This window comes from Streptomyces sp. NPDC028910 (assembly GCF_055564955.1).
Genome location: NZ_JBVHVF010000040.1, coordinates 1 through 45,209, shown reverse-complemented (window position 1 = coordinate 45,209; position 45,209 = coordinate 1). Strand labels below are relative to the sequence as shown.

The following is a 45,209-nucleotide window of genomic DNA, read 5'->3' as shown; positions in this document are numbered from 1 at the left end:
CCGCGGTCACCTCATAGACGGATGCCTCGCCGAGACCGGCCTGACCATCAGACCCACCTGAGCAACCATGCGACATCACGAGTTCAATCTCAGTAAGTGACCCGGATTCGTACGCCAAAGTCCCTGAATGCCAGCGACGCAATGCTCATCCACTTCCACGCCCTGATCGCGCTCGGGCACCAACGGCGGCGGCCGTGCCGCGCGCGACCCGCGCCAGCGGGCCGCCTTGAAGCCGTACAGAAAGATTGGACCACACGGCCCTGGCGATAGGCCAGGGCTGCCGGATGTGCTAGTGGATGCGGTTGCTCTCCTGGATCAGCCCGCCTGGGTGAGGTCCACGTCCCGTCACCCAGGGGACTGCAGCATCCATCGGTGTTCCGTCAGTACTGCCGTCAAACCATCAAACGGCGGTCCCTCACGGCGTCTCCATGGTGTTTGCCGAAATCAAGAGGTAACACCGCGCATAGCTCTTAGTGCACTAACAGATTGCCGAAATGCGGCCACCAACCTAGCAGCCTGCTGCTGGACCTCGTCACGACCTCCAGGGCGCGCACCACGCGAAGACAGCATCGCTTCGAGTGGCTTCCACGCCTCGAAGACGAGACGTGTCTGTTCAAGAGCTGCCCCTGAAAGACGCATAGCCTTCTCCGCATCGCTCTGCTTGACCTCGTGGAGCCACGCCGAAAGGAGTGACTGCTCCACGACGAAGCGGCCTGTCCATTGTGAAATCTTAGCTCCGACAAGTTCGGGCGAAAGGATCTTGATAGCCAAGTTGTTCTCGACGGAGTTGGATGGGGTCTGTAGTTCCCCAGGAGGGTCCCATTCGTCTGGAACCCCATCCAGCCATCCCCAGCTCTGCGGTAGTGACACTCCGCTCCTTTCATCATCCGTGATGTTCGCGGAGCCAGTCTGTCGCGCGCTTCGCGGTCTTTTTGAAGCCCTTCAATTCCGCCAGCCTCGACTACGTTCGTGCAGTAAGTCACACAACTCTGCCTACCGAGGCTGTAAGGCGGGTACGTCCCTTCGGTCGACCGGCTGATCTGCCTGTCGATGTAGGCCAAGGCCCCTTGAACTCGCGGCAGCTCGACTCGCACGTTAATAGTGAAGGGAGAAAGGGTCGCGGGATCAAATTCCCTAACTCCGTTGGTAGCCAGGTCAACCCCACCCCACTGCTCAGTGTGCAGGACTTCACCGTCATGGGACTGCACGGCGATCAAGGCCTACTCGGCGCCGGGTGGGGCGCAGTGGCGGGCGGCGTGCTCCAGGTCAGTTCCTCGTTGGCGCCCGCGAGGACCGCCCGTTCGCTGTACGAACTCGCCCTCCGCACCGGACTCCGCAAGGGCGAACTCCTCGGCCTCCAGTGGGAGGACCTCGACCTCCACAACGGCACTGTCGGCATCCGCCGCACCCTCCAGCACACCCAGACCGGCGGGCTGACCGCCCTGCCCACCAAGACCCGCGCATCCGAACGCCGCATAGCGCTCCCCAGCGAGTGCATCCACTCACTCAAGGAACACCGCGAGGTGCAGGAATGAGAACGAGAGGCGGCAGCGGGAAACTGGAGGGACAACAGCCTCGTCTTCAGCACGCCGGCAGGAGGGCCGATCGATCCAGCGAACCTCAATCGCAGCTTCCGCGCCCTCCTAGGGCAGGGCTCCGCCGCATCCGCTTCCACGACCTACGGCACTCCACCGCCACCCTCCTCCTGGAGCAAGGCCGTCTACCCACGTCCGACTCCGCCTCCAGCGCAACGCCATCGACCTCCTCGGTCGCACGCTCCACAGCCCCACCGAGACCTCCACCGGTACAAACGTCGGCACCGGCCTACCGCCTTGCGCTCCGGCCGTCCGCTGACGTTGCCGTCAACTACTGCCGTCAGACACCCCAGCGGCCCCGCCGGAAACAGATCCGGAGGGGCCGCTGCGGAATTCCCAAGCGTCAAATTGTACGGAACTTCGCCAGTGGCCTCTATACCGTACTGATGCGACCTGGTTACGAAATATTTCAGGCGAGCGGACTAAGCCTTTCCGGCGCAACTCCCGTAATGAGATGCTCCAAGGCTGCATCCCCCACGCCGTGCCTTAGCGCCCAAGCACCCAGGAGGTAGATGGCACCCTCTTCATCGATCGCCAGGAAGAATTCCCCCAGACCCACTTCTCCCAAGGGGAAGAATTTGCGACCGAACAATTCAGAAAGCTCTGCAAACTTTCCCCCCTCTCCGATGGCGAGCTCCGGATCGAACTCGAACGGCTCCCTCGCGCATGTGATTCCAGGGCCGCTGATGTCTACTCGGATTCCGCCAAACTCTTGAAGGAACTCCTCCGCTGCGGCATGCCAGATGAACTCTGACAGTGACGCCTTCCATTGATCGAGGTCAACCCTGCGATCCGGTACCCAGCCGGCACGCCGAAGGGCACCCTCTACTTCTCGCGAGAATCGAGGCATCTACGGCGCCACCCTGAAATCGATATTGAAGTGCTCGACTAGAACCTTGCAGCTGTCGCACGGCCCAATGAGCTTTTTGAAGTTCTTGTTCGTTCTGGTGCGTCCCAGGGTGGCCGCGGCGGTGGCTCCAGTCGGATCGAGTCCAGCGTCCAAGGCTTCCGTCAGACACTGAACCAAACCACAGCCTCCATGATTATTACCGCGCGCAGCGGTCGGGATGGAATCGAGGACTCCCTGGATGGCCGGATGGCCTCGTCGGATACCTGCCCCTACGTCGCTATGGGCCACGATGGGGGCATGTCCGGGAACCTGCAAAGCTTCCATCACTTGCGGACGCTGAGAGCCTCCAAGGTCCGCGACCGCCTCTGCTTCCGCATGGACTGCGTCAACAACACCACAATTGTGAACGAGCACAGGAGTGGCGCCAGCCAGCACATAGTACGTGTGCTGGCCGAGGTGCCGTCATCTGCGTTTTCGCAGGTCAGTGGAATTCGGCCAGTCCGTGGGTATGCGTGAAGTGCCGCTTTGTGTGCCCCTGTTGCCGTCGGCGTTGCCGTCAGACGGCTACGCGCGTGGCTTCCGTGCCCTCCTCGATCGGATCGGGCTCCGCCACATCCGATTCCACGATCTACGGCACTCCAGCGCCACCCTGCTCCTGGAGCAAGGCGTGGAACTCCTCGTGATCAAAGAACTCCTCGGCCACGCCCACATTGGCGTCACTGCCACCGTCTACGCCCACGTCCGGCTCCGCCTCCAGCGTGATGCCATCAACCTTCTGAGCCGTACTCTCCTGTGCTCCGACGAGAGCACCAGCCGGCCCGATGACCGCGGCGAACCCCCGCCCTGCGCGGCCCCCATCCGCTGACGTTGCCGTCAACTACTGCCGTCAAACAGCTCAGAGGCCCCGCTGGAAGAAATCCCGGCGAGGCCTCTCATTTTCTGCTGCCGTTCAGGATCAGGTAACGGATGCAACCGTCCGGTAATATTCGGCAGCTTGCTTCAGGGCGAGGGCCAATGCCGGCAAGCCGTCAGAGTGACGCCATTCCCGAGTTCCCTCCTCGCAGGCTCGCCACAATCGGACATATTCATCATCAAGCTCCGACGACTTGATCACGATGTCATCAAACTCGGAGTCCGAGTATTTACGCCTACTGGGATCAAGGAACCGCTCATTCAGCTCTTCTCGCGCAACGAGAAGTTCACCCACTCGGCGAAGGTGCAATCCACCAACTCTCGGGCTGGCGATAATCTCCGCCAAGACCTTGATGTACTCCGACGGGCCACCCACCTGACTCACCCTCTGTTCATCCTTCCTCGCAGCACGGCCATTCCGCGACGCCCTTCAGGCAGGTTGACGCCGCCAGCCCGCAGGATGTCAACACAATAGGTCACACAACTGTTGTCCATTCCGTCATACGCCCCGAGGTCCGCATCAATAGTCCTCCCCTGAGTCGCGTAGGCACCTTCTGCATTCGGCAGGTCGAAGGTGAGCGACCGGGTGTTAGGACCGAGATCCTCGGCATACGCGTGCGCACCTGTGGTCGGAAGACCGTTGAACTGCCCCGGCCTAGGGGGAATTCCGTTGATTATCTGCCCGGTAATCCGCGACCGACCGTCAGCCATGTCAATTTGAATTATAGCGTGTCCCGTAGGCCCCATATCGGGGTCATACGAAACGGTAGCGGTGCCACCACAATTGTGAACGAGGACCGGGGCGGCACCCGCCAGCACATAGTACGTGTGGAAGTCGTCGACGGTCAGGTTGTGGGTGGTGACGGCGTACGGGTAGTTGCGGTTGGCCTGGACCGTGAGGGTGGTGCCGTTGGGCTGGCGGAGCTGTTCGCCGGGGGTGAGGTCGCCGGCGTCGGTCCACTGGCGGCGGGTTTCGCTCCAGTAGGGGTGGTGGAATGTGGAGGTGATGGTGGTCGGCGGGCCGCGGGGGTTCGCGTCGTCGGTGAGGGTGAGGTCGGTGAAGTCCTTGTCGTCCGGGGTGGTGATGGTGGCGGTGACCTTCTTCGGGCGGGTTTCACCGGTCTGGGGGTCAGTTGCCATCACGGTGTCGCCGACACGAACGTCTTCGATGGCTTTGGTGGTGCCATCTGCCATCTGGACCTTGGTACCTCCGGGGAAGCTATTCGTCTTGACTTCGCAGGAGTCTGACTTCGTCCTGGCGTCGGAGCCGCCGCCTTGAGATTCGGCATCGGCTTCCCCCTTGCCGGCTTTAGACTCCGTGCCGGCGCTGTCGCTGGCCGAATCCTTTGAGGCTTTCGCGTCGCCTGACTTGGCTGCCTTGGCTGCTGCTGCGGCTGCTTCGTCCTCGGCCGTTTTTGCCTTGGTGAACGCCTCCCTGGCCTTGCCGGCTCTGCGCTCGGCGGCGTTGATGGCATCGTAGGCTTTGTTGAGTTCCTTGTAGATCCCCAAGGCCTTGATGCCGATCTTGACAGCCTTGAGGACCTTGCCCCAGGGGACGGCATTGAGTGCTGTGTTGATGCACGCCATGACGTCGCCCTTGGTGAAACAGTCACGGGCGTCGTTGTAGCCGATCAGGTCCATGACCAGGTCGACGACGGCGTGCTTCAGCGCGTCGCGCCGCTTCTTTGCCTTGCTGACTTCGCCGTTTGCCGCATTCAGCTCTTTTTCCTCAGGGCTCTCATCACGGATGGCGCGAGGCGTCTCGCCCTCCTGAGTCGTATTCCTTGTGTAGTAGTTGACGTCTTCCTGGTTGTCGTCTACATAACGGAGGCCACTGGGGTCTGAGTTGTTGATGGGATCATTGTTGGAGTAGGCGTACGCGTTCCATTGCTGTGGGTCGCCAGCGTCGATGATCGGATCGGGACTGATGAAGCGGCCCGTAGTGGGGTCGTATTCGCGGGCGCCCAGCAGCGTAAAGCCGGTCGCCTTCTCCTTCGTGCCGCCGACGAAGCCCTTGTCGCCGGCCCAGGTGCCGGGCGCCGGCTGGGTGCCGCGTTCGTTGCCGAAGGGGTCGGCGGGGCGGCGGACCTGAGCGAGGTCGGTGGCGTTGAACTGGACACCGTTGGTGCCGTGGTGGTCCGAAGCCTGGTAGCTGAGCGTGGATACGCCGGCGGTGGTGGTGCGGGTGATGGAAAGGCCGCCAGGGGCGCCGTAGGTACGGACGTTGGAGACCTTGCCGGTGGCGGTGTCCAGGGTGATCTGGTCGGTGCCGAGGTTGAGGGTGGTCTTGCCAGGGTCGCGGCGGATGAGCTGGTTGCCGCCGGTGCCGTACAGGTAGCTCGTACCGGCGCTCTCGCCGGTCCCGGTGATCTTGTCGAGCTTGCCCTGGTCGTTCCAGGTCAGGGTCTTGGTGCCCGGGGTGCTGGTGATGGAGGCGGTATTGCCGGTGGCGTCGTAGGTGTACGAGGTCACCTTGGTGCCGGCGGCACTGGTCTCGGTGGAGGCCATCAGGGCGTGCGGGCCGCCCGTGCCGCCACCGGTCTTCGGGTCGGTGGACGGGGTGTTCGGGCCGGAGCCGAAGGTCTGGGTGACCGTCGTGTCCTTGGCCGCGTTGCCGGTGACGTCCTTCTTCACCAGCTTGGTGCGGTTGCCGATCTTGTCGTACTCGTACTGCTGCCAGTACGGAGCCGGTCCGCCCACGCTGGGCTTGCCAGTGGCGTCGACCTTGGGACCGGTGCTGTTGGCGCAGCCGCCGATGCCGCGGACGCTGGGCTGGGGTGCCGTCGTGGTGGCGCCGGTGTCGGTCCAGGCCTGGGTGAGTCGGCCGAGGTAGTCGGTGGTGAAGCACTGCAGGTCGCGGGCGGCGCCGTCCTGCGTGTTGCTGATCGAGGTCAGCTGGCCGACCCGGTTGTAGGTGTAGTCGATGACGTCGACACTCGCGGTGGTCGAGGTCTGCTTGTCGAGGGTGGTCCTTACAGGCCGGCCGGTTGCCTGGTCATAGTCGACGGTGGAGACGATCTGGCGGCCATTGACGCCGACCGTGGTTCGAAGGGCGCGACCGTAAGGGTCGTAGCGCATGTCCACGACGTAGGGGGTGTACGTCTCAAGCGGTCCCATGGTGCTGTCGAACCCAGTGAAGTTGCCAGCGACGTCCCTGCCGTAGTGCAGGGTTTCTACGTCGAGTCCGGCCCCGGCGATGGCGGGCAGGGCGGTGGCCTTGAGCTGGCCGTACTTGTCGTAGGTGTTCTTGGTCTCATAGATGCCCGCGAGCTGGTTCTCGGCTGCGGGAATGGTGACCTTGGTGCCGAGGGGCCGATAGCCGCTGTCGTAGCCGGTGACCTCTGTGGTGTAGGCGCTGCCGGAGGCACCGCCTACGTAGCGGGTGCTGGTGGCCGGCTTGCCGAGGCCCTTGGTGTCGTAGGTGAACGCTCCGACCTGCTTGGCCGGATCGACGGTCGTGCCCTGATAGGTGGCGACGGTGCGGCCGAGGATGTCGCTGACTGTCGTGGCGCTCTTGCCGCGGGCGTCGGTGGCGGTGACGAGGTTCTTGCTGTCGTCGTAGACCGTGGTGGCCGTGCCCGAGTCAGGGTCGGTGGTCTTCACCGTGCGGCCGAGGAGGTCGTAGGCGAAGGTCCACTCGTTACCCGCGGAGTCTTTGCGCCGGAGCTCCTGGCCCTGTGTGTTCGTCTCGTACGTGGTCTCGTCGTAGGCGCCAGTGGGGGTGTTGCTCTTGTACTGGCGCAGCAGTGAGGTCGTGCCATTGGTGATACTGGCGGTGGCGTAGCCCCCGCTCGGCGGAATGGTGCGAATCTCGTCGGCGCCCGGGTATTCGGTCTTCGAGCGCCACTGTTCGATGCCGTAGGACTGGAAGACGGAGGCGGTGGAGCGGCCGAGGCCGTCGAAGACCGAGACGGTCTGGGCGGGGATCTGGCTGTCCGGGTTGACACCTCCGTTGGGGAGGAACAGCGCCCCGCCGGGTGCGGCCTGGTTGTTGTAGTAGGGGGCGCTGGTCTTGACCTGCCAGCCGTGCGAGTCGAAGAGCGCGTCGGTGACCATGCGGCCGTAGACCCCGGAAGGGGTGTGTGCCTGGGTCTGCCGGATGCGGCCGAGGCCGTCATAGATGGTGTAGCTGGAGATGTACGAGTTGTCGTTCATGAGCGTCTGGCTCAGAACGGTGGTGGGCGCGTTGGTGCCGTTCATCGCGTAAGAGAACTTGCGGACGGGCGGGTCGATCGTCTTGTCCTGCCCCGGCTGCCAGATGGACACGACCCGGCCCAAGGAGTCGTAACTACGTGAGGCACTATGCCCGTTCTCGTCCCTCGTCGTCAGCGGCAACCCGCGGCCGTGGTCAAGGCTGGTGTACGTCTTCCAGCCGAGCGGGTTGGTGTGGGTGACTTGGAGGGGCAAGGAGCCCGTGGCCGGCGTGTACTCGGTCTTGGTTACGGCACCGTCGGGGTGGGCGGCGTCCTTGCGGACTTTGTTGGTCGTGCTCGTGATGCGGCCGTAGGCGTCGTAGGCGGAGGTGATGTTGAGGCGGTAGACGGGCTTGCCCGTGGCGTCGTACTTCTCCAGGACCTCGGTGCCGGTCTGGTCGGCGGTCACCGCGGCCTGGCCGAGAGGCAGGCTATCGAAGTAGGCACGGGTGTCGCCGACCGTGTTGGCAGCGGTAGCGGTCTGGCCACAGGCGCCGGAGAGGACCAGGGTGCGGGAGGCGAGCTGGGTGAGCGCACCGCCCGGGCCGGTGGCGTACTCGAAGGAGGTGCACAGGCGTTGGTCGGGGCGGGACAGGTCGCTCTTGTCGTCGACCTGGAGCGGGCGGGAGAAGAGGGTGTCGTCGTAGGTGGAGGTGCGCTCGCTGGTGCGCCAGGTGCCGTTCGCGAGTTTGGCGCGGCTGGTGACCTTGCCGGTGTTCATCACGCGGGCGGTGATGGGCGGCATGCCGCCGGACTGGGCGCGGGTGGCGGTGGGCTGCAAGCGGAGCCAGGGGGTGGAGACCTCGTCGGCGACGACGGTGCCGCCATCGCGGTCGTAGGTCTCGGTCTGGCGGACGAAGCCGGAGAGGACTTCCTCGTCCTTGATGGTGCCGCCGTGGGCGTCCGCGACCGTCACGCTGCGCTTACTGCCGTTGGCGAGGACGTCGCCGTCCATGCCGCGCAGGAAGGTGGCGACGGACTTGGTGCGCGGGGCCTCGGCGCTGTTGCCGCTGCCCGTACGGGTGGTGACGGTGGCGTAGCCGCGGAACTGGTCCCACGTGCGGGTCTTGGGGTCGGTGAACTCGGAGTCGTCGCGGTGCCAGGCGATGCCGCCGCCGTACTCGTAGTCGGTGACGGTGGTGACCTGGCCGGCCACCTTGTCCTGCTGGGTGACGGACTGGACGACGACCTTGTGGAACCAGTCGTTGACCGGATCGGGGAATGACTGGCCGGGGAGGTACCACTTGACCGGCATGCAGGCCATGGTGTTGCTGTCCTCGGAGGACGGCATGGTGCCCTGGACGCGCGAGCACTCGGGCGCCTTGTAGACCACGTTGATCTGGCCACCGGTCTCGGTAGTGATCGTCTGGATGCGCGGCCGGTAGAAGCGCGAGGCGCCGGCGTCAGTGCCGTTGGGGCGCTTGACGACGCCGTCGACGCGGTTCGGGATCTGCAGCGGCGCGAAGGATACCGGGGGCACGACTTTGGCCGCCCGGGCATTCGTACCGGTTCGCTGGACGGAATCGAGCCACAGGGTCGGCGCGGTGCCGTCGACTGAGGGCTCGAAGTGCTGCTTGAGCGCGTAGGAGTCGACCGTGCGGTAGACAGTACCGTCGAGGACCTCGGTGTCGATCTTCGTCAGACGCTTGGTGGAGAAGAAGGTCGGTGAGAGGTTCAGACACTGACCTGTGGCGGCGCACTCCTGGTCGACCGGGGTGTCACCCCAGGCCGTGGCGTTGGACTTGCGCTGGGCCGGGTCGCATGCTGTGCCCGTCTCGAAGCAGCGGTCGGCGGTGCGCAGCCACACCTGCGCGGCGGGGTTCGCCGTGCCCTTGGCTGTGATCTGGTCGGGCAGGCGCTGGCCGTAGCCGATCCAGGTCGGGTAGGAGGCACGCTGGTAGAGGGTGGAGGTACCGGTGCCGTTGTTCTGGCCGCCGCCACGCCCGTAGTAGTTGTTCTCCTGCTCGTAGCGGTACGAGATCAGGTTCTGGTGGGGGTCCACGACGTAGTCGAGGTTCCACTGCCAGCCGAGCTGCTGCCAGGTGCCGTTGGCGGGCGTCTGGGCGCCGAGGCACTTGTCCTGGCCACTGTTGAAGTAGACCGGAACAGTGGAGACGGACTTGGCCTCGGGGTCGGTGCCGTCACCCCCGGGCAGACGATTGGAACCGAAGTAGTACTGGGTGCCGTCCGTCGTGGTGACCTTGAAGCCCTCGCCCTTCCATGCCGCGTTGCGCTGGCCGGTGAGGCGTTCGATCTTGGTGCCGTCGTCACCCTGGAGGCGGTACACGCATGTGGTGTCGTCGCGGACGATCTGGCCCGCATGGCCCGCCATGGACAGGGAGAGGATGTCGCCGGCCCAACACTGGTCGCCCGAGTCCGTTATGCCCGCGTCCTTGCAGGCCTTGTAGGAACGGGAGATGGAGCCGGGGCTCCAGTCCCAGCCTTCACCGATCAGGCCGGACTGAGCGTTCGTCGAAGCGGTGCGGCCGTCGATCGAGGAGGAGTCGTAGCCGAGTACGACACTGGGCGCCGCGCCGGCGATCGCCGAGGGAACCTCGGCCGTGTAGCCGTAGGTGAAGTTCGCCGCGTTGGCACCGGCTTGCCAGGAGGCGGAGGGCAGCAGCGGGGTCGCGGAGTAGTCACCGAGATTGCCGGAAGGGCCCGGCTCCACGGCCAGAGCGACGCCCTGCACGGCGAGTACTTGCGGGACGGAGTCCTGGGACGACTGCGACGCCTCGGGCTGGGCCTTCAGCAGCGAGGAGAATCCTGCGGCGGACTTCCGTACGTCGACCTCCACCACCAGCCGCCCTGAGGCGTCCGTGTGCGAGACCACCGGCGTACGGGTCGTACAGCCCGCAGCTCCCGGCGTGATCAGCGCACACGTGGGCAGTTGTACCAGTCGAGCACGGCTCCCCCAGTTCGCGCCGGCGTTCTTCGCCCATGCTGAGACATCAAGCCCGACCTCGACCTTGCCCGTCGCTGCAACCCCGGCAGGGTCGGTGAGAGCGATCAGCGCGCCGTTCACCCCGGCTGCGCGGGTCTTCGCCGCATCCTTTACCTCGACCTTGAGGCTGCCGACCCCAGTGGCCGAGGGCGAGGTGGCCAATTTGGACAGGGGAGCCGACGACTTTGCGCCATTCCCGGGCGCGACCCATACGGGAAGATCGCCCGCCTGAACGGACTCCGATCCCGCGACGGGCTGCGGAGCAGGGCGAGGCCCGACCGCAACCGTCGTGACACCGGCGGGAGTTCTCGATTTCGGCGCGGGCTTCCACACCTTGCCGGCGGGTGCCCCCTTTGCCGCGGGCTTAGCATCGGCGCCCTTGACCGCCTTCGCGTTCGGCAGTGCGGTCTTCGGTGGCACCCACACCTTTGGCGGCTTGTCAGCGGCCTGGACCACGGGAAGACCCAGGCCAGAGACGAGAACCGCGAGCGCGGCAACCACCGCGACCCGTGCTCTACCGCGCTTAGAGCGCACGGCGAACCCACCCCTACGAGACAACAGGATCCCCCCACAGGAAACCGAAACATGAAAATGACCGAGCAGCCAGGTCCGGATCTGGCGCACTCTATGGAGCGAATGTTCGACACGTAAGAGAGTTTTTAGAATTCGCTTACGTGGCTAATGTCACGCCCTGGACAAGCTGGCATTTCATGCCATGTAGCGGACATCAAGACCTGACGATCTGTTGACAAATTTGCGGACAGGAAGGAAGCCTGCGCCTGACTTCTGCTCATCTACCGCTCACAGCGAGGACCTCCGCCATGAGGCCAGCCATCCGTTCACGCCTTTCCAGCCCGGGGATCCTCCGCAGACGGTGGACCCCCCACGCGATCGCTCTTCCCGTTGCCGGAGCCGCCGTACTCGCCCTCGGTGCGGGTCTGCTCGTAGGCCCTCCGGCGTTCGCCGACGACGCACGCAACCACGGCCCGGCCGAGAGCGCATGGCCCGCGCCCACGCCCCGCGCTCCCTCAGCGGAGTCCGAAGCGGTCAATGCCGCGAGGGCTCAGGCCAAGGTCAGTGGCAAGCCGGTCGTCATCGAGCCTTTGACGACAGCGAGTTCTCAGACTTTCGCCACGCCGAGTGGCACCCTCACAACAGACACGGCGCCCGTACCCCAGCGGATCAAAACGGCCGCCGGGAGTTGGCAGGCCATCGACGCCACTCTGCGCGCCAACGCCGACGGAACGTTGGCGCCGACAGCTGTTCCCTCCCAGCTCAGCCTCTCCGGCGGCGGCACAGGGCCGATGGCGACCATGACCACCGCAGACGGCAAGAGACTGGCCCTCAAGGCCCCATTCCCACTGCCCAAGCCCGTCCTCAACGGCGACAGCGCCTTGTACTCGTCTGTCATGCCCGGCGTGGACCTCGAGCTCAGCGCTACCACGCTCGGCGGCTGGCGCCAGGTGCTGATCGTCCGCACCGCTGAGGCCGCGGCCAACCCGGTCGTCAAGAACCTCCAGCTCGTCGTCGAGGCCGACGGACTCACCGTGACCGCGGACAGCGCCGGCAACCTCAAGGCCGCGGACAGCCAGGACAAGACCCGCTTCTCCGCCCCCACCCCTCTCATGTGGGATTCAGCAAGCGCCACGGCCACCGCCTCCTCCACTCCCTCCAAGTCAGCTGGCGCCCTGGCGGAGCAGTCCACTCCGGCCGAGGGAACATCAACGCCGTCGAGCACTGACGGCCCCGGGGCGGGCGCCACCATACGAAAGATCGGTACGACGGTCGATGCCAGGGGCATCCAGCTCGTCCCCGACGCGACGCTCCTCGGTCAAGGCACCGGCCCGTGGTACATCGACCCAGGCTGGAATCCCACACTGGACAACGCCAACCAGGCCTGGGCTCAGGTCCAGGAGGCCTACGCAGACACCAACGAGTTCAACGGGACCGAGTACGGGCAGGACCGGCCCGCCACCGGCTACTGCGGATACAACATCGGCAACCCGCCCTGCACCGGAATAGGCCGCACGCGCGCGTACTTCCAGATCGGCGTCGACTCGCGGCTCCACCACACCGAGATCATCAACGCGACGTTCTACGCGACCGTGGTCTCCTCCTCCAGCCCGAGCACCGTCACCCCGATGGGGCTGTACTCCACCGGCTACATCAGCAACCCGACCAGCTGGAACCGGCAGCCCTGCGGCACCGGTTCCACGATGCAGGGCTGCGGCAAAGTCGGCGCGATCAACATGTCCGGTTCTGGCGACATCCAGTTCGATGTCAAGGAACTGGTGAAGAGCGCCGTCCGTTACCAGTGGCCCACGATCACTGTCGGCCTCGCACCCAACGACGAGTACAACAAGTACTACCGCCAGCGGTTCAGCAACACTCCGCACATCGTTGTCGAGTACGACATCCAGCCCACCGTCTGGGGCCCCCGCACCGGCCCGACCCCCGGATTCGCCGGCACCGGCTCCTACGCCGACTGCCGCACCCCCGGCACCGCCAACCCCTGGGACAACCCCGGCTGGGTCGGCGCCAACAACAACATCACCCTGACCACGTCCACGAACTCGGCCACCGGACAGCAGCTCTGGACGGGCTTCCAGTACTGGGACGACGACAACGGGGGTAAGAGCGCTTACGCCGACTCCGGCTGGAACGGCAGCAGCGGCCCTGTCACCGTCGACATCGGCACCCTGACCGACGGCCACCAGTACGGCTGGCAGGCCCGCGTCACCGACGGCACCCTCACCAGCGATCCCACCGAGATGTGCTTCTTCCGCGTCGACCGCACCCCGCCGACCGCGGCCGTCACCTCCACCGACTTCCCCGCCTCGGGCACCATCGGCGCCCACCCCAAGCTCGCCGGGCAAGAGGGCACCTTCACCCTCACCGGCACCGACCCGGCCCCCGCCGGTACCGACCCGGCCGCCGTCAGCGGCCGTCGCACGTCCGGCCTGGCCTGCGCACGCTGGACCACCGACCCGGTCAAGGCCGCCGCCACCGGCTGGAAGTGCACCGACACCGACCCGTCCGTCACCAAGCTGACCGACGGCAAAGCCACCATCAAGATCACACCGCCTCGTTGGGGCACCAACTACGTGTACCTGCAGACGCAGGACAACGCGGGCAACATGTCCCAGCCCGCTGTCTACAGCTACTACGCCCCGTCCAACCCCGACGCCGGCAAACCGGTCTTCGGTGACATCAACAACGACCACAAGCCCGACATCCTGCTGCCCGACACCGCTGGCAACCTCCGCAAGATCGCAGGCGGCGAGGACCCGTACGGCGCGCCCAGGGCAGACATGAAGGCCGTCCCGGGCAACACCGGCACATGGAACGGCATCCAGATCAGCCACCGCGGCAGCCCGGGCCACAAGAACGTCGACGACCTCTTCGCCCACCAGCCCGACAAGCCCAACCTCTACCTCTACACCAATGACAACAACGGCGGCTGGTTCGACGGGAAGGCACCCAACTCTGTCACCAAGCCAGTCACATGCGTGACCGCGACCAACATCACCATCGACTGCGCCACCCACAGCTTCGGAGCGGATTGGTCCAAGGTCACCCAGATCGCGGCCTTCGGCTCGGTGACGGGTGACAGCGACGGACCCAACCCGGACGCCCTACCGCGTACCTCCCTGGTGTTCGTCGAGAACGGACGGCTCTGGCTCAGCCGAGCCGGAACCGCCGATCAGGTGCTCTCCACGCGTGCGATCCTGCTCTCCGCCAACGACACCAAGTGGGGCGGCTACGAGCTGATCGCCCCAGGGCCCGCCCAGGGCACCGACTTTCCGACCCTGTTCGCCCGCTCCAAGACCGACGGCACCCTGCGCGCCCTCACCATCAAGGGCACCACACAGGCCCCCGACCTCACCGTATTCACCGACCCGGCGGCCGGCACAGCCATCGGAAGGATCGACCCCAAGGCCTACCCCCGGGTCGGCTCTGAAGGCGACCTCACCGGTGACGGCATCCCTGACCTCTGGGCCGTGGACACTCAGCAGCAACTCGTCTCGTTCAGCGGCACCGGCACCCGCCCCAGCAGCACTGTCCCGCACCCGACCGTCGCCGGCTTCGACACGAACCCAGTCACCCTGGGCAACCTCAACACGCCCAAGGCCCACTGGGTCCTTACCGGCCAGAGTGGCGACAAGACCCCGGACATGATCGGTGCCGACCCCGCTACCAAGCCCCTGGGCAACACCCCCGCCACCACGGTCGGCATCACCTGGGAAGGTGACACCATCGGAGGCAGCAACACCACCTACGCCAAGTTCACCGGCACCAGCTCTGTCATCACCACCCCTGGCCACGTGATAGACACCCGCAAGAGCTTCACCATCACTACCATGGCCAAGGCTGACAAGGCCGGCGGAGTCGTTCTCAGCCAGGACCTCGACCGCAACAGCTCGCTGCTTCTTTTCCCCGACCACAACGCGAACGTCTGGCGCTTCGGTCTCGCCCACGCCGATACAGACACCTGGCCGTACGATCTGACCAACGAATCCAACAGCGCCGCCAAGATCACCCTCAGCGCCTGGACGCAGCTCACCGCCGTCTACGACCACACCACCGGGCAGATGCGCCTGTATGTCAACGGCACCCTCGCCGCCACCGGCCACCACAACGCATCCAGCAGCCCGGCCCCCGTCGGTCCCTTCACTCTCGGTCGATTCAAAGACGCGGGAGCGTACGTCAACTCTGGTTTCACCGGCGGCATCAGCAACCTCGCCGTCTACCCCTACGCCGCCTCCGTCACCGCCCCCGGCGCCACCGGCCCCATCGCTCTGACCGCCGCCGCCACCCACTGCGTCGACAACAACGGGGACAGCGAAGACGACGGCAACAAGATCCAGATCACCGGCTGCAACGGGACCAACGCCCAGAAGTTCCAGATCCGCAACGACGGCACCGTCCGGACCAACGGCAAATGCCTCAACGCCACTGCTGCGGGAACGGCGAACACCACTCTCATCGAACTCCGCACCTGTGACAGCAGCGCATCAAGCCAGCAGTTCCTCCCCCGCGCCAACGGTGCCATCTACAACCCCGTCTCCGGCCGCTGCCTCGACCTCGGCGGCTTCAACACCACTCCTGGCACACAACTCTGGCTCTACGACTGCAACAACTCGTCCGCCCAGCAGTGGACCATCCCCACCCTCGGCACCGCCCCGCTCCCTCTACCCAAGTCATAACACCGGCACCACACGGAGGCCGTCTCCCCCTCACGGGGAGGCGGCCTTCCGCCCTATCGCCGGTCGTGTTCATGTCGGGATTGCGGGCACCGTGCATTGGCCCGCGCAATCCCTCGAAGGGGGTCATCGCCACCTCCGGGTGGTTCGAACGCCGGGTCACCGCGCGGCCCATGGGGTCCGGCTCGCGGTCGCAACTGTGTGCGGGCGTTCGCTCCGGGCGCCCCGTGACGCCGTTCTGAGCAGCCACGTTCTTCCGGCGTCAGTGCGCAGCCGCGGCACCTCGGGAGGAATCTTGCGATCCGTGCACGTTCATGTGGTGTTCGACCCGGCGCCGGGCGGAGGTGGCCGCGCATGAGGCTCCTCAAGCGGCCCCGAGCCGCGGAACCAGCCGTCTCCGAGAGCGAACGCCGCCTCTTCGGCGGACCCCTGCGCTACGACGCCGGCTGGTCCAACCACGACTACGCCCGCCTCGAGGGGCGACTCCTGAGCACCCTGCGCTCCATGCCCCGCATGGTCGGCGGGACCCTGCGCCTCGCCTGGGACACCGACCGCCCCGCCCTGCTCACCGTCGCCGCCGCCGAGGCCGGGCAGGGGGTCACCTCCGCCGTCGGGCTGCTCGTCGTCAGCGATGTGCTCCGTACGCTGCTCGGCGAGGGCAGCGCCGCCGACCGGCTGCACGCCGCCCTGCCCGCCCTGGCCACCGGCGCGCTGGTCGCCGTGGTGGGAGCCGTACTGGCCTCCCGGTCCACGGCGGCCGCCGGGCGGCTGGAGCCCAAGGTCGAGCGGGCCGCGCACGAGCAGTACCTGAGCGCGGCCGTCGAGGTGGAGCTAGAGGCCATCGAGGACGGGGAGTTCCGGCGGCTGCTGGACAGCGCCCAGTGGGGGCCGCCCTCGGCCCGCCGTACGGTCGGCGCCTGCGTGGCCACCCTCGGCGGGGTGATCTCCCTCGTCGCCACCGCCGGGGTGCTCGCCGTGCTGCACCCGCTGCTGCTGCCCATGCTGCTGCTCATCGCCGCCCCGCGCGGCTGGGGCGCGATGCGGGTGGCCCAGCGCCGCTACCTGTCCATGATCACCTGGGTGGAGCACGTACGGGCCGCCCGGCTCATCGGCCAGCTGCTGATCTCCCGTACGTCGGCCCCCGAGGTACGGGTGCACCGCGTCGGCCGCTACCTCCTCGGCCACTACCGCAACATGGCCGAGGTCGCCGAGGGCGAGGCCACCCGCCTCGCCAAGGACAAGGCCGGCACCGAGCTCCTCGCCGCCGCGCTCTCCGGCCTCGCGGCCCTGATCACCTACGGGGCGATGGGCGCGCTCATCGTCTCCGGCCGGATGGACCTCGCCGTCGCCGGCACCGCCGTGATCGCGGTGCGCACCGGCTCGGCGAGCCTGGGCGCGCTCGTCTCCACCACCAACACCCTGCACGAGGAGTCCCTCTACGTCCGGGACCTGGAGCGGTTCCTCGCCGAGGCGGCCCGCCGCGCCATCCCGTCCGGCGGACTCGCGCTGTCCGAACGGCTCTCCACGGTCCGGCTCGACGACGTGACCTTCAGCTACCCGGACCGGGACGAGCCCGCCCTCACCGGGATCTCCCTCACCATCGAGGCGGGCACCGTCGTCGCCCTGGTCGGGGAGAACGGCTCCGGCAAGAGCACCCTCGTCAAACTGCTCGCCGGCCTGCACCTGCCCGACTCGGGGTCGCTGACCTGGGACGGGATCGAGGTACGGGACGCCGACCGGGAGCAGGTCTTCGACCGGGTCGCCCTGCTGACCCAGGACTTCGAGCGCTGGCCGGTGACCGCCCGTACCAACATCGCCATCGGCCGGCCCGGAGCCGAGGGCCCCGACCGCGCGGTCGACCTGGCCGCCGAGGTGGTGTCCGCCGCCCGGTACGCGGGCGCCGACCGGATCGTGGAGAAGCTGCCGCACGGCTACGAGACCCTGCTCGCCCGGGTGTTCAGGGGGGCTTCGGAACTCTCCGGCGGGCAGTGGCAGAAGTTCGGCCTGGCCCGCACGCGCTTCCGCGACGCCCGCGTCCTCGTCGTGGACGAGCCCACCTCGGCGCTCGACCCGGAGGCGGAGATCGCCGCCTTCGACAGTATCCGGGGCCTCGCGGGCCCGCAGCGGGCGGTCGTCCTGGTCACGCACCGGATGTCCGGCGTGCGGTTCGCCGACGTCATCTACGTCCTGCACGAGGGGCGGCTCGTCGAACGGGGCGACCACGAGGAGCTGTTGGCACTCGGCGGCCGGTACGCGTCCATGTTCCGGATGCAAGCCGAGCAGTTCGCCCACCAGCCCTCTCTTATCCCCCGCCAGGCCCCCGCGCCGCGGAACGACCCGTCCGTCACCTGATGCAGTGAAATCCCCCTTGTCCGACCGCCCCCAGGGGTAGGGCACTGCTGATCTCCCGCGGGGGCCGGGACACGACCGGCCCGGCCCCCGCACCCATGGACGAAAGGCCGACCTGCCGTGACGCAGCCGTTTCAACTGCCGGATTTCTACGTGCCTTATCCGGCGCGACTGAACCCCCACCTGGAGGACGCGCGGGTCCACACCAGGAAGTGGGCGCGCGACTTCGGCATGCTGGACGGTTCCGGCGTCTGGGAGGAGAGCGATCTCGAGTCCCACGACTACGCCCTGCTCTGCTCGTACACCCACCCCGACTGCGACAGCGCGGCGCTGTCGCTGGTCACCGACTGGTACGTGTGGGTGTTCTTCTTCGACGACCACTTCCTGGAGACGTTCAAGCGCACCCAGGACCGTGACGGCGCAAAAACGTATCTCGACCGCCTCGCCGCCTTCATGCCGATGGACCTGGCCGACGGCTTCCCCGAGCCCGCCAACCCGGTCGAGGCGGGCCTCGCGGACCTCTGGGCGCGCACCGTACCGGCGATGTCCGCCCACTGGCGGGAACGGTTCTCCTCGTCCACGAAGAACCTCCTCAACGAGTCGATGTGGGAGCTGGCCAACATCGGCATCGGGCGCGTGGCGAACCCCCTCGAATACATCGAGATGCGCCGCAAGGTGGGCGGCGCCCCCTGGTCGGCCGGTCTGATCGAGTACGTCTGCGCCGAGGTCCCCGCGCGCGTCGCGCACACACGCCCGCTCGGCGTGCTGCGCGACGCCTTCTCCGACGCCGTCCACATCCGCAACGACATCTTCTCCTACCAGCGCGAGGTCACCGACGAGGGCGAACTCTCCAACGCCGTCCTGGTGTTGGAGACCTTCCTCGGCTGCACCACCCAGGAGGCCGCCGAGGCCTCCAACGACCTGCTCACCTCCCGCCTGCAGCAGTTCGAGCAGACCGCGCTCGTCGAGCTCCCCCAGCTCTTCGCCGACCACGCGATGAACCCGGCCGAGATCGCGGCCGTCCTCGCCTACGCCAAGGGCCTGCAGGACTGGCAGTCCGGCGGCCACGAGTGGCACATGGTCTCCAGCCGCTACATGAACAAGGAGGCCAAGGCCAAGGCCAGGGCCACCGCCCCGCTCACCCTGCCCTTCCTCCCCTCGGGGCTCGGCACCACCGCGCTCGACCTGGGGTCGGTCTTCACACGCCGCTCGGTCGACCTGCGCCGACGCTCCTTCACCCACGTCCCCTTCGAGCGCACCGGACCCTCCGTGATCCCGGAGGTCCACATGCCGTTCCGGCTCTCCCTCAGCCCGCACCTGGACCACGCGCGCGAGGGATCGGTCGCATGGTCCCGGCGCATGGGCCTGCTGGATCCGCAGCCCGGCGACCCCGGTTCCGCCATCTGGAACGAACAGAAGCTGCGCGGCTACGACTTCGCGCTCTGCTCGGCCGGCATCGACCCCGACGCCACCCCCGAGGCGCTGCTGCTCAACGCCTGCTGGCTCACCTGGGGAACGTACGGGGACGACTACTACCCGGTGGTCTTCGCCCGGGCCGGGAACCTCACGGCCGCCAAGGCGACCACCGCGCGGCTGGTGTCGATGATCCCGGTCGACCACGCCGAACAGGCGCCACCGGTCACGGCCATGGAGCGCGCGCTCGCCGACCTGTGGGTGCGCACGAGCCGGGACATGAGCCCGGCCGTCCGCAGCGAGTTCCGGGCGACGCTCGTCAGCATGCTGCGGAGCTGGGTGTGGGAGATGGAGAACCAGATCCAGAACCGCGTCCCGGACCCGGTGGACTACGCCGAGATGCGCCGCCACACCTTCGGCTCGCACCTCACGATGTACCTGTGCCGGCTCGGCCAGGCGGGCCGGGGCATCCCCGAGGAGATCTACGCTTCCGGGACCATCCGGTCGCTGGAGAACGCGGCGGCCGACGTCGCGTGCATGATCAACGACATCTTCTCGTACCAGAAGGAGGTGGAGGTCGAGGGTGAGGTCCACAACCACATCCTGGTCACGCGGAACTTCTTCGACATCGGCTACCCGGAGGCGCTGCACATCTGCCACTCGCTGATGACCCGGCGCATGGAGGAGTTCGAACACATCGTGGCGAACCAGCTGCCGCTGCTCTACGACGACTGGAAGCTGGACGCCGATGCCCGGGCGGGGCTCGACGCGTACGTCGGGGAGCTCCAGGACTGGCTCGCGGGGATCCTCAACTGGCATCAGAAGTGCCGCCGTTACCGCCCGGAGGATCTGCACCGGCTGGGCGACGGGCTGTCCACCGGCGTCCTGAGTCCGGGCTTCGGCATGTCGGCCGCACGGATCTCGCTGCCCGCCTGACCCCGGTGGCGGGGACGGTCCGCTCGCCCGCCCCCGCCGCCGGCGCCCCCACCCGCACGCCCCCGCCGCGGGCCTTCAGAACTCGTCGCTCGTGTGCGGCAGTACGGGCGTACACAGGGCCGCGTCCAGCGCCGCCGCCGCGCCGGGCGTGTGCTCCCGTACCAGCCCGGCCGCGACGAGCTCGGCGACCCGGGTCCCGCCCAGGTAGCAGGCGGCCAGGTCGCGTACGTCCAGGGCCAGGTCGGCGGCGGTCCCGGCGTGTTCGTACGCCGCCCCGCCCGGCCCCGCCCTGAGCCGGAACCGCCCGGCGTTCGCGGGCAGCCGTACGTCGTGCACCTCCAGCACCAGCTCCACCGGCGCGGCCCAGGACCGCGCGGTCAGCGCCGCGCCTACGTCGACCAGGCGCAGCCAGAGCGCCGGGAACTGGGCGGTGACCCGCACCTGGTCCCGGTCGGCGGCGAAGTGCAGCAGCGGGTCGTCCACCGGGCGGCCCCACGCGCGGACCCTGCCGGTGAGGTCGAGGGCGGCCAGGCACTCCCACAGGGCGGCGGCGACCGCCGGGGTGGCGGCCTCCAGCTCGTCGACCCGGACCAGGCCCGGCTTCGCGCGCACGGGCCCGGCACCGGCCCCGCCCCCGCCGTCGTCCTCGGGCTTCGTGCGGAAGAGCACGTATCCGGCGATCGGCTCGCCCGGCTCCCCCAGGACGATGATCCGCGGCGGGCTCAGCTCCTCGTCCTCCTCGTCCTGCTCGGCCAGCCACTCCTCGCGCCAGCGCTGCGGACTCCGGGTGGGGCGGCCGGCCCGCCCGGCCCGGGCGGCCTCGTGGAAGGGCCCGATCACCGCGGGGGCCTCGTCCGGGTCGACGAGCCGCAGCGGGCGCGGGTCCGGGTCGATGCGCAGGGCGAGCGGCCGGGAGGAGTCGATCTCGATGGTGACGCCGGTGGTCGCGCCGCCGTAGCCGAAGCGGCCGTAGATGGCGGCCTCGGAGGCCCACAGGGCGGCGAGCGGGCTGCCGGCGGCCGAGGCGCGGCGCAGCATTTCGTTCATCAGCCCGGTGAGCACGCCGCGGCGGCGGTGGGTGGGGGCGACGCAGACGAAGGTGAGCCCGGGGCAGGGCAGGTCCGCCCCGGGCACCGAGAGCCGGAAGTGGTACGCCGCCATGAAGCCGACCAGGCTGTCCCCGTCGTAGGCGCCGATCCGGTCGCACCGTACGAGCAGCGCGTGGTGCCTTTCGCGGGCCTCCTTCTCGGGCCGGTCGTGGAAGACGAGGTAGGCGAGCTCCAGCGCACGGTCGATGTCGGCCTCGGGTACCCCGCGGATGTCCACCATGATCAGGAGACTAATCGGTCATCTCGGACCGTTCATCTCGGACCGGCCCGAGGTGACCGGTCGCCTCGGGCCGGTCGCGGCGTCCGGTGCCCGCTCGGGCTACCGGGACGCGGGACCGGTCCAGCCGGCCGGGACGTGGCCGAGCCGGACGCGCTGGGGGTGGTCCCCCACGGGGACGGACACCCGCTTGGCGCCGGTGGCGAAGTCGATGGCCGTCACCCGGTCGGCGCCGCTCTCGGAGATCACGCAGCCCGTCCCGTCGCCGTCGACGGTGGCCCAGTACGGCTTGGCGGCGGGCACGAGCGGCCCCTCGGCGAGGGTGGCGCGGTCCACGACGGTCGCGTAGTCGTCCATGGTGCCGGCGACGCACAGCTTCGTCCCGTCGGGGCTCATGGACATGCCGTGGTGGCGGGAGTCGTTGACCCAGGTGGTGCGGTCGCCGCTGGTGGCGGGGTTCACGGGGAGGGTCTTGAGGCGGGTGATCCGGTCGGAGGCCACGTCGTACTCCAGGAAGCCGTTGAAGAAGGACACCTGGAAGTAGAACTTCGACTCGTCGGGGCTGAAGGAGACGGGGCGTACGGAGTCGGACAGGTCCCGGCGGCCGAAGGCGTCCAGCCGCTCGCGCATGTCGATCACCCGGACCGTACGGAAGGTCTGCGCGTCGACCACGGTGATCTTCCGGTCGCCCTTCGTCCAGTCCAGCCAGGACGCGTCGAGGGCGGTGTTCACCTCGCCGATGGAGCTGTTCCACAGGAAGCGGCCGTCACGCGTGAAGACGTTCTCGTGCGGCTTGTCCCCGGTGCCGAAGGAGCCGACCTGGCGTCCGGTTGCGATGTCCAGGACGTGCACGGTGTTGGCGGTGGAGGCCGAGACGGCGATGCGCGTTCCGTCCGGGGAGACGGCCATGTGGTCGGAGCGGTAACCGGCCACGGGGAAGCGCCAATTGATCCGTCCCGAGGCCACGTCGATGGACACGACATCGGCGAAGCTGGGGCGGGAGACGACGACCGCGGAGCCGTCGGGGGTGGTGAACATGTCGTCGACGAACTGGTCGTGGCCCTCACCGGCGCTCTCCCGGATGCCCAGGAAGAAGGCGAGCTTCACGGGGTTGAGGTGGATCTCGCGCAGCCGCTCCGCCTTGTCGGGGATCACGTTGATCCGGCCGACCTTGGCGAGATCGCCGGTGGAGGCGAGGACGTCGGCGGTCCCCTCCCAGTTGTTCCCGACGAAGAGCACCTCACGCAGGCCCGCGTCGGGACCGGCCGTGGCCGGGGCCGGGGTGAGGGCGGTGAGCAGGGTGGCGGCGGCCAGCACGCCCAGGGTTCGCACGGTACGCAACATCCGCTCAACTCCGGTGTGGGGAAGGGATGGAGAGAGTGCCTCCTATTACCGGCCGGTAAGATAGGGGGAACACAAGAAGGGCGCAACCCCTACGGGTCGCGCCCTTTTCTCACCTTCGGCCGTCACTCCTTCAAGCGACGGAGCCGATCCTGTCGATCACCGTGTTGGCGACGTCCGGGTGGATCGGGATGTGTGCGCCGGTGAGGGCCACGCCTGTGCCGCCGCGGCGGTTCGCGACGATCTCGGCGGCGATGGACAGCGCGGTCTCCTCCGGGGAGCGGGCGCCGAGATCCAGGCCGATCGGGGAGCGCAGCCGGGCCAGTTCGAGCTCGGTCACGCCCACCTCGCGCAGCCGCTTGTTGCGGTCCTCGTGGGTGCGGCGGGAGCCCATGGCGCCGACGTAGGCGACGGGGAGCCGGAGGGCCAGTTCGAGGAGCGGGACATCGAACTTGGCGTCGTGGGTGAGTACGCACAGGACGGTCCGGCCGTCCACCGAGCCCTCCGAGGACTGCGCCTCCAGGTAGCGGTGCGGCCAGTCGACGACGATCTCGTCCGCCTCCGGGAATCGGGTCTTCGTGGCGAAGACCGGCCGCGCGTCGCACACGGTCACGCGGTAGCCGAGGAACTTGCCGATCCGCACGAGGGCGGAGGCGAAGTCGATGGCACCGAAGACGATCATGCGCGGGGGCGGGACGCTGGATTCGACGAGCACCTTCAGCGGCTCTCCGCAGAGCCTGCCGTCGGCGCCTATCTCCAGCACGCCGGTCCGGCCGGCGTCGAGCATGGCACGGGCCTCTTCGGCGATGGTGCGGTCCAGCTCGGGATGTCCGCCGAAGCCGCCCTCGTGGGCGCCCTCGGTACGGACGAGCACGGCGCGGCCCATCAGCTCGGCCGGGCCCTCGGCTATCCGGGCGACCGCCGCCGCCTCCCCACGGGCGGCGATGGCCAGACCGGCCGCGAGGACCTCCCGTACGGGAGAGCCCACGGGGACTGGGGTGACGAGGATGTCGATGATTCCGCCGCAGGTCAGGCCCACGGCGAAGGCATCGTCGTCGCTGTACCCGAAGCGCTCCAGGACGGTCTCGCCGTCCTGCAGCGCCTGCTGGCACAGCTCGTACACCGCACCCTCCACGCATCCACCGGAGACCGAGCCGATGGCCGTGCCCTCGCTGTCGACAGCGAGTGCGGCCCCGGGCTGCCGGGGCGCGCTCCCGCTGATCGCCACGACCGTGGCGACGGCGAAATCACGCCCCTGCTCGACCCACCGGTTCAGATCTTCGGCGATGTCCAGCATGGGGGCCTCCTCGGAGAGGTTCGGTTTCCAGTATCGGATACGTGGACGGTGCGATCAGGTCGGTCCGGGTCAGCCGACCCCGAGCCAGCTCTCGATCGGGTGCAGGGCGAAGAAGACCACGAAGATCGCGGTCAGCGCCCACATGAAGCCGCCGATCTCCCGGGCCTTGCCCTGAGCGACCTTGATGGCGACGTAGGAGATGACACCGGCGGCGACGCCGGCCGTGATCGAGTAGGTGAACGGCATGATCACGACGGTCAGGAAGACCGGGATCGCGGTCGCGCTGTCGGACCAGTCCACGTGGCGGGCGTTCTGCATCATCATCGCGCCGATGACGACCAGGGCCGCGGAGGCCACCTCACCCGGGACGATCTGCGTGATCGGGGTGAAGAAGAGGCAGGCGGCGAAGAACAGTCCGGTGACGACGGAGGCGAGACCTGTGCGGGCTCCCTCTCCGACGCCGGTCGCGGACTCGACGAAGACGGTCTGGCCGGAGCCGCCCGAGACACCACCGATGGCGCCACCGGCGCCGTCGATGAAGAGCGCCTTGGACAGGCCCGGCATGCGGCCCTTGTCGTCGGCCAGCTTGGCCTCGGTGCCGACGCCGATGATGGTGGCCATCGCGTCGAAGAAGCCGGCCAGCACCAGGGTGAAGACGATCATGCCGACCGTCATGTAGCCGACGTCGCCCCAGCCGCCGAACGAGACGTCGCCGAAGAGGGAGAAGTCCGGCATCGAGACCGCGGAGCCGCTGAGCTCCGGCGGGCCGCTCTTCCAGGCCTTCGGGTCGATGTTGGCCACGGCGTTGAGGATGGCGGCCAGAACGGTTCCGCCGACGATGCCGATCAGGATCGCGCCGGGGACCTTGCGTGCCTGCAGCATGAAGATGGCGAGCAGGGTCACGCAGAAGATCAGGACGGGCCAGCCGGCGAGTTCACCGACGGCGCCGAGCTGGACGGGCGGGCCGAATTCCGGACCGCGGCCGACGAAGCCGGCCTTCACGAGGCCGATGAGGGCGACGAACATGCCGATGCCCATGGTGATCGCGTGCTTGAGCGCGAGCGGGATCGCGTTCATGATCATCTCTCGGAGGCCGGTGACGACCAGGAGACAGATCACGACACCGTAGACCACACACATGCCCATGGCCTGCGGCCAGGTCATCTGGGGGGCCACCTGCGAGGCCAGCACGCCGGACACGGACAGACCGGCGGCGAGTGCCAGCGGCACCTTGCCGACGAAGCCCATGAGGAGCGTGGTGACGGCCGCGGCGAACGCCGTGGCGGTGATGATCGCCGAGGCGGCCATCGTGGTTCCGGCGACGTCCTTGCCCGAGAGGAGCAGGGGGTTGAGCAAGAGGATGTACGCCATGGCCATGAAGGTCGTGATACCGCCACGAACCTCGTTGCCGACGTTGGAACCTCTGTGCGTTATGTGAAAGTACCGGTCGAGCCAAGAACGTCCGGCGGGGTTACGAGAGCCGTCGCCGGCCTCTTCCGCGGTGGTCTTGGGCTCCACAGACGATTGGGTCATGGTGCCTAACTCCCAAGGTTCAAAGGGGCACCCGCTTGGGGATTGGAGACTGCGGGATTTGGGATGCTGCGTTTGGCTGCACGACCCGGGGTGACGGCCCGAGGCGACGCGAATGTTTCTGCGTGTACTGCGGGTACTGCGGGGTTACCGGTACCTGTGGCACTGCTGGTGGGGGTCTGCAGTGGTACTGCAGTGGTACTGCCGGGGTGCTCCCGGGTGAAGCGGACCGCGAGCGGTGCGGTCTTCGTACTCCGGGCGGTGCGCTGTGAAGTGTGACGTTCCCGAGTCACACCGCCCGGAGAGTCTGAGGGGGTCCGGGGGGCTCGCGGCCCCCGGACCACGCCGTCCTAGAGGGTGCCGGTGAGGGCTTCCGGACGGATCGGCGTCTTGTTGAGCTCCAGACCCGTCGCCTGCCGGATCGCCGCGAGGACGGCCGGGGTGGACGAGAGGGTCGGGGCCTCGCCCATACCGCGAAGGCCGTACGGCGCGTTCGGGTCGGCGAGCTCCAGGACGTCGACCGGGATGGTCGGGGTGTCGAGGATGGTCGGGATCAGGTAGTCCGTGAAGGAGGGGTTGCGCACCTTCGCGGTCTTCGGGTCCACGATGATCTCCTCCATGATCGCGACGCCGAGACCCTGGGTGGTACCACCCTGGATCTGGCCGACCACGGAGAGCATGTTCAGGGCCTTGCCGACGTCCTGGGCGGTCGCCAGCTCCACGACCTTGACCAGGCCGAGCTCGGTGTCCACCTCCACCACCGCGCGGTGCGCGGCGAAGGTGTACTGGACGTGGCCGTTGCCCTGGCCGGTCTTCAGGTCGAAGGGGACGGTCGGCCGGTGCCGGAACTCCAGCTCCAGGTCGATCGCCTCCTCGCCCTCGAGGATGTCGGCCAGGTCCGCGAGGACCTCTCCGCCGTCGGTGACGACCTTGCCGCCTTCGAGCAGCAGCTCGGCGGTCGCCCATGCCGGGTGGTAGGAGCCGTTCTTGCGGCGGCCGATCTCCAGGACCTTCTCGCGGACGGCCTCACAGGTGTTCTTCACGGCGCCACCGGTCATGTACGTCTGCCGCGAGGCGGACGTGGAACCGGCGGAGCCGACCTGCGTGTCGGCCGGGTGGATGGTCACCTGCGTGACGCCCAGCTCCGTACGGGCGATCTGCGCGTGGACGGTGACACCGCCCTGGCCGACCTCCGCCATGGCCGTGTGGACCATCGCGACGGGCTCGCCGTTGATGACCTCGAGCCGCACGCGGGCGGTCGAGTAGTCGTCGAAGCCCTCGGAGAAGCCGACGTTCTTGATGCCGACCGCGTAGCCGACGCCGCGGACGACGCCCTCGCCGTGCGTGGTGTTGGAGAGGCCACCCGGCAGCGCGCGGACGTCCGCACCCTCGCCGGCGCTCTCCCACTGGCGCTCCGGCGGCAGCGGGCGGGCCTTGACCCGGCGCAGCAGCTCGGCGACCGGGGCCGGGGAGTCCACGACCTGGCCGGTGGGCATGACCGTGCCCATCTCCATGGCGTTCAGCTGGCGGAACTCGACCGGGTCCATGCCCAGCTTCGCGGCGAGCTTGTCCATCTGGGCCTCGTACGCGAAGCAGGCCTGGACGGCGCCGAAGCCGCGCATCGCGCCACAGGGCGGGTTGTTCGTGTAGAGCGCGATCGCCTCGATGTCGACGTCGTCGATGACGTACGGGCCGACGGAGAGGGAGGACGCGTTGCCGACGACGGCCGGGGAGGCCGAGGCGTAGGCACCACCGTCGAGGACGATCTTGCACTTCATGTGCGTGAGCTTGCCGTCCTTGGTGGCGCCGTGCTCGTAGTAGAGCTTCGCCGGGTGACGGTGCACGTGACCGAAGAAGGACTCGAACCGGTTGTAGACGATCTTGACCGGCTTGTTCGTGGCCAGCGCCAGGAGGCAGGCGTGGATCTGCATCGAGATGTCCTCGCGACCACCGAAGGCACCGCCGACGCCGGAGAGCGTCATGCGCACCTTCTCCTCGGGGAGACCGAGGACGGGGGCGATCTGCTTGAGGTCCGAGTGCAGCCACTGGGTGGCGACGTAGAGGTCGACACCGCCGTCCTCGGACGGCACGGCCAGGCCGGACTCCGGGCCGAGGAAGGCCTGGTCCTGCATGCCGAAGGTGTACTCGCCCTCGACGATGACGTCGGCGCGCTTGCGGGCCTCCTCCACGTTGCCGCGGATGATCGGCTGGCGGTGCACGATGTTCGGGTGCGGGACGTGACCGGAGTGGTGGTCGTCGCGGCCCTCGTGGATCAGCGGCGCGCCTTCGGCGAGGGCAGAGGCCTCGTCGGTGACGACCGGCAGCTCACGGTAGTCGATCTTGATCTTGGCGGCGGCGCGGCGGGCGGTCTCCGGGTGGTCGGCGGCCACGAGGGCGACCGGCTCACCGTGGTGACGTACTCGGCCGTTGGCGAGAACCGGGGTGTCCTGGATCTCCAGGCCGTAGTTCTTCATCTCGGCCGGCAGGTCGTCGTACGTCAGCACCGAGTACACGCCCGGCATCGCCAGCGCCTCGGAGATGTCGATGGAGGCGATCTCGGCGTGGGCGACCGTGGAGCGCAGGGTCTGGCCCCACAGCATGTCCTCGTGCCACATGTCCGAGGAGTACGCGAACTCACCGGTGACCTTCAGCGTGCCGTCCGGGCGCAGCGTGGACTCGCCGATGCCGCCCTGGTTGTGCTTCTGGGTGACGTTGGTGGGCGTACCCGCCGGAGCGGTGCGCGTGTTCTGCGCCATGGTCAGACCGCCTCTCCCTGACGGGCGGCCGCGAGGCGGACCGCGTCGAGGATCTTCTCGTAGCCCGTGCAGCGGCAGAGGTTGCCGGACAGGGCCTCACGGATGTCCTGGTCGGACGGGGAGGAGTTCTCCTCCAGCAGCGCGTCGGCCTGGACCAGGAGGCCCGGGGTGCAGAAACCGCACTGGACGGCGCCGGCGTCGATGAACGCCTGCTGGATGGGGGAGAGCGGGGCGCCCTCGCCGGTCTGGGAGTCGCCCGGCTTGGCCTGCCACTGCTTGGCCGCGTCCAGGGAGACGCCGCCCTTGCTGCCGCAGCCGCCGCCGGTGCCGCAGCCACCACCGTGGCCGTGCTCCTCGCGCTGCTTGGCGAACTCCGCCAGGCCCTCGACGGTCACGACGTCGCGGCCCTCGACCTGGCCGGCGGCGACGAGACAGGAACAGACCGGCACACCGTCGAGACGGACGGTGCAGGAACCGCACTCACCCTGCTCACAGGCGTTCTTCGAACCCGGCAGACCCAGGCGCTCACGCAGGACGTACAGGAGGGACTCGCCCTCCCACACGTCGTCGGCTTCCTGCTGACGGCCGTTGACCGTGAAATTGACGCGCATGATTACGCAGCCCCTTCAAGCGAGCGGCCGTTACCGGTACCGCGGTACTGCTCCCAGGTCCAGACGAGCTGGCGGCGAGCCATGATGCCAACCGCGTGACGGCGGTACTTCGCCGTGCCGCGGACGTCGTCGATCGGGTTGGCCGCGCCGGAGGCGAGGTCACCGAACTGCTTGGCGATCGACGGAGTGATGACCTTGCCCGACTCCCAGAAGCCGCCCTCCTCGAGCGCGGCGTTCAAGAACTCCTCGGCGGCCTTCGCCCGGATCGGCGTCGGCGCGGCCGAACCGATACCGGTACGGACCGTGCGGGTCTCGGGGTGCAGCGCCAGACCGAACGCGCAGACCGCGATGACCATCGCGTTGCGCGAACCGACCTTGGAGTACTGCTGCGGGCCGTCCGCCTTCTTGACGTGAACGGTCTTGATGAGCTCGTCGGCGGCCAGCGCGTTGCGCTTCACACCGGTGTAGAACTCGTCGATCGGGATCAGGCGAGAGCCGCGTACGGACTCCACCTCGACCTCGGCACCCGCCGCCAGCAGCGCCGGGTGGGAGTCACCGGCCGGCGAGGCACAACCGAGGTTGCCGCCGACGCCGCCGCGGTTACGGATCTGCGGGGACGCGACCGTGTGCGAGGCGAGCGCGAGACCCGGGAGCTCCGTGCGGAGGTTTTCCATGATCTGCGTGTACGGGACGGAGGCGCCCAGGCGAACCACGTCCTCGCCGACCTCCCACTCCCGCAGCAGACCGATGCGGTTCAGGTCCAGGAGGTACTCCGGCCGACGGTGGTCGAAGTTGATCTCGACCATCACGTCGGTGCCACCCGCAATCGGCACAGCTGTGGGGAACTCGGCCTTAGCGGCGAGCGCCTCCTCCCAGCTGGCGGGGCGAAGGAAGTCCATGAGCGGCTCTCTTCTTCTTCATCGTGTCGTTCACTTCAAGCCAGGAGGCCCAAAGGCCCTCGACTGGTCGTTCACGTGCTGTTAACGCGGTGTGGACTCAGTACACAAGCCGCCCGTCCCCCGGGTGCAGTCACCGAAACCATGAAGGAGTTGGCTGACGGCCTCCCTCGTCTTGTAGATTCGTATGAAAGGCGGGATGCGACGACCTGCCCGATTTCCAACGGCAACATTCGAGACAGATCGGCGGCGACATCATGCGGCTGCGCGCACTGCTGGAAACCGAGGCGCTGGGGCTGCGGCTGCTCGGCGGCGAGGACGAACTCGACCGGACGGTCCGCGGGGTCATGACGACCGACCTGAGGGATCCCAGCCGATACTTGTCGGGCGGCGAGCTCGTCCTCACCGGCCTGGCCTGGAGACGAAATTCAGCCGACTCCGAGCCGTTCGTACGAATCCTCGCGAGCGCCGGCGTCGCCGGGCTCGCCGCGGGCGAGGCCGAGCTGGGAGACATCCCGGATGATCTGGTATCGGCCTGTCGGCGCAACCGGCTGCCGCTGTTCGCCGTGAACGAGAACGTTGCATTCGCCACGATCACCGAGTACGTCGTACGCCAGGTCTCGGGCGAGCGTGCCGGTGATCTCGCGGCCGTCGTGGACCGCCACCGTCGCCTGATGACATCGGGCCCGGCCGGCGGGGGACCCGACGTGGTGCTGGATCTGCTCACCACCGACCTCGATCTCCGGGCCTGGGTGCTGTCCCCCACGGGCCGGCAGATCGCCGGGGCGGGCGAGCCGCTGGCGCCGGGCGTCTGCGCAGCACTGGCGAGCGAGCACCTCGCGGCGGTCCGGACGGGCCGTAGGGGACCGCACCGGATCTCCATCCAGGGTATTACCTACTCCCTCTTCCCGATCAGGGGACACGGGCGCGGCGCGGCCGGTCCGGCCGCCCGGGACGTCCGCGAGACCGTGTTGTCGGACTGGCTGCTGGCCGTCGAGGCGGACGCGGGCGACTGGCCGGCCGAGCGCCTGGACCTGCTGCAGGGCGTCACCCAGCTGATCGCCGTGGAGCGCGACCGGCGCGACGCGGCCCGTACCGTGCGCCGGCGCCTCGCACAGGAAGTCCTGGAACTGGTCCAGACGGGTGCCGCGCCCGCCGAGATCGCCGCCCGTCTGCGGGTGGCGGCGCCGGTGCTGCTGCCCGGGCTGGGCGCCGCCCCGCACTGGCAGGTCGTGGTGGCCCGGGTGGACTGGGAGGGCGGGGACATCCCCGGCGGCCCGGTGGCCCAGTCGCTGCTGGAGGAGATCCTCGTCGACCCGTCGGTCTCGGGGCCTGAGCCATCGGACCGGATCGCCGTCGCCCATGCGGGTGACGAGGCCATCGCCCTCGTGCCGCTGCCCTCGCTGGCCGGGGACGCCGGCGAGGACAAGGGCCCCGATTCGGCCCTGCACGCCGACGAGCTGCTCACGGCCGTACGGGACCCCCTGGCGGCCGGTCTGGACGGCGACGGCCGCCTCACGCTGGGCGTCAGCGCGGCCGTGCACTCCGCCGAGGGGCTGCGCGGGGCGCTGGAGGAGGCCCGGCACGCCCGCCGGGTCGCCGCGGCGCGCCCGGGCCGGGTCTGCGCGGCGGGCCACCACGAGCTGGCCTCGCACGTGCTGCTGCTGCCGTTCGTGCCGGACGACGTGCGCCGTGCCTTCACGGCCCGGCTGCTGGACCCGCTGCGGGACTACGACCGCCGCCACCGCGCGGAGCTCATCCCCACGCTGGAGGCCTTCCTGGACTGCGACGGTTCGTGGACCCGCTGCGCGACGCGGCTGCACCTGCACGTCAACACGTTGCGCTACCGGGTCGGGCGAATCGAGCAGTTGACGGCGCGTGACCTGTCCAGGCTGGAGGACAAGCTCGACTTCTTCCTGGCACTGCGCATGAGCTGAGAAGATCCGCCCCGCGGCCGGACGGGTTCGGCCGGGGGGCGGCTGATGATCCGTCCGGACTTTGTGAAAGAGTTCACCCGACCCCTTGGCCGATGCCGTCGATCCGTGCTCTCATTTCGCCCCAGGGCTCAACGATGTGCTGCTTGGTTGCTTTGGGGAGGGCAATGTGGCGGATACCGCCATGTCGGGTGCCGGATCAACCGGGGGAGACGATCCCCTCCAGCGGGCGATATGGCGGCTGCGCTCGCGCGGCTGTTGGACCGACGCGGCGGCGTTGCTGACGCCGCACCTGGATCACGCGGGGGCGGCCGTACAGCGGACCGCGCTGCTGGTCGAGCGGTGCCTGTTCACGGGTCAGGGCTGGGCCGAGGCCGAGGACGCGCTGCGGATCGCCGAGGCGGTCGCGCAGGACGACGACGACCGGGGCGCGGCCGCGTGCGAACGGGGCCACCTGGCGTACGCCGCGACCGTGCTGGGTGTCCGGGACCGGGCCGACGAGGCCCGCTCGGCGCTGGGCCGTGCGGCGGCCCTGCTCTCGCCCGGATCCCGTACCCGACCACTGCTGGACTTCCGGCGGGGGCTCGTCGCCGAGCACCTGGCGGACGCCCCGCAGTCGGCCCGTCCGGCGTACCACCGGGCCCACGCGGGGGCGGAGGCGCACGGGGACACCCTGCTGCTGTCGTTCACCTGGCGGCACCTGGCCGCGCTGGCCCTGCGGGACGGCGAGGTGGCCGAGGCCCGCAAGGGCTTCGCGGAGTCCCTCCGCATCCGGGAGGACCTGGGCTTCCTGATCGGCACGGCCCCGGCGCTGGCCGCGCTGGCCGAGGCCGAGCCGGAACCGGAGGCCGCCCGGCTCCGCGCGGAGGCCCGCCGCCTGTTCCACCTCCTGGGCGGCATCCCCACCTGGCTGGCGGACCAACTCCACGCCCCTTCGCCTGCGGCGTAGCTCCCCCGACCGAAAGATCCAGCCCCGCCGGCGTTTGAGGCGCGGGGTCTGGGGCGGAGCCCCGGTTACGGCGCCGCGCCCGGGGTCGTCAGGTCGCGGAGCCCGCGAAATGTTCGCGTACGAGGGACTCGACCACCGGGAGGTCCCGCGCGATCAGGGCCTCCAGCAACGCCGAGTGCTCCGCCGCGTCGGCGACGAGATCGGCCCGCCGCACCCGCGGAGCGCCCGGCAGGGGCCACTGCGCCCGGCGGTGCAGCTCCTCCGCCACCTTCACCAGCTGGTCGTTGCCCGCCAGCCGAAGCACCGCACGGTGGAACGCCCGGTCCGCCTCCGCATAGCCCGGCAGGTCGCCGGCCGCGGCCGCCTCGGCCGTGGCGGCGGCCGCCGGGCGCAGGGCCTCCCACGAGGCCGCCGGCAGGGTGCGGGCCAGCCGGAGCATCACGGGGACTTCGAGCAGCGCCCGGACCTCGGCCAGCTCGGCCAGCTCCCGCGGGGTACGCGACAGGACGCGGAAGCCCCGGTTCGGGAGGCATTCCACCGCCCCCTCCACGGCCAGCTGCTGCATCGCCTCGCGCACCGGCGTCGCGGAGACCCCGAAGCGCTCCCCCAGCGCCGGGCCCGAGTAGATCTCCCCGGGCGCCAGCTCTCCGTCGACCAGGGCCGCGCGCAGCGCCTCGAGGACCTGCCCGCGCACCGAATGGCGCAGCACCTTCCGTGTTTGTGCCGGAACCCGGGCATGGGCCGCTTCGTGCATTCGGTCCTCCTCCGGGTCTCGACCTGTCCCGAGAATAGGTGACGGGGCCGGACGGGCGGCGTGAGGATACGCACCGACCGAGATCGGGTAAGGTAAGGCTAACCTGTTAACGATCGTGTGATTCGGTGGTCCGCCCATGACCGTCACGCCCCTCCCGGCGCTCGCCCCCGCCCCGCCCGGCTCTCCGGTGGCGGACGCGTACGCCCGGCTGGGCGCTGCGTACGGCGGACTGCTGGTCGTCGAGCGAACCGCGCACGAACCCGCCCCTCGCGGTGTGGGATGGGTCGGCGCGGACGAGCTCGCGACGGGCGGCCCGGCCCTGGACGCCTTCCTCGCCTGGGACGACGCCCAGGTGCTGAGGGACTACGGGACCCGGGCCCGCCCCGACGTGATCGCGAGCTTCGGGCTGCACCGGTACGCGTGGCCGGCCTGCCTGCTGATCACCATCCCGTGGTTCCTGCACCGGCGGGTCCCCCGGCTCCCGGTCGCCGACGTGGCCTTCCACCGGACCCTCGGCCGGATGGCCGTGCGCGTCGAAGGCTTCGCCTGCCTGCCGGACGACCCGGCGGCCGTTCTCCCCGGGGCCCGGGTCGTGCCCGACGAGGAGGCGCTGCGCGGTGAGGTGCGGGCCGCGGTGGCCCAGCACCTCGGACCCGTGCTCGAAGGTTTCGGCCCGCGCATGCGGCGGGGCCGCCGGGCCCTGTGGGGCATGGTCACCGACGAGGTCGTCGAGAGCCTCTGGTACCTCGGCGGCCTGCTCGGCGAGGAGCAGCGGGCCGTGGCCGAGCTGGAGGCGCTCCTGCCCGGCTCGACCGCCCCGTACACCGGGGGCGCGGGATTCCGTACGCTCGCCGGCCCCGACGGCGGCGAGCTGCCCACCCGGGACCGGGCCAGCTGCTGCCTCTTCTACACGATCCGGCCGCAGGACACCTGCGTCACCTGCCCCCGCACCTGCGACGCGGACCGCGTCTCCCGGCTCAGCGCTGCCTCCACCGCACCCGACGCCGACTACTCAGCGTGATCCCGGCACTAACCCACCCGTAGGGGTGGCCGTAATCGAACGCAACTCGGCCCGCACGAGTGCCAGTTCGACTCACGACCCCCTATCCGGCGGGCCCCGCCCCCCGATGGCGTCCACTTGCCCCGAAACCCGCGTGCACGGCGCACCGGCTGCGCCACTATGGCGCCCGGAAGGCCGTACAGCCGCACCGCCGCATCCGCGAGGCAAGGGACATCCGCATGAGACTGACCGACATATCGCTGGACTGGCTGCTGCCCGGCAGCCTGCTGATCCTGGGCGTACTTGCGGCAGTTGCGGTACTGGCCCGTGGCAAGCGCGAGAGCGAGAAGGCCGCGGCCGACGACAGCTGGGAGCGCAGCGAGGAACGGCGGCGGCGCAAGGAAGCCGTCTACGGGACCGCCTCGTACGTCCTGCTCTTCTGCTGCGCGGCGGTCGCCGCCGCGCTCTCCTTCCACGGACTGGTCGGCTTCGGCCGGCAGAACCTCAACCTCTCCGGAGGCTGGGAGTACCTGGTCCCCTTCGGCCTCGACGGCGCCGCCATGTTCTGCTCGGTGCTCGCCGTCCGCGAGGCCAGCCACGGCGACGCCGCCCTCGGCTCGCGCATGCTGGTCTGGCTGTTCGCGGGCGCGGCCGCCTGGTTCAACTGGGTGCACGCGCCGCGCGGCCTGGGCCACGACGGGGCCCCGCAGTTCTTCGCGGGCATGTCGCTCTCGGCGGCCGTCCTCTTCGACCGCGCCCTCAAGCAGACCCGCCGGGCGGCTCTGCGCGAACAGGGCCTGATCCCACGGCCGTTGCCGCAGATCCGGATGGTCCGCTGGCTGCGGGCACCCCGGGAGACCTTCGGCGCCTGGTCGCTCATGCTGCTGGAGGGGGTCCGCACCCTCGACGAGGCCGTGGACGAGGTGCGCGAAGACAAGAAGGAGAAGGAGCAGGACCGGCACCGCAGGCGGGAGCAACACCGCCTGGACCGCGCGCACATCCGGGCGCTCGGCCGCCAGCACCGGGCCTTCGGACGGGTCCGCGCACGCCAGGTCGAGCTGCCGGAACTGACTCAGGGAGCGGGCTCCGCGCCGGTCGGCGCGGAGCCGGCCATACCGGAACCGGGACAACTGCCCCTACGCCGCCGGCCCTCCCTGCAGGCCGTCAACCGAACCGAATCCCTTGACGTGACCGGCGCCCGGACGGTGGACCTCACCGCCGAGGACGACACCCAGACCATTCCCCGGCTGGACTCGCTGGAGCGCAAACTGAAGGAAATGGAGCAGCAGTTCGGCTGACCGTTCCTGCCCAGGGGAAACCCCGGAGGGCCCGCCTGCTCAGGCGGGCCCTCCGTCGTACGGCGCGTCGCGGCGTCCGTCCAGTTCGAACCACACCACCTTGCCGCTGCCCAGGGCGAGCGGGTCCACCCCCCAGTCGTCCGCCAGGGCCTGCACCAGCACGAGTCCCCGGCCGTGCGTACCGTCGTCGGCGGTCGGTACGTACGGCCGGGGCCGGCGTGCGGCGTAGTCCCGCACCTCCACCCGTAACCGCGCGGCGGCGAGACTCGCGGACACCTCCGCGCCCCGGTCGGTGTGGACGAGGGCGTTGGTGACGAGCTCGGTGATCAGCAGCTCGGCCACCTCGGCGGCATCGCTCCGGCACCGGTGGCGCATCAACTCGCGTAGTGCCCGGCGGACTTCGCCCACCGCCTTCAGGTCTGCCCGGCGCACGCTCCGGGTGATCCGCAGCGCGTCCACCGCTCCCCCGTCCTCACCGGCGGACGGTTGACGCGGCACCGGCCTCCGTCTCCCCCACGACTTCCCGCTCTTCGCCCCCACCCGCACGGCGATGTCCCTCCCGTGTCCCTGCTCTCGAACTGGTCTCCGGGATGCATGCCCCCCGGACCGTTCCGCACTCCTGCGGGCTCAGGGGCGGGGCACGGTGCGGGGGTGGGATCGAGCCATCCGGATCACCGGCCCGCCCGGCCGTCCCCCCACGATCTTGTTGGCGGACCGTGCGAAACCGGTCACCGTCCCGGGTCGGCTCCTCGGTGGAACCGACAGGGCGCCGGGGTCCGTCACCCCGTCCGCCGGGGCGGGTCCCGGGTGCCGTAGGCGTCCTTCAAAGCCCTGTGAGCTGCTGGGGCTTCTCCCCTGGACCCCGTACGCGCCCGTCGCGCGGCCGGGCCCGGCGGCGTCGGGGTTCTCGTTCGCCGTCCCGCGGGAGGGCAGGCCGGAAACCGGCAGGTCCCACTCGGCCATGGCGAAGGGTGAGTTGTCGAAGCGGGCCACTTTCATGGGCAGGTCGTACTGCACCAGGGGGAGGAAATCTCCCCTCGGCATCGAGCAACCACCGGCGGCCGGCGTCGGCGCCACTTGACGGTCCCGTCGGTCAACCGGGCGCCGGTGGTGTGCGGGAGGGCGTTGGCCATGGAGTCGTGGCTGGAGGAGCCGATGGTGCGCCGTGCGCCGTTCGGGGAAAGATAGCGCGCCGTCCACACCTTGCCCATGCCGGTGCCGGGGCCGATCACGCCTCCCAGACCGCGGCGGCCGTGCGGTCGTCGGCGTATCCCTTGAGACGGAGCTGGGTGTCCGCGAGGAAGGCCGCCAGGCCGGGTGGCTCCGGCTCGGACCAGCGCGCGGCGAGCTCCGCCGGAAGGGCGGCCTCCTCCCGCATCGGGTCCGCCAGGCCGCCGGAGCACAGGAGCAGCGTGTCCCCGGGCCGGGCCACGGCCGCGCGGAAGCGGAAGCCTCCCGCTTCGGCGGACTCGCCGGGCTCCAGATCCTGCCATTGGCCCGAGCGGAGCCGGAACAGCCCGCCCGCGCCGGCGCCGAAGCACACCCGCGTACGGCACTCCGGGTCCACCGGGAGCAACAGCCCGCGCAGCCCGGCCGTGTACGCCTCCTCCTCCAGCCCCAGCTCGGCGGCGCGGGCCCGCAGCCGCCCGTAGCCCCGGTCGGTGAGCCGCTGGAGGCCCGACCGCAGGGCGTCGCGGCGCCCGGCCCTGATGTCCTCGGCCAGCCGGTCCTGGCTCCGCCCGATGGACGCGGCGACCGTGCGGCACAGCTCGGAGGCCGCCTCCGCGGCCCCGGGGGCGGCCCGGTCCCCGCCGGCGAGGGCCACGAGGACGAGGGCGTCGTCGCCGCCGCCGAAGCGGGCGGTCAGCAGGAAGTCCCGGCGGGCCTCACCGCGGAAGCGGGCGGAGTCCCCCCGCAAGGAGGCGGCGCGCAGGGTGTAGGTGCCGTAGCGGGCCCCGTCCAGGACGGTGTCGGGGACCGGTCCCGTCGAGCCGCTGAGCGCGGCCGGGTCGGCGGGCGGGAGCGCCCCCGGTTCGGCGGCGTAGGTGGGAGCGCGGTCGCCGAGGTGGCGCACCTCGGGCCGGACGGCAGGCGGTCCGACCGGCCCCGGCACCGGCGGCACCCGCACGCCCCCGAGCGCGTATCCGGTCACATCGCCCGCCCGGGGGTCCGGCGGCAGCAGCTCCCCCTGCGGGGCCGGGCGCGGCGGCGGAAGGGTGGGCGCGCCCCGGAGCGGCGCCACGGGCGGCGGCGATGCGGGCGGCGGCGATGCGGGGAGCGGCGGCATGGATGGCAGCGGTGCCGGGGGAGCCGGTGCGGGTGCGGGTGGCGGCGGTGCGGGTGGCGGCGGTACGGGTGGCGGCGGTACGGGCGGCAGCCGCACGGGCTCCGCGTCCCCCTGCCGGGGGCCCGGGAGGAACGGCTCCGGGGTCCGCGGCGGCTCCGGGGCACCCGGGTCCGCCGCCGGGGCCGGTCCGGGGTCCGGTACCGCTGCCGGTGCCGGGTCCGTCGTCAGTCCCGCCGCCGAGCGGAAGCGGTGGTCCAGGGTGTCCCCCGGGTCGGGTTCCGGCCCGGCGTCCGGATCCTCGTAGAGCTTCTGCCACCAGTCGTCCGCGCCCTGCTGACTCATGCCCTCATTCTCGGCCTCCCGCACGGACGGAAAACGCCGAATGCACGAAAAGGGTCCACCGGGCCGCCGCCCGGTGGACCCCGTCCGATATACCCGTACGGACGGGCGGACGTCGTACGCCCGCGCGACCGCCCGGGTGACCGTGGAGCGCATGGCTCGGCCGGCGGATGTCGGTGCTGGGTGGCGCCATCCTGGCAGAGGGGCGGGGGGTGCGGCGATGATGTCCGCGGCGGGTTTGCGCCGTGGCCGCTTCCCGCCAGGCGCTGTGTCGAAAGGTGGGGGTGGACGGCTTGCTGGGTGCCATAGGTCTGGACGAGGGGCAGGAGTCGGCGTACCGCGTGCTGGTGGCGCTGGGCGCGGCGGAAGTACCCGACCTCGCGCACCGGCTGACCCTGCCGGTACCGCAGACCGAGCGGGCCCTGCGCCATCTGGAGCGGCACGGGCTGGCGGCGCGGTCCTCGGCCCGGCCGGGGCGCTGGGTGGCGGCTCCGCCGGGGGTCGCGCTCGGGGCGCTGCTGACCCAGCAGCGGCACGAGCTGGAGCAGGCGGAGCTGGCGGCGGCGCTGCTGGCGGAGGAGTACCGGGCGGAGGCGGCCGAGCCGGCGGTGCACGACCTCGTGGAGGTGGTGCAGGGCGCGAGCGCGGTGGCGCACCGTTTCCACCAGCTCCAGCTGGGCGCGCAGAAGGAGGTGTGCGCGCTGGTCAACGGCCGGCCGCAGGTGGTGAGTGGAACGGACAACGAGGCGGAGGACCGGGCTTCCCTGCGCGGTGTCGACTACCGGGTGGTGATCGAGCGGGAGGTGCTGACCCTGCCGAACGGGATCCGGGAGGCCTCGTCGGCGCTGGCCCGTGGCGAGCAGGTGCGGGTGACGGCGCTGGTCCCGACCAGGCTGGTGATCGCGGACCGGACCCTGGCGATGGTCCCGCTGACGAACGGCGGCGCGGAGCCCGCAGCGCTGGTGGTGCACGCGTCGGGGCTGCTGGAGTCCCTGACGGGCCTGTTCGAGGCGGTGTGGCGGGAGGCGATGCCGCTGCGGCTGGGCGCGGCCGGTTCGGCGGAGGAGTCCGGCGGGAGCCCCGACGCCACGGATCTGGAGATCCTCTCGCTGCTCCTGGCCGGCATGACGGACGCGAGCGTGGCGAAGCACCTGGAGCTGGGCCTGCGGACGGTGCAGCGGCGGGTGAAGGGCCTGATGGAGCTGTCCGGGGTGACGACACGGCTGCAGCTGGGCTGGCACGCGTACGAACGGGGCTGGGTGGCCCGATAGCCCCTGGTCGGTCAGGCTGGGCAGATGGATCTGCCTCAGCTGCTCCTGGTGGGGCTGGTGCTGCTGCTCGGGGTGGTCGGGGTGCTGGTTCCGGGCGTGCCGGGCACCTGGCTGGTGTGGGCGGGGCTGATGTGGTGGGCGATGCAGGAGCGCACGGCGTTGGCCTGGTCCCTGCTGGTCGCGGCGACGGCCCTGCTGCTGGTGGTCCAGGTGGTGAAGTGGCAGCTGCCGCCCCGGCAGCTGCGGGGCGTGGGGATCACTCCGCGGATGGCGGCGTTCGCCGGCGCCGGTGCGGTACTGGGTTTCGTCCTGGTCCCGGTGCTGGGCGCGGTCCCGGGCTTCGTGGGCGGCATCTACCTCTGCGAGCGGCTCCGCCTCGGCACGCACGGCGAGGCCTGGGCGTCGGTGCGGACGGTCATGCGGGCGGTGGGGACGAGCGTGCTGGTGGAGCTGTTCGCGTGCATGTTGGTCATGGGCGCGTGGGTGGGGGCGGTGGCGGCGGGGCCGTAGTCCTAGGGCGGGGTGTGAAGCCTTCTGGCGGGCTGAAACCCTGTCAGTCAATGGGCTTGCCGTCGTGTTTGCCGCCGACGCAGGTCCACAAGCCGGTGCCGGAGTCGTACTCCACCGTTCCCTTGCCGGCGACGCATTGCTTCCCGTCGATGCGAGGTACGGCAGCCTGCGCAGCGGATCCCACGATGCCGAATACCACCAGTATCACGGCGGCGAGGAACCCGAGGAGTCGTGTACGCATGGGGAACTCCTGACAGGGCGAGGGAAGTCGGACGAGTGGCGTGAGACGTCATGACCAGCTTCACCCCGCACTGCGTCGTGCGCACCCTGTCCCCCGATGAGCGTTCACCCCGCACAGGGGGCAGGCTGGTGTCATGGCGAACACGCCTGCGGTATCCGTGGGGTCACCGGATGAACGCGGCTTGCGGAAAGTCATCATCGACGGCAGGACCGCAGGCCGGGTGTGGTCCCCCAGGGAACTGCAAAGAGTCCTGCGTCGCGCTGGTCTGGCATTCGAGCAGGACATCCACTGGCTCGGCGGAGACAGCACCGTCTGGCCGGATCGCGCATGGCGGCGGCGCATCATCGGCGCCTGCGTGGCAGCCGGCCTCCTCACGAGCGCGGGCGTGCTCGCGAAGATCGGCATAGCGGACTTCTCCGACGCCCTCACCTACGGTGGACGGATCGCGGGATTCACTTTCCTCCTCTTGAGTCTGGTGGAAATCTGTGCCGCAATGGCTGCTCTCGACTACTGGCGCAAGCGGCGGGTCAACTACTCAGGACCAGTCGTATTTTTCGGAGTCATGGTTGCGCTTGGCATCACCTCGGTGATGCTCATAGCTCAAATCAGAGGTCGGCCACACAGTGGCTACTTGCTTCTCTGGACAGCCCTCACACTTTGGGCTTCGTGGGCCCTGTGGCTGCTCGCCCGAAGTCGGGCATGGAAGGGTATCCGAAATCCGAAGCGCATCGCGATCGGGGCGATCATCCCGACTCTCCTGGCAGGCGCCAACCTGACGTACTCGCAGTTCTACGTCCCCTATATCACAGCTCCACTGGTGCAGACCGCAGCTGAATTCAGAACGCCAAGTCTGAATCGGGACAGGAATGCGATGCACCTGCCGGTCCGTCTGCACGTGAAGAACTCCGGCAAGGTCCCGGTCTACGTCCTCGGCAGCATCTACTGGATCAAGGGCCTTCCCCAGAGCCATGTGTCGAACCACAAGTTGATCCACTCCGACGAGTGGGTCACACCTCCGGGGCATGTGCTGAATCCAGGAGAAGAAATCGCACAGGATGTGGTCGCCGAGATCCCTCACCCCGACAGGTTGAGCTATGAAACAGTCGTCGCCCACACCGAAATGTACGTGATCAGGAAAGACAGAATGACGATGAACGCCGATTACGAGCGTTCCGGGACGCACGTCGACCGGCTCGGGGAAGAAGGCGCGGCTAAAAATCCCGGGGCACTTCCCGATGCACTCTTCAGATATCAGGCCGAGATCACGAACAGCAATGAGATTCTCAATGTGACCCGAGGCCCCCAACGTGTGACACTGTGGCGAGGGTTCGATCATAAGGAGCCATTCATCTATGCGAACGTGGCGCCACCAGGCGAGAACAGAACCCTCGACATGCTTACCCCGACCAATGCGAACAAGGAGTCCATTGAGCGGTACGGTCTCGCACGCTTGCGCAGCTCAATGGCGCAGACACCCTTCATGGAACTTCTGGAGAAGGCCCGGGCTGAGCACTCCACCCCCGATTCCCCGCCTCGTGACGATGTCGGGCCCGCCGGCGGCTGAGGTGCGCGTGCGCAAGCGCGCAGGGGTGCGGGGGGGGGGGGGGGGGGGGGGGGGGGGGGGGGGGGGAGGAGGAGGGGGGGGGGGGGGAGGGGAGACGACATCCGCCAGCACCCTCCCCCCCTTACCTCCCCCCCTTCCCCCCCCCCCTCCTCCCCCCCCCCCCCCCCCCCCCCCCCCCCCCCCCCCCCCCCCCCCCCCCCCCCCCCCCCCCCCCCCCCGCGCCCAGGATCCCGCCCAGCCCGCGGGCGCTACGCCCGCCCGCCCCGCTTCGCCGCGTAATTGGCCCGGCCCTCCGCCGACTTCAGCCGCCAGTCACGGCGGATCTCCGAACGGAGCCGCGCGTCCGTCTTCGCCACGATCCGCTGGTTCTCCCGCAGGAGTTTGCGGTAGCTCTCCAGGCGCCGTTCCGCGAGCGCGCCCGAATCCACGGCCGCCAGCACCGCGCACCCCGGCTCCGCCTCGTGCGCGCAGTCGTGGAAGCGGCACTGCTCGGCGTACTCCTCGATTTCCGAGAAGACCTGGCCGACTCCGGTCTCGGCGTCCCAGAGCCCCACACCCCGCAGTCCGGGCGTGTCGATCAGGACGCCGCCGCCCGGCAGGGCGAGCAGGTTGCGCGTGGTCGTCGTGTGCCGGCCTTTGCCGTCGACCTCGCGGGCCTCCTGGACCTCCATGACCTCGGCGCCGAGCAGCGCGTTGGCCAGCGTGGACTTGCCGGCGCCGGAGATGCCGAGCAGCACGCTGGTGCCGCCCGAGACCACGGCGGCGAGGACGTCCGTGCCTTCCCCGGTGACGGAGGACACGGTGAGCACCTGGACGCCCGGCGCGGTGGCTTCCACGTCCTGGACCAGGTGTCCGAGCGTCGCCGGGTCCGGGACGAGGTCCGCCTTGGTGAGGACGACCAGCGGCTGCGCCCCCGACTCCCACGCCAGGGCCAGGAAGCGCTCGATGCGCCCCAGGTCCAGCTCGACGGCGAGGGAGACGGCGATGATCGCGTGGTCGACGTTGGCGGCGAGGATCTGCCCCTCGGACCGCTGGGAGGAGGTGGACCGTACGAAGGCGGTCCGGCGCGGCAGGTACGCCTTCACGTAGCGCGGGTTGCCCACCGCCTCGACGGCGGCCCAGTCCCCGGTGCAGATGACCCGGAGCGGGTCGTGCGGGGTGACGAAGGCGGTGTCGGCGCGGACGATGCCGTCCGCGGTCATGACGTCGCACTGACCGCGGTCGACGCGTACGACCCGGCCGGGCACGAGGCCCTGCTCGGTGTACGGGGTGAACTCGGCCGCCCAGGCGTCGTCCCAGCCGAAGGGGGTGAGGGCGTGCGGGAGCGGGGCCTGCGGGAAGGAGGAGAAAGGGGAGAAAGAGGAGAGAGACAAGGGGAACCCTTCACAGGGTGGCCCCGGCCGCGCGCGCTCGCTCAGCGGCGGCGCGCGAAGAGGTGTGAGGTCAGCCGGAGACCACGGAAGTGACATTGATGGTCTTCTGAGTGCGGGCAGCGCCCTGCGCGACGACAGTCATCAATGAACTCACCTCCGGGTCAGGCACGTACTGACGGTTCCCCACCGGTCGGCGGGAACGGACCCACCGTAACAAGCTCCTTCACGCCGGGGCCAGTTCTTTTTTCGGCCGTGTCGGGCGGACGGCGTTTCGGCGTGCGCGGCGCCCCTCCGTGGGCGACGGTGGACCCGCCTATGGACCCGCCTGTCCCTGGCGTTTCGCGTTTCCGAGGAGGCCTGCCATGAACTGGACGCTCGAAGTCGTCCTGGTCCCCGTCACCGATGTGGACCGGGCGAAGGAGTTCTACGCCGACAAGGTCGGCTTCAAGGTCGACGTCGACACCGAGGTCGCCCCCGGCATCCGTGTCATCCAGTTGACCCCGCCCGGCTCACGGTGCTCGATCGCGATGGAGACCGGGATGCCCGCGGCGCCCGGCACGAAGGCGATGACCCCGGGCACGCTGCAGGGCCTCCAGCTCTGCGTCACGGACATCGAGGCGGCCCGCGCGGAGCTGGTGGCCCGAGGCGTGGCCGTCTCCCCGATCCGCCACGTCGGCGCGACGGGCTGGGAAGACGGCAAGGGCGAGACCTGGAACTCGTTCATGTCCTTCGAGGACCCGGACGGCAACGGCTGGGTGGTCCAGGAGGCGCCCTCGGAACTGTCCGAACGCTGAACCGCTCTCGGGCGGTCGTGGGCGGTCGGTCCTAACCGAAGCGGACGGGCAGGTACTTGATGCCGTTGATGAAGTCCGAGCGGAGTCGGCGGACTTCGCCGGTGAGCTCGAAGTCGGGGTGGCGGTGGAGGAGTTCCCGGATCAGCGCTTTGATCTGGGTACGGGCCAGGCCGGCGCCCAGGCAGAAGTGCGGGCCGCCGCCGCCGAAGGCGAGATGGTCGTTCGGGGTGCGGCGGATGTCGAAGGTGAAGGGGTCGGCGAAGACCTCCTCGTCGCGATTGGCGGAGGTGTAGTAGTTGACTCCTCCCCCTCGTGAACGAGGGGGATTCCTGGCTCACTTCGCCTGCGGCCCGGCGGGCGCGCAGGTCTTACAAGATCAGCACCAGCCGGGTACGAGACCAGCCCGGACGAGCATCACGTGGGCGGAGTTCTTGTCCCTGGGGGACGTGGTTCCGCACGCGGTGCACGTATACGTTCTCTCGGAAAGAGGTAGGCGGTGCTTGGCTCTCGCTCCGCAGTGCGCGCATTCCATCGTGGTGTGCGCGGGATTGATCAGGTGGAGTTCACGGCCGTGCTTGCGGGCCATCAACATCAGTGCGCGCTTGGTCGCGCCGATCGCGGCGTCTGCTGCCTTCCTTGCCATGGTGGTCTTGGCGAGGAACTTCGGGCGGAAGTCCTCGACGGCGAGCGCGTCGTGGTCGCGGACTACGTTCTTGGCCCACTTGCGGCCGGTGTCCTGACG

26 protein-coding genes and 4 pseudogenes are annotated in these 45,209 nt (G+C 69.4%); 13 read left to right on the top strand and 17 right to left on the bottom strand.

What is annotated here, in order from left to right:
• Positions 1 to 1,301 precede the first annotated feature (1,301 nt).
• Positions 1,302 to 1,854, top strand: a pseudogene (locus tag ACZ4TV_RS32055) (site-specific integrase); the annotation flags it as partial.
• Positions 1,855 to 2,004: 150 nt separating this feature from the next.
• Here the strand turns inward: ACZ4TV_RS32055 and ACZ4TV_RS32050 are convergent.
• A complete protein-coding gene (locus ACZ4TV_RS32050; RefSeq protein ID WP_468138715.1) occupies positions 2,005 to 2,445 on the bottom strand; it encodes an SUKH-3 domain-containing protein in 441 nt (146 codons plus the stop codon).
• A gap of 571 nt (positions 2,446 to 3,016) precedes the next feature.
• On the opposite strand from ACZ4TV_RS32050, the pseudogene ACZ4TV_RS32045 reads away from it, so the two are divergent.
• Positions 3,017 to 3,310, top strand: a pseudogene (locus ACZ4TV_RS32045) (tyrosine-type recombinase/integrase); the annotation flags it as partial.
• Between the two features lie 90 nt (positions 3,311 to 3,400).
• Here the strand turns inward: ACZ4TV_RS32045 and ACZ4TV_RS32040 are convergent.
• Both ACZ4TV_RS32040 and ACZ4TV_RS32035 read right to left on the bottom strand, forming a co-directional pair.
• Positions 3,401 to 3,742, bottom strand: a complete 342-nt coding sequence (locus tag ACZ4TV_RS32040) for a hypothetical protein (protein WP_468138714.1) — start codon at positions 3,740 to 3,742, stop codon at positions 3,401 to 3,403.
• Positions 3,739 to 10,383, bottom strand: a complete 6,645-nt coding sequence (locus tag ACZ4TV_RS32035) for a polymorphic toxin-type HINT domain-containing protein (protein ID WP_468138713.1) — start codon at positions 10,381 to 10,383, stop codon at positions 3,739 to 3,741. Before ACZ4TV_RS32035 ends, ACZ4TV_RS32040 begins: the two co-directional genes overlap by 4 nt.
• A 1,424-nt stretch (positions 10,384 to 11,807) precedes the next feature.
• On the opposite strand from ACZ4TV_RS32035, the gene ACZ4TV_RS32030 reads away from it, so the two are divergent.
• The 3 genes from ACZ4TV_RS32030 to ACZ4TV_RS32020 all read left to right on the top strand — a co-directional run bounded on the left by ACZ4TV_RS32030 (position 11,808) and on the right by ACZ4TV_RS32020 (position 20,396).
• Positions 11,808 to 15,701, top strand: coding sequence for a ricin-type beta-trefoil lectin domain protein (locus ACZ4TV_RS32030; protein WP_468138711.1), 3,894 nt, complete (start codon positions 11,808 to 11,810; stop codon positions 15,699 to 15,701).
• 351 nt (positions 15,702 to 16,052) lie between these two features.
• Positions 16,053 to 18,050, top strand: coding sequence for an ABC transporter ATP-binding protein (locus ACZ4TV_RS32025; protein WP_468138709.1), 1,998 nt, complete (start codon positions 16,053 to 16,055; stop codon positions 18,048 to 18,050).
• Positions 18,051 to 18,167: 117 nt separating this feature from the next.
• Positions 18,168 to 20,396 (top strand): terpene synthase family protein, encoded by a 2,229-nt coding sequence (locus ACZ4TV_RS32020; protein WP_468138707.1) that lies wholly within the window; start codon positions 18,168 to 18,170, stop codon positions 20,394 to 20,396.
• A gap of 75 nt (positions 20,397 to 20,471) precedes the next feature.
• Here the strand turns inward: ACZ4TV_RS32020 and ACZ4TV_RS32015 are convergent, their stop codons facing one another.
• The 7 genes from ACZ4TV_RS32015 to ACZ4TV_RS31985 form a co-directional block, all read right to left on the bottom strand.
• Positions 20,472 to 21,725: a GNAT family N-acetyltransferase gene (locus ACZ4TV_RS32015; RefSeq protein WP_468138705.1), complete on the bottom strand. Its 1,254-nt coding sequence runs from the start codon at positions 21,723 to 21,725 to the stop codon at positions 20,472 to 20,474.
• Between the two features lie 99 nt (positions 21,726 to 21,824).
• Positions 21,825 to 23,066, bottom strand: a complete 1,242-nt coding sequence (locus ACZ4TV_RS32010; RefSeq protein ID WP_468138704.1) for a YncE family protein — start codon at positions 23,064 to 23,066, stop codon at positions 21,825 to 21,827.
• Between the two features lie 130 nt (positions 23,067 to 23,196).
• Entirely contained in the window at positions 23,197 to 24,360 is a 1,164-nt protein-coding gene (locus ACZ4TV_RS32005; protein WP_468138701.1) for an XdhC family protein, read from the bottom strand.
• A 69-nt stretch (positions 24,361 to 24,429) separates the two neighbouring features.
• Complete coding sequence (locus tag ACZ4TV_RS32000; RefSeq protein ID WP_468138699.1) at positions 24,430 to 25,893, bottom strand: NCS2 family permease; 1,464 nt, start codon at positions 25,891 to 25,893, stop codon at positions 24,430 to 24,432.
• A gap of 347 nt (positions 25,894 to 26,240) precedes the next feature.
• Positions 26,241 to 28,646 carry a xanthine dehydrogenase family protein molybdopterin-binding subunit gene (locus ACZ4TV_RS31995; protein WP_468138697.1) on the bottom strand — a complete coding sequence of 802 codons (2,406 nt, stop codon included), beginning with the start codon at positions 28,644 to 28,646 and terminating at the stop codon, positions 26,241 to 26,243.
• A gap of 2 nt (positions 28,647 to 28,648) precedes the next feature.
• A complete protein-coding gene (locus ACZ4TV_RS31990) occupies positions 28,649 to 29,257 on the bottom strand; it encodes a (2Fe-2S)-binding protein (protein ID WP_468138696.1) in 609 nt (202 codons plus the stop codon).
• Between the two features lie 2 nt (positions 29,258 to 29,259).
• Positions 29,260 to 30,156, bottom strand: coding sequence for an FAD binding domain-containing protein (locus ACZ4TV_RS31985; RefSeq protein WP_326587260.1), 897 nt, complete (start codon positions 30,154 to 30,156; stop codon positions 29,260 to 29,262).
• Between the two features lie 254 nt (positions 30,157 to 30,410).
• Here ACZ4TV_RS31985 and ACZ4TV_RS31980 point away from each other — a divergent pair, with 254 nt between their 5' ends.
• Both ACZ4TV_RS31980 and ACZ4TV_RS31975 read left to right on the top strand, forming a co-directional pair.
• On the top strand, positions 30,411 to 32,090 hold the full coding sequence (locus tag ACZ4TV_RS31980) for a PucR family transcriptional regulator (RefSeq protein WP_468138694.1): 1,680 nt from the start codon (positions 30,411 to 30,413) through the stop codon (positions 32,088 to 32,090).
• 166 nt (positions 32,091 to 32,256) lie between these two features.
• Entirely contained in the window at positions 32,257 to 33,036 is a 780-nt protein-coding gene (locus ACZ4TV_RS31975; RefSeq protein WP_468138693.1) for a hypothetical protein, read from the top strand.
• Between the two features lie 88 nt (positions 33,037 to 33,124).
• On the opposite strand, the gene ACZ4TV_RS31970 is transcribed toward ACZ4TV_RS31975, so the two are convergent.
• Positions 33,125 to 33,790, bottom strand: coding sequence for a GntR family transcriptional regulator (locus tag ACZ4TV_RS31970; protein WP_468138692.1), 666 nt, complete (start codon positions 33,788 to 33,790; stop codon positions 33,125 to 33,127).
• Positions 33,791 to 33,926: 136 nt separating this feature from the next.
• Here ACZ4TV_RS31970 and ACZ4TV_RS31965 point away from each other — a divergent pair, with 136 nt between their 5' ends.
• Complete coding sequence (locus ACZ4TV_RS31965) at positions 33,927 to 34,811, top strand: (2Fe-2S)-binding protein (RefSeq protein WP_468138691.1); 885 nt, start codon at positions 33,927 to 33,929, stop codon at positions 34,809 to 34,811.
• A 218-nt stretch (positions 34,812 to 35,029) separates the two neighbouring features.
• A complete protein-coding gene (locus tag ACZ4TV_RS31960; RefSeq protein WP_468138689.1) occupies positions 35,030 to 36,088 on the top strand; it encodes a DUF2637 domain-containing protein in 1,059 nt (352 codons plus the stop codon).
• Positions 36,089 to 36,127: 39 nt separating this feature from the next.
• On the opposite strand, the gene ACZ4TV_RS31955 is transcribed toward ACZ4TV_RS31960, so the two are convergent.
• Both ACZ4TV_RS31955 and ACZ4TV_RS31950 read right to left on the bottom strand, forming a co-directional pair.
• A complete protein-coding gene (locus ACZ4TV_RS31955) occupies positions 36,128 to 36,520 on the bottom strand; it encodes an ATP-binding protein (protein WP_468138717.1) in 393 nt (130 codons plus the stop codon).
• Positions 36,521 to 37,316: 796 nt separating this feature from the next.
• The gene (locus tag ACZ4TV_RS31950) at positions 37,317 to 38,717 is read right to left on the bottom strand and encodes a protein phosphatase 2C domain-containing protein (protein WP_468138688.1); all 1,401 of its coding nucleotides are present in this window, start codon (positions 38,715 to 38,717) and stop codon (positions 37,317 to 37,319) included.
• 290 nt (positions 38,718 to 39,007) lie between these two features.
• Between ACZ4TV_RS31950 and ACZ4TV_RS31945 the strand changes: the two genes are divergently transcribed.
• The gene (locus ACZ4TV_RS31945; RefSeq protein ID WP_468138687.1) at positions 39,008 to 39,985 is read left to right on the top strand and encodes a helix-turn-helix domain-containing protein; all 978 of its coding nucleotides are present in this window, start codon (positions 39,008 to 39,010) and stop codon (positions 39,983 to 39,985) included.
• Positions 39,986 to 40,009: 24 nt separating this feature from the next.
• Positions 40,010 to 40,495, top strand: coding sequence for a DUF456 domain-containing protein (locus tag ACZ4TV_RS31940; protein WP_468138686.1), 486 nt, complete (start codon positions 40,010 to 40,012; stop codon positions 40,493 to 40,495).
• A 43-nt stretch (positions 40,496 to 40,538) separates the two neighbouring features.
• Here the strand turns inward: ACZ4TV_RS31940 and ACZ4TV_RS31935 are convergent, their stop codons facing one another.
• A complete protein-coding gene (locus ACZ4TV_RS31935; RefSeq protein ID WP_468138684.1) occupies positions 40,539 to 40,736 on the bottom strand; it encodes a hypothetical protein in 198 nt (65 codons plus the stop codon).
• Positions 40,737 to 40,869: 133 nt separating this feature from the next.
• Here ACZ4TV_RS31935 and ACZ4TV_RS31930 point away from each other — a divergent pair, with 133 nt between their 5' ends.
• On the top strand, positions 40,870 to 42,300 hold the full coding sequence (locus ACZ4TV_RS31930; protein ID WP_468138683.1) for a hypothetical protein: 1,431 nt from the start codon (positions 40,870 to 40,872) through the stop codon (positions 42,298 to 42,300).
• Between the two features lie 248 nt (positions 42,301 to 42,548).
• Here ACZ4TV_RS31930 and rsgA read toward each other — a convergent pair whose 3' ends face one another.
• Positions 42,549 to 43,673: a ribosome small subunit-dependent GTPase A gene (rsgA, locus tag ACZ4TV_RS31925; RefSeq protein ID WP_468138682.1), complete on the bottom strand. Its 1,125-nt coding sequence runs from the start codon at positions 43,671 to 43,673 to the stop codon at positions 42,549 to 42,551.
• A 362-nt stretch (positions 43,674 to 44,035) separates the two neighbouring features.
• Between rsgA and ACZ4TV_RS31920 the strand changes: the two genes are divergently transcribed.
• A complete protein-coding gene (locus ACZ4TV_RS31920; RefSeq protein WP_468138681.1) occupies positions 44,036 to 44,467 on the top strand; it encodes a VOC family protein in 432 nt (143 codons plus the stop codon).
• A gap of 31 nt (positions 44,468 to 44,498) precedes the next feature.
• Here ACZ4TV_RS31920 and ACZ4TV_RS31915 read toward each other — a convergent pair.
• Positions 44,499 to 44,744: pseudogene (locus tag ACZ4TV_RS31915) on the bottom strand (cytochrome P450); the annotation flags it as partial.
• Positions 44,745 to 44,818: 74 nt separating this feature from the next.
• Positions 44,819 to 45,209, bottom strand: a pseudogene (locus ACZ4TV_RS31910) (zinc ribbon domain-containing protein); the annotation flags it as partial.

Coding starts and splice junctions, on each gene's coding strand:
- ACZ4TV_RS32005 (WP_468138701.1), bottom strand. CDS start 24,360: ATGCTGGACATCGCCGAAGATCTGAACCGGTGGGTCGAGCAGGGGCGT.
- ACZ4TV_RS32050 (WP_468138715.1), bottom strand. CDS start 2,445: ATGCCTCGATTCTCGCGAGAAGTAGAGGGTGCCCTTCGGCGTGCCGGC.
- ACZ4TV_RS32015 (WP_468138705.1), bottom strand. CDS start 21,725: ATGGTGGACATCCGCGGGGTACCCGAGGCCGACATCGACCGTGCGCTG.
- ACZ4TV_RS32000 (WP_468138699.1), bottom strand. CDS start 25,893: ATGACCCAATCGTCTGTGGAGCCCAAGACCACCGCGGAAGAGGCCGGC.
- ACZ4TV_RS31965 (WP_468138691.1), top strand. CDS start 33,927: ATGACCGTCACGCCCCTCCCGGCGCTCGCCCCCGCCCCGCCCGGCTCT.
- ACZ4TV_RS31940 (WP_468138686.1), top strand. CDS start 40,010: ATGGATCTGCCTCAGCTGCTCCTGGTGGGGCTGGTGCTGCTGCTCGGG.
- ACZ4TV_RS31980 (WP_468138694.1), top strand. CDS start 30,411: ATGCGGCTGCGCGCACTGCTGGAAACCGAGGCGCTGGGGCTGCGGCTG.
- ACZ4TV_RS31985 (WP_326587260.1), bottom strand. CDS start 30,156: ATGGACTTCCTTCGCCCCGCCAGCTGGGAGGAGGCGCTCGCCGCTAAG.
- ACZ4TV_RS31920 (WP_468138681.1), top strand. CDS start 44,036: ATGAACTGGACGCTCGAAGTCGTCCTGGTCCCCGTCACCGATGTGGAC.
- ACZ4TV_RS31990 (WP_468138696.1), bottom strand. CDS start 29,257: ATGCGCGTCAATTTCACGGTCAACGGCCGTCAGCAGGAAGCCGACGAC.
- ACZ4TV_RS31935 (WP_468138684.1), bottom strand. CDS start 40,736: ATGCGTACACGACTCCTCGGGTTCCTCGCCGCCGTGATACTGGTGGTA.
- ACZ4TV_RS31970 (WP_468138692.1), bottom strand. CDS start 33,790: ATGCACGAAGCGGCCCATGCCCGGGTTCCGGCACAAACACGGAAGGTG.
- ACZ4TV_RS31995 (WP_468138697.1), bottom strand. CDS start 28,646: ATGGCGCAGAACACGCGCACCGCTCCGGCGGGTACGCCCACCAACGTC.
- ACZ4TV_RS31960 (WP_468138689.1), top strand. CDS start 35,030: ATGAGACTGACCGACATATCGCTGGACTGGCTGCTGCCCGGCAGCCTG.
- ACZ4TV_RS32030 (WP_468138711.1), top strand. CDS start 11,808: ATGACCACCGCAGACGGCAAGAGACTGGCCCTCAAGGCCCCATTCCCA.
- ACZ4TV_RS32010 (WP_468138704.1), bottom strand. CDS start 23,066: ATGTTGCGTACCGTGCGAACCCTGGGCGTGCTGGCCGCCGCCACCCTG.
- ACZ4TV_RS31950 (WP_468138688.1), bottom strand. CDS start 38,717: ATGAGTCAGCAGGGCGCGGACGACTGGTGGCAGAAGCTCTACGAGGAT.
- ACZ4TV_RS31930 (WP_468138683.1), top strand. CDS start 40,870: ATGGCGAACACGCCTGCGGTATCCGTGGGGTCACCGGATGAACGCGGC.
- ACZ4TV_RS32025 (WP_468138709.1), top strand. CDS start 16,053: ATGAGGCTCCTCAAGCGGCCCCGAGCCGCGGAACCAGCCGTCTCCGAG.